Below are 57,671 nucleotides of genomic sequence, written 5' to 3'. Positions count from 1 at the left end.
CGGCGTTTGCCCTGTTGGAACCTCGGGCACAAGCCGGGCCGGTAACAAGCACCCGAGCACCCGGCGCTCCCGCGGTCGCCCCGGCTGCTACATCAGGCCAAGCGCCGTCGCAACGGGAACCAGAAGAATGGGGGCAAACGCCGCGGGGATGAGGTTGGCCACCCTGATGTCGGTCACGCCGAGAAGGTTTGTGCCAACGGCGAGCAGCAGCGTGGAGCCGGTGATGGCGACCTCGGTGACCACGGGGTCGGTGAGAAACGACCCCACCAGGTTTCCCAGACGTTTTGAACCAGCAAACGCCTGGTTGAGGCGCCGCTGGGCCCAGTCGCCCAACGAGCGGATCCGCGCGTCGATGTCGATCCCCAGGCCAATCACAGAGCCAAGCGCCAGCGACAGCGTGACAATGGCAACGTTGCCGCCGCGCATCATGCCCTGGACGGCCACCAGAACCACGGCGAGCCCCCGTCCCTTGAGGAGAAAGTCCCCAAGGCGCTCGGAGACTCGCCTCTTGAAGAGAAGGCCGAGAATACCTCCAACCGCTGCCTCGAGACCGTTAATGAGGGCTCCAGCTAGTACCACGTTCACTCCCTGCTTGCTTTGCCCTGCCGTTCAGCCGTGCACTCGTGCACCCGCGCGACGTGCGAGAAAGGCTCGCCTACGACTCGTTCACGCGCTTGCCGGTCATGTGGTCCACGACAAGCTCGAGCATCTGCAGGCGCTTCTCGGTGCGGACAAGCTCGTCGGCAACAAAGTCCGCGGGGTCGTACTTCTCACCTAGGCGGCAGGCAATCTCGAGGGCCTCCGAGGTCGTCTCCATAAGCGTGACGCGCCCAAAGACGATGACACTCCTCACGTCGGGACCCTGCTTGCCCTCGACCTGCACGCCCTGGTCGACAACAGTGAACGACACGCGATTGTCAGCCTTGATCGCGTCGAGCTTGTGACCTTCCTTGGCGCCGTGGAAGTAAATCCTCCCCTGCTCATACAGGTAATCCATGGGGACGCCATACGGGTAGCCGTCCTCGCCGTGAACCGCGATGACCCCGCGACGCTCGGCGAGCAGGATCTGCTCGCACTCCTCCTGGGAAAGCTGCTGCTTGAAGCGCCTCATCTGTCTGAACATGGTTCACCCCTCTGCAAGCCGTGTGATATAAGCCGTGCGACATTGCCCCCGGGCACCCAGCGGGAAGCGGCGCGCCCCGGGAAGCGGAGCCCCCAGAAGCGACGCGCCCGAGAAGCGCTGTAAAGATTGCGCGTTCGCCGCCCGGCCGACCTCATCGAATCCGTCTTTGTTACATAAAAGTCTAGGTTGCTGCATCGGGCTGGTCTGATTTCTCGCACAATCGGAAGAGGCCCATGCATCGCCTTGTGCTTGGGTGTCTCGTTGTGCAGGACGTTTTTGACATGTGAGAAAGGCGGCAGCATGGCATTGATGCTCGTAATATCGCCGGCGAAGCGGATGGACGTAGTCGAGGGCCCGCCCTTCGCGGAAGCGCGTCCGGAGTTTCTCGCCGACGCGCAGCTTCTTGCCAGGACGCTCCGCTCGCTTGGCTACGAGCAGGCGCGCGACCTCTGGCGCTGCAGCGACGCGCTCGCGCGGCCCAACTGGGACCGGGTTGCCACCATGCCAGAGGATATGGCGAGAGACCCGCGGCTGCTCTCCCCCGCCGTCCTCACGTATGTGGGCATACAGTACCAGCACCTTGCCCCGCAGGTCATGACCGAGAAGGAGCTGATGTGGCTCTCGTCGCACCTGCGCATCATTTCCGGGATGTACGGGGTTCTGCGCCCATTTGACGGCGTAGTCCCATATCGCCTGGAGATGCAGGCAAAGCTTGCCGTTGGGGAGTCCCGCGACCTCTACGAGTTCTGGGGAGGGCGGCTTCTAGACGCCATCCTCGGCGCCGGCGCGGACGTAATCGTGAACGTTGCCTCGCAGGAGTACGCAAAGGCCGTGGCCCCTTGGGCACAGCGCATGGGCGCACCTGTGGTGACCTGCGTTTTTGGGGAGGTTCGCGCCTCTGACGGTCGCGTTGTCCAGCGCGCAACCGAGGCGAAGGCCGCGCGCGGGGCGTTTGTACGGTGGTGCGCCGAACAGGGCGTCGAAAAGGTCGAGCAGCTCGAGGGGTTCTCGGAACGAGGGTACCGTTTGGACCGGAGCCGCTGTGACGCGGAGACGCTCACGTTCGCGCGCGGGTGACATGCCGCCGGAGAGGCCCTTTTGAATGACTTTGTCGCCAAACTGGGCCTTCCGGCGACTATTTGTCGCCGGAGCTTTAGTTTTGTCACAGATGTCGCCAAAAGAGACCTTCCGGCGACTGTAACAGCGCACAGCCACCAAACAGAAAACGGGCCGCCCAAGGGACGGCCCGTACATACATCTACCAGCGCAAACGCGAGAGGCGCTATTCCTCCATGTAGTCCTTGAGCCTGCCGGAGCGGCTGGGGTGGCGCAGCTTGGCCAGCGTCTTGGACTCGATCTGGCGGATGCGCTCGCGCGTCACGCCAAACTCGCGGCCAACTTCCTCGAGCGTGCGGGGGTGCCCGTCCTCAAGGCCAAAGCGGAACTTGATGACCTTGCGCTCGCGGTCGGCAAGGCCGTCCAGCACCTGGTCAAGCTGTTCGCGGAGCATGGAGTCGCTCGCAGCCTCGGGCGGCGCCACAGCCGTGGAGTCCTCGATGAAGTCGCCCAGCTGGGAGTCCTCCTCCTCGCCGATAGGCGTCTCCAGCGAGACGGGCTCCTGACTGATCTTCTGGATCTCGCGCACGCGGTCGGGCGACATGCCCATCTCGGCACCAATCTCCTCCGGGGTGGGGTCGCGGCCAAGGTCCTGCAGCAGCTGGCGCTGCACGCGGATGAGCTTGTTGATGGTCTCGACCATGTGCACCGGGATGCGGATGGTGCGTGCCTGGTCGGCAATGGCGCGGGTGATGGCCTGGCGAATCCACCACGTGGCGTACGTGGAGAACTTGAAGCCCTTGGTGTAGTCGAACTTCTCGACCGCGCGGATGAGGCCGAGGTTGCCCTCCTGGATAAGGTCGAGGAACAGCATGCCGCGACCCACGTAGCGCTTGGCGATGGAGACCACCAGACGCAGGTTCGCGGAGATGAGCTGCTGCTTGGCGTCGAGGCCCACCTGCTCGATGCGCATGAGGCGGCGCTGCTCGGCACGCGTGAGCTCAATCTCGCCGTTCTCGGCGGCCTCGAGCTTCTCGGAGGCCTCGGTGCCGGCCTCGATCTTCATGGCCAGATGGACCTCCTCGTCGGCGGTGAGCAGGTCGACCTTGCCAATCTCCTTGAGGTACATGCGCACCGGGTCACCCGTGAGCATGACGGTGGAGGTGTCCTGGCGGCGCGCCCGGGCGCGGCTCGAGCGCTTGGGCTTGGATACCTTGGCCTTGGGCACCGAGCGCAGGGCCTCCTTGATCTCCTTGGCCTCGTTGGCGGCCTCGGACTCCTCGTCGTCCTCGCCGTCAAGAGCGTCATCGTCGCCAGAGAAGTCATCGTCAGAGGTAAAGTCGTCATCGTCGTCGCCGGCATCGATGGAGCCAATGCCAAAGGCAGGGTTGGCGGCCTCACCCGACGTGGTGATCTCGACGCCCTTGGCGCGCAGCGTGTCGTAGAGGTCGGAGAGCTCGTCACCGTCCACGTCGACGTCACGGATGGCAACCTGGATGTTGTCCTCGGACACGCTTCCGCCAGACTTGGCAGATGCGCTCACCAGCCCATCGACAACGCGTCCCAGCTCGTCGGAGAGCTTGATGTCGTCCTTCGTCTTCTTTGCAGCAGCCAAGTTATTCCCTTCGACGCAGTAACCTTCAAGATGCTACCCGTTTTTACTGCTCGACAACAGCAGAAAGTTTCTTTGTCAGTGCATTAATACGCTTCTGGAGCGCGGTGGCCTGCTCGAAGAGCGCCTCCGCGTCCTCCCCGCCCGCGCTTCCGGAGTCCCCCGCCTGCCGTAGGCGCGCCTTGATCTCGCGCACGCGCCGCTTGCACGAGTAGAGCTCGACCGAGTCGACGAGAAACGCGACCTTCTCGCGAGCGTCCATGCCAGGGCTCGAGACCACGCGTCCGGACGAGAGGATCTGCGGCGCGTCAGGCTCCACTGCCGTGGCGGCTGCCACGACGTCTGCGGGTGCGGTTCCCTCCGGCGTGGCGAGCATTGCCCAGGCCATCCCCTCGTGGCGCCCGTCCGCCCACATCACGTCTGCCAGGCGGTCGGCGTAGGGACGCACCTCGTCCGGCATGGCGGCAAGCATCGAGAGGAGCTCGCGCTCGACGGCAACCTGCATGCGCTCGTCACCCGAGAGCATGCGCGAGACCGAGAAGGGCCCGCCGTTCGAGGGCGAAGCGGCAACAGGGGCGCCACCGCCCTCATAGGCGTCCGCGGGCACGTAGTCATCCGGCACGGGAGCGTAGTCGTCCTCGTCCCCTAAATACGGCGCGGCTGCCACGGGCGCCATGCTCGGCGCGGTTGTCCTGGCGGCACCCTCGCGCCGGCGCTCCCGCGCCTCGGGCTCGGACTCCTTAACGGGCTTCTCGCGAATCACGCGCTTTGTCTCGGCAACGTCCATGCCAAGCGCGTCCGCCAGCTGCGTGGCGTACTCGTCGAGCAGCACAGAGTTCTTGAGCGGCGCCAACAGCTGGGCCATCTCGTCCAAGGCCTTGACGCGCCGTCCGGGCGCGGAGAGGTCGTAGCCCGCCAGGCGCTTGGTGAACACAAAGTCCATGAGCGGCACTGCGGCGTCAAGCTGCGCCTGCATGGCGGGGGCGTCGTGTGACGAGAGGAACTCCATGGGGTCCTGGCCGTTGGGCAGCACCACACAGACCATCGAGGCCGAGGTCTTGTCGATGAACTGCACGGCGCGCTCGGCCGCACGCTGGCCGGCCTCGTCGCCGTCGAACATGCAGATGATGCGAGAGACGCGCTGGCGCTCCATGAGCCGGATGTGGTCGATGCGGAAGGCGGTGCCCAGCGCCGCCACGGCGTTGGTGAAGCCGGCCTCGTGCATGGCAATGACGTCGGTGTAGCCCTCGCAAACGATGGCCGTGCCCGTTGCCGCCATGGTCTCCTTGGCGCGGTCGTAGGCAAAGAGGTGCTTGCCCTTGTTGAAGACCGTGGTGTCGCGCGTGTTGAGGTACTTGGGCGCGTTGTTGGCGGGGCGCAGGATGCGACCGCCAAAGGCGATGGTACGCCCCTGCTCGTCGTGGATGGGAAACATTGCCCGGTCGTAGAACCAGTCGGCAAGGCGCCCCGAGCGCTCCACGGCCAGGTTGGCGGCGATGAGCTCCTTGGGGCTATAGCCCTTCCCGCGCAGGTACGAGACGAGCGAGCCGCGCCCGGGCGCGTAGCCCAGGTGCCAGCGGCGACACACGTCCGAGCCAAAGCCGCGCCCCGCCAGGTAGGCGCGCGCGGCGGCCGGGCCATCGCCTCGGCCACGCATGAGCATGGTGTGGTAGTAGTCGTCCGCCAGCGTGAGGGCCTCTATGAGGCGGTTCTTGCGCGGGCCGCGAGAGGCGCTCTTGTCCTCGGAAAGCTCGATGCCCGCACGGTCTGCCAGGTAGCGGATGGAGTCCGGAAACGAGAGATTCTCGCGCTTCATCACGTACTTGAAGACGTCGCCGCCCTCGCTGCACGCGCCAAAGCAGTGCCAGAGACCCGTTGCCGGGTCCACCTTGAACGAGGGGGTCTTCTCGTGGTGGAAGGGGCAACATCCCCAGAACTCACGGCCGCGCTGGCGCAGCTCGACCGTCTCGCCCACCAGCTGCACGATGTCGGTGGCTTGGCGAACCCGCTCCTTGTCCTCGTCGCTTAACACGCGACCACCCCCACGCACTCCTCCCCGACATTCTCACGTACCCATTGGATGTTCCCCAACACGGTGGATTCCAGCTCGGCAAGCGAGTCGAATCGACGAGAGGCACGAAGGTGGCGCAGGAACACCACGCGCGCGTCCTCGCCGTAGACGTCGCCCGAGAAGCCCACGAGGTTTGCCTCGAGCATGGGGAGGGCCGCCACGTCAAAGGAGGGCGGCGCACCAACGTTGACCGCCGCGGGCCAGGCGCGCCCGTCAATGATGGCGAGGCAGGCGTAGACGCCGTTGGCAGGAAGGCAGTCGCGCCCGTCCAGCTCGACGTTGGCCGTGGGAAAGCCAAACGAGGTGCCCTCGCCACGGCCATGGACGATGCGCCCGCCCAGGAAATGGTGGCGAAGCAGGAGCTGGGCGGCCTTCTCGACCTTGCCCTCGGCGAGAAGACCGCGCACGCGCGTGGCCGAGACGGGACTCCCCTCCGCGGTTGCGAGCGCGTGGCCAAAGACGTCGAAGTCGCGCTTCTCGCCCAGGGCAGACATGGCCGCGACCGTGCCCGCGCCGCCGACGCCAAAGCGGAAGTCCTCGCCCACGTGGATGGCCGCGGGCGAGAGAATGCCTCCCAGGACCTCGGTGACGTAGCGGTCGTACGGGAGCGCCGCAAGCTCAGGCGTGAAGCGGTGCACGAGGACGGCGTCCGCGCCGGCGAGAGCCAGCGAACGCACGCGGTCCGCATCAGAGAGCAGACGCTCGGGTGGGCGCGTGGAGAGGACCTCCGAGGGGTCGGGGTCAAAGGTCAGCAGGGCAAGCGGCAGGTTCCGCGCATGGGCGTCTGCGGCGGCCTGGGTGATGAGGGCGCGGTGTCCCGCATGCAGGCCATCAAAGGCGCCGATTACACAGACAAAGCGCTCGCTGGGGCCAAGCGCAACGCCAGGCGCAAGGTAGGCCGTGGCTCCGGGCAGGCGCACGGAGGCGCCAAGCGACACTCCCGAGAGCGTCGAGGCCGCAGCCAGTCGGCGTGCCTCCGCGTGCGAGAGCGGCCAGGTGGGCTCGTGCCAGGCGGGTGCGCAGGAGAAGGGCTCGCCCGTCATGCCCGCACTCCCGTGATTCCGGCAGGGAAGTTGACCTCGCAGGCAAGGTCACGCCTGCCACAGCTCCACACGCCAACAAGACGCTGGTCAAAGACCATGGCAACACGCTCGCCGGGCAGCGGGGCGCGCTCCGTGCCGTCTGCCAAGCGCACCGTCCCCGCCGCCACGACCTTTCCGCAGGCGGCGTCTGCCGCCTCGGATGCGCTCAGCTGACGGACCGGAGCACCAAGGGCCGCAACGGGGTCAAGCGCGTGGGCGAGCACCTCCGCAGGGTCCTGCGCCGCGTCGACGGCAGAGAGGGCCAGGCAGGCGTCAAGTCCCACCGAGCCGGATTGTGTGCGCCGCAGGCCAACAAGGTGCGCGGCGGACCCAGCGGCGCGCCCGATGTCGCGTGCCAGGCTCCGGATGTAGGTGCCCTTAGAGACGTCAAAGTCGACGACCCAGCTGAGCTGCCCCTCCACCGAGGCTATTTCGACAAGCTCTGCAGAGAAGACCGTGATGCGCCTGGCCGCCAGCTCGGGCGCCTTGCCCTCGCGCGCAAGCGCATAGGACCGCTGCCCACCAACAGAGATGGCGGAGTATGCAGGCGGCACCTGGTCCTGCTCGCCCACAAAGCTGGCGAGAATATCGCGTGCAACGTCCTCGCTGGACAGGCGCTCGGGGACCTCGGCGGCAACCGTGGGCGCACCGTCGGCGTCGTCCGTGTCGGTCTCGCAGCCAAAGATGATGCCTGCCGTGTAGCGCTTGCGCTCGGCGGTGAGAAGCCCCATGAGGCGCGTGCCCTGCCCCACGCCAACCACCATGACGCCCGAGGCGGCGGGGTCAAGCGTGCCGGCGTGTCCCACGCGGCGCTCCCCCAGGGCGCGCCGCACGTGGTTCACCACGTCGTGGCTCGTCATTCCGCAGGACTTGTCGATGCCGAGGAGGGCGTTATAGCCCGACCCGCCGCGCCTCACCGTGACGCACCTCGCACGTCTGCCTTCGGGGCGGAAGAGAACGCGGCGTCGCCATCGAAAAGCGCGCAGAGCTTGGGAAGCACGATTGCGCGAACCTCGTCCACAGTGCCTGTGGCGGTGAACCCCGCTGCGGCACGGTGACCGCCGCCGCCCATCTCGCGCGCGATGCCCGAGACGTCCAGATCACACTTGGAGCGAAGGTTGCCTCGGACCTTGCCGCCGTCGACCTCCTTCAGGAAGAACGCAAGCTTGGTGCCCTCGATGCAGCGCACCAGGTCAATGAGGCCGTCAAGCTCGTCGAGCGTGACGCCTGCCTGGGCAATGTCCTCCGCCGTAGCAAAACTGTAGGCAATGCGGCCCTCGGCAAAGGTCTGGATGCGCGCAAGGACGCGGGCAGCAAGGTGCACGTAGGCCAGGCGGTCGGACTGGTACACGTTGAGCGCGACCTCCGCGGGCGAGGCGCCGGCCTCAACCAGCATGCTTGCCGTCTCGAATGCCTCGCTGTCGGCGTTTTGGTACTGGAAGCGGCCCGTGTCGGTCACAATGGCGCAGAGGAGGTTCTGCGCAATGGTGGGCGTGAGGACGCGCGAGGAATGCAGGCAGAACTCGGAGATGATGACGCCCGTGGCAGCGGCGTCGGGGCGAACCACGCCCGCCTCCCAGAAGCGCTCGCCCGAGGGGTGGTGGTCGAGGACGGCCACGTGGTGCGCGCGGGCGCAGAACTTCTCGGCGTCAGCCAGGCGCGACATCTGCGAGAGGTCAACGCAGATGAAGAGGTCCGGCGTCACGTCGTAGTCCGCCGCGTGCACGAAGGTGTCGGACCCCGGCAGGAAGCGGTAGATCCTGGGGACGGGGTCCTTGTCGGCCAGGAGGTTGGTCACGCGCTTGCCCGGCCACGCGGTGCGAATGACCTCGGCCAGAGCAAGGCCGGAGCCAATGGCGTCGCCATCGGGCGAGGTGTGCGCGCAGATCGCGATGGTGTTGGCATCCTCGATCAGCGCGACCACGCCCTTGAAGAGCTCCGCCTGTTCCATGTATTCGGAAACCCTCATCAAGCTCTTCCCTACTCGCCCTCATCGCCCTCGGCGGCATTGGTAGCGCCGTCCTCGGCGTCCGCCGCGATGGGATAGCCGTTCTCGTCCTTCTCGACACCAAGCGTTGGCGGGACGTTCTCGAGCGCACGAGAGATGCGCTCGGCCTCGTCGGTGGTGGTGTCAATTTGGAACGCAAGCTCGGGCGTCACGCGCCAGCCAAGGGCGTGGCCGAGAAGCGAGCGGATGCGCCCCTTGGCGCGCTCGAGGGCAGCGGAGACCTCGTCATAGCGAGAGGCATCGCAGCTCACGTAGGCGCGCATGAAGGACTTGTCGACCGAGACCTCCACGCCCGTGACGGTCACGAGCTGGAGGTCTGGGTCGGAGACCTCGAAGAGCATGATGGTGGCAAGCTTCTCGCGCGCGATCTCGTTGGTGCGGCGCGAGTGCTGGTTCTGCTTCACGTGTGCCTCCCTACTCCGTTCGCGCGACCTCTTCGACGCGGTACGCCTCGATCTGGTCGCCGGGGTGGATGTCCTGGAAGTTCTCCAGGCCAATGCCGCACTCGAAGCCGGCCTTGACGCTCTTGACGTCATCCTTGTAGCGCCTGAGCGAGGCGATCTTGCCCTCGTAGACCACAATGCCGTCGCGCACGAGGCGCACCTGGTCGTCGCGGGAGACCTCGCCCTCGGAGATCATGCAGCCTGCGGCGATGCCAACCTTGGGCACCTTGAAGGTGTCACGGACCTCGGCGATGCCGGTCTGGAACTCCTCCTCGGTGGGCTTGAGCATGCCGATGCGGGCGGCGTCGATGTCCTCGATGGCCTTGTAGATGACGCTGTAGGTACGGATCTCGACGCCCTCGCGCTCGGCAGCGACGCGCGCCTTGGCGTCGGGACGCACGCCAAAGCCAATGATGATGGCGTTGGAGGCATCGGCGAGCGTGACGTCGGTCTCGGTGATGGCGCCAACGGCGGCGTGGATCGTGTTGATGCGGACCTCGGACTGGTCCATCTTGTCGAGCGAGTCCTGAAGCGCCTCGATGGAGCCCTGAACGTCGGCCTTGATGATGAGGTTGAGCTCCTTGACGTCCGCGTCGGCCATGGTGGCGAAGAGGTTCTCGAGCGTGACGTGCTTCACGCGGTTCTGCTCCTCGATGCGAGCCTTGAGGGCACGCTGGTCGGCAAGGTCACGGGCGTCACGGTCGTCCTGGAAGACGCGGAACTCGTCGCCCGCCATGGGGACGCTCTGGAGGCCCAGGATCTCGACCGGGTCGGAGGGACCGGCATCCTCGACGGGGTTGCCCTTGGGGTCGAGCATGGCGCGCACGCGACCGTAGGCCATGCCGGCAACCACGGCGTCGCCCACGTGGAGCGTACCGCGCGTCACGAGCACCGTAGCCACAGAGCCGCGGCCGCGGTCGAGCTTGGCCTCGAGGACGTTGCCGGAGGCAAAGGTGTCGGGGTTGGCCTTGAGCTCGAGGACGTCGGCCTCGAGAAGCACGGCCTCGAGCAGGTTGTCGATGCCGATGTGCTTCTTGGCCGAGATGTCAACGAACATGTTCTGTCCGCCCCACTCCTCGGGGATGATGCCGTACTCGGTGAGCTCCTGGCGCACGCGGGTGGGGTCAGCTCCGGGCTTGTCGATCTTATTAACGGCCACGATGATGGGCACGCCGGCGGCCTTTGCGTGGTTGATGGACTCGACCGTCTGGGGCATGACGCCATCGTCTGCGGCAACGATGAGGATGACGATGTCGGTCACCTTGGCACCACGGGCACGCATGGCCGTGAAGGTCTCGTGGCCAGGGGTGTCGATGAAGGTGATGGTGCGGCCGTTGATCTTGACCTGCGAGGCGCCAATGGCCTGCGTGATGCCGCCGGCCTCGCCCTCGGCAACGCCGGTGTGGCGGATGGCGTCAAGCAGCGACGTCTTGCCGTGGTCGACGTGGCCCATGACGGTGACCACGGGCGGACGGGGCTTCAGGTCCTTGGGGTCGTCGTAGAAGGTGAAGGAGTTCTCCTCCTCCTTAGTCATGACCTTGACGTCGCGACCAAGGTCATCGGCAACAAGCTCGATGAGGTCGTCGGACATGGACTCGGTGAGCGTGAGAGGGTTACCCAGCAGGAAGAGGCGCTTGATGATGTCGTTAGCCGGCACGCCAAGGAGCTCGGCAAGCTGCGCGACCGTGGCGCCCTGCGGGACCTTCACGGTGTCGAGCTGCGAGAGGTCCTGGTCGTTGGCTATGGCCACCTCTATGCGCTTCTCCTCCGCGGCCTCCTCGGCCTGCTTCTGGCGGCGCTCCTTGCGGCGGCGACGCCTACCGGTGGACTCGCGCGATGCCTCCTCGACGGCCTCGCGAGCCTCGTCGAGAACGCGGCTGCGGTTGTATGCCTCGGCCTCGCGAGCCATGCGGCTGTAGCGGTCCTCGCCCTCGTCGCCGCGACGGTTGCCCTTGCGGCCCTTGCGACCGGGACGGCCCTCGCCCTGCTCGGCGCCGCCGTCCTGCTCCATGCGGGACGGGGCGGAGTAGCTCTTGCGCTCGCTGTGCGCGTGCTCGGACTCGCCACGGCGCTCGCGGCGGCCCTTACCCTCGGCCTTCTTCTGCGCGGCCTCCTCCGCCTGCTGCTTGAGCACCTGCTCCTGCTGAGCAATCTGATCGAGCAGCGAGGTGAAGGTGGGCATCGACTTGGGAGCGTTGTCGTGGACGCGGTTGCGCTCGGCCTCCTCGGCGCGCTCCTTGGCGGCCTTCTCGGCGGCGCGCTTCTTCTCCTCCTCGGCGCGCTTCCTGGCGGCCTCGGCGGCGGCGCGCTTCTTCTCCTCCTCGGCGCGCTCGCGCTCGCGGCGCTTCTCGGCGGCGATGCGCTCCTTCTCTGCGGCCTCCTCCTCGGCCTTCTTGGCCTCGGCGGCGGCCTCCTCCTCGGCCTTCTTGGCTGCCTCGATCTGGGCGGCGCGGTCCTCAAGGATGGGCTTGAGCTTCTTGCGCACGATGGAGACGTAGGCGTCCTCGAGCGTCGAGGAGGCAGACTTGGCGGGAATCTTCATGTCGCGGAGATGGTCGAGCATCTCCTTGCTCGTCATCCCGTACTCCTTGGCAAGGTCGTGTACGCGAGTCTTGGCCATGTGACCAACCTTTCATTCACGGGCGGCCGTGCCGCCCGGGTAGTGCCTGCAATCAAAAGTCCGCTTGGGGACGCTAGATCAGAGAATCGGGGTCGTCCGAGACCTCGGCATCCATGAGCTTCTCGTGAATGCCGCAGTAACGCGAGCCCGGACGGGCCATGTTGCGGCACTGGATGCCGTTCTCGCCCACGTACTCGCAGCGGTGCTGCTCGCCGTCTTCCTCGGCCTTGCTCTCGGGTGCCTCGGCGGCATGGGGCAGGTCGCGCAGGACGCCGGCGGCAAGCGACTCGTTCTTGATGTCGATGTGCATGCCGGTAAGGTGGGCAGCCAGGCGGGCGTTCTGGCCCTCCTTGCCAATGGCCAGCGACAGCTGGTCGTCGGGCACGATCACCGTGGCGTAACCGTCCTCGGGGCCATCCTCGGGGCCAAGGACAACGCGAGACACGCGCGCCGGCGAGAGGGCGTTGGCAACGCAGCGCGCCGGGTCGTCGGACCAGGGCACCACGTCGACGCGCTCGCCGCGCAGCTCGGAGACAACGGTGCGCACGCGGCTGCCCTTGGGGCCAACGCAGGCGCCCACGGGGTCGAGGTGGTCGTCCTTGGACGAGACGGCAACCTTGGAGCGGATGCCGGGCTCGCGGGCAATGGAGCGAATCTCGACGACGCCGTCGTAGACCTCGGGGACCTCAAGCTCGAAGAGCCTGCGGATGAGGTCGGGGTGGGTGCGGGAGACCACGATGGGCGGACGCTGGCGCTCGCCGCGGACGGTGGGCTGGTCGTTGTTGGGGTCGCGCACGTCGATAATGATGGCCTTCAGGCGCTGGTTGTGCGCGTAGTGCTCGCCCACGGGACGCTCGTTGCGCTCATCGGGATAGCGGCGCTGGTCGAAGTGGGGAAGCTCGGCCTCGACGCCCTCGCGGATCTTGATGATCGTGAAGTCGGGCGTGGTCTGGAGCACCGTGCCGGTGATGATGTCACCAATGCGCTGCGAGAACTCCTCGTAGATCTGGAGACGGGCGGCGTTGCGCACGATGGCGCGGATCTCGGCCTTGGCGTGCTGCGCTGCGATGCGGGAGGTGTCGGGCGGGGTGACGTCCTTCTCGTCAAAGTCGAGGTACTCGCCGGTCTCCTCGTCGTAGGACTCCTCCTTGGGGATGAGCTCGTAGACGTAGACCTTGCCGGTAGCGTGGTCGATGGTGACGCGCGCGCCAAAGGGAAGGTGAAGGATGTCGGCGTAGCTCTTGGCGAGCGACTGCTCCAGGCGGTCGAGCAGGTACAGCTCGTCGATGTGCTTCTCCTGGCAGAGCGCCATCAGCGCTTCCATCATCTCTGATGCCATGCGAATTCCTTTCTAGCTCTTGGCCCCGTTGGACGGGGAATCGAAGTTTGGCTTAATCTTGCAGCTCTTGACCTGGTCGAGGGGGATGCTCACGCGCTCGCCGTCTACAGTGAGAACCACGTTCTGGCCGTCCAGGCCCTCGAGGCAGCCGGTGAAGTGGCGACGGCCCTCGGTTGCCGTGGTTCCAAGCGAGACGTCCTCGCCCGCGAAGCGCTCGAAGTCATGCGGGCGGCGGAGCGGACGCGAGAGGCCCGGCGACGAGACCTCGAGCGTAAACGACCCCTCGATGGGATCGAGCTCGTCAATCGCGGCAGAGACCCACTCGGTCTGCGTGGCCACCTCGTCAAGCGAGATGGGCCCGGCCTCCTCGTCTGCGTGGTCGATGCGCACGCGGACGCACGGGTTCTTCTTCGAGCCCACGACCTCGACGTCGACGATGTCGATGCCATGCTCGGGCGCTGCCGCCTCGAGTGCGTCAAGGATGCGCTGGCGCGTGTCGTGCTCTGGCACTGCGGGCATGTCCCCTCCCTCACACATCACAGGTACATACAGAAAGGAAGCGGGGCGAGAAACTCCACCCCACTTCCTACGAATCACTACTGCATTGCAGGCTAAGTATAGGGACTTCTCGGCAGGCGGTCAAGGAGCAGGTCGAACGGCATCACAAGGACGCCATGGGTGATGCGGAGGCCGCGGCGCATGCGTGGGCAGCGGAAGGAGCAGGACGCCGCGACTTACGGTGACGCAGAGGCCGCGGCGCATGCGTGGGCAGCGGGCTTCTCGGCCCACCTCCCGCACTCGGCCAGCCCGCTTGCACCAGTGGCCAGCCCCCTTCACCTTCGGAGAAGCAATGCCGTGAGATTTCGCCATTTAGGAATTTTCCGAACGTTTAGGGGGCGTTAACCGTTCGGAGGCCGCGGCATTGCCGCAATGCCGCGCAATCTCGTCGGTTAGGACCGGTTAACCGTTCGAAATGCGCGGCACCTCCTCAGCGCGGCACCTCCTCAGCGCGGCACCGTGCCACTCCAATCACCCCCGCAGCTCTCCCCTACCGCCAGATGCCGCGGCGGTGGCGGATCTCGTAGTAGAGGTCGTTCTCCATCGCGAGCACCTCCGGGATGGGCACCGGCTTGAACACGGGCATCCGCATCTTGTACTTGATCCAGAAGAACGAGTAGACGCCCAGAACCAGGAAGGTCACGCCAGCGAGAATCCAAATCGCAACTGCCTCCGCGGGGTCGCTCGAGATGTTCGCAATCATGAACACCGTGCCGGCAATGCCGATGACGGGGATCGCGGGACCGCCAGGCACCTTGAACGCACGCGGCGCCTTGGGGAAGCGGCGACGAAGCACCAGCACGTCGATGTCCGCAAAGATGTACGAGACAAGCCACAGCACCGTGACAACAAGGATAAGGAACGAGATGGCATCGGAGGAGTCACCGCTGAAGTACGCAATGAGGCAGATGGAGATCGTCACAAAGAGAATGGCCGCCGCAGGCGCGCCAAAGCGGTTCTTGCGCGAGAAGAACCGGGGCATCATGTTCACCTTGGTCATGCCGTCGCAGATCTGGGAGAGCCCGTTCACGGTGGAGTTCTGCGAGCCGATGAAGGCCAGCGCCGAGACCACGCTCATCCACACCTTGCCGACGTTGCCCAGGAGGCTCTCGCCGTAGAGCAGGTGCGGCGAGGCGGACTCCGCAAGCTCGCCCCAGGGCACGTAGTGCCAGAAGCCGATAACCACGAGCGTGTCCATCACGCAGATGAGCGCCAGGCTGATCATCATGCCCAGAGGGATGTTCCGGTTGGCGTTACGCACGTCCTTCGAGATGGGGATGGCGTACTCGGCACCCACAAAGAGCCATGAGGCCACGCCCACGGCGCTCACAACGGAGGCGGCGTTTGTGGTGACGGCTGCAGGCTGCGCCACCACGGCTCCGGTGCCAAGCTGGAATGCGCCAATGAGGCCAAGCGCAATCATCGAGAAGAGCAGCAGGTAGGACACGAAGTCCTGGAGCTTGGCAAAGATGTCGACGCCCTTGAGCGCAGCCACCGCGACGATGATCGAGACAATCGTGGGGTAGACGGCCGCGGGAATCGCCAGGGGGATGGTCTCGACCATCACCGAGCCAAAAATCGCCGCCTCAACGCCGCCGCAGAGGATGTTGCAGATGAGGTATCCGCCCACCATTGTGACGAGCGTGGGCAGGGGGCCAAGGCCCGCAAGCGTGTACTGCACCAGACCGCCCGTGGCATTGGGCATAAGGGCGTTGAGCTCTGCCATGCAGGCCGCGCTGCAGATGTTGAGCAGCAGCGCGATCACCATGGCGGGGATGAACATGAGGCCAGACTCACCCGCGCCCTGCCCCAAGGAAACGAGGCAGCTCATCGAGACGATGAGCCCCATCGAGACCGACACAACGTTGTGGAGCCCAAGGGGCTTCTCGGATGCGTCTGCCATGTCTGCCCCCCTAGAGCGCCTCTGTGCCCTCGTCGCCCGTGCGCACGCGCACGACCTGCGCGAGGTCGGTGACAAAGATCTTGCCGTCGCCAATGTGGCCGGTATAGAGCTGCTTCTTGATGAGCTCTACCAGCTCGGGCACGCGCGCGGTCTCCACTGCGATCGAGACCTGCGTCTTGGGGAGCAGCTCCATATCGTAGTTCTCGTCGACCTCGTACTCCTTGGTGCCCTTCTCGACGCCACAGCCCAAAACCTGCGTCACGGTCATGCCGCGCACGTGGGCCTTGCTCAGCGCGCGACGAAGCCCGTCGAACTTCTCCATGCCCATCACGATGTCGATCCTTGAAATCTCGGACATAGTAGCCTCCTTGCAACGGGCGCGCGCCCGCCTCATCCGGGACCTTGGGCCCCCATCCCCTTGATACGCTGATAGTGGTATGCGCAGGGCTGACAAGCAGCCCCATTGGCTAAGAGGTGCAGGTCAACTGGCGAGAATCCCTGAGCATCCGGCGGAGCTTCCCCGGCGCCACGCCCGCGAGCTCGTCGAACTCGTGGACCAGGTGCGACTGGTCGCTGTAGCCGCAGGAGAGTGCCAGCGCCTGGGCCTGCGCGGCGTCGTCTTCGCGGGCGATGAGCCCCATCGCTCGCTGGAAACGCACGAAGCGCGAGAACTGCTTGGGAGAGATCCCGTGGACCTCCACGAAAACCCGACGCAGGTAGCGCGTGGAGACGCCCGCCTCCTTGGCCAGGGCCGCGACGGACGCGGCGCCGCCCGCGGCAAGGATTTGCTCGCGAACATAGCGCTCGAGGGCCCGCACCGAGCGAGACCCGGCGTGTGTCGAGAAGCCCCGTGCCGCCTCGTGCGAGAGGAGCGCGTGCGTGAGCACATCCATGCGGGCAGAGGCGTCCGACGCCTGGTACAGGGCATCGACCAGGCGCCCGTCGCAATCGGCGGGGTCAAGCTCGATGTCCGCGTCAACCAGGTCCGCCGGGCAGATGCCCGCAGGCAGCACGGCCTCGCCCGGACGGAAGCGGCAGCCCACCCACTCGCGCTCGCCCGAGAAGTCCCAGCCCTTGGCCGTGAGGACCGTTCCGCCCATGGTCACGAGCACGTCCGTGGGCCCAATGCCAAATGCCAGGTCGACGCAGCCATCTGGAACGGCAAAGGGGCAGGCGCCTGCGCCGGCAGAGCGAAACGCATAGACGAGCTCAGCCGCGGGCGACGAGAGGCGACGCTCCACGTAGTTCTCCACCGTGAGCGGCAGGTACGGCTGCAGGACGCCGGCCGGAGCCTTCGTGCTTCTCGTCATTTCCACGCCCATGGCTACCCCCGAGTTTCGGACAAGAGGCCTCGCCTTCCCGGTTGCTTGGCTTCTTGGTATGAGAACAACGGTACTAGCCAAGCTTTGCGGGAGATTGCAATGCCGGTTACGAGGCTGTTGCAAGCACGTGGCCGCAAGGCGCCCCGTAACCGGCCGCACGCCCTACGCCATCTCCGGGGTATCCCAGAGGTTGAGCTTCACGCCGATGCCCTTCTCGACGGCGTTTCTGTAGACCGTTCCGCCCCAGGCGATGTCCTCGACGGGCATGCCGCCCACGGAGTAGATGATTGTCTGGTCGTCGGAGGTGCGGCCAGGGACCTCGCCGGTGATGATGTCGGCAATGTTCACGATGTCGGTACGCTCGATCTTGCCCTCGTGCACGAGGTCAGTGAAGGCGCAGCCGATGATGCCCATCTTGGGATAGGTGGGGTACGGGTACTCCTCCTCCCAGGCGTCGTAGAGGCCCATGTTGTCAACCACGAGCTTGCTCGAAAGCATGAACTCCTCGTCAAACAGGGCGGCGGAGGGCATGGAGATGAGCGCGCCGGGCTTGATCCAGGAACCCTCGACCTTGGGGAAGGTGGATATGTCGTCGGCCACGGTCGTGGTAAACGAGACGATGTCGGCGTCGCGGCAGACCTCCTTGATCGTGTCGCAGACCTCGACGCTCTTGATCTGTGGGAGCTCCGCCTTCACGAAGGACACGAAGGAGTCGAGCGAGCGCTTGCCGCGGCCCTTGATCTTGATGGTATCGAGCGTGGGGCACGCCGCCACGAAGGCGGCAGCGGAGGTCTTGCCCATAACGCCAGGCCCCACGATGGCCGCGACCTTGGCATCCTTGCGGGCAAGGTAGCGCGCGCCCACACCGGGGATGCCGCCCGTGCGGTAGGCAGAGACCAGGTTCGCGGACATGAGGGCGAGAGGGGCGCCGGTGTCCTTGTCGTTGAGCATCATCATGAGGATGGAGCGCGGAAGCCCCTTTGCCTTGTTGTCCATGTTGGAGCCATACCACTTCATGCCGGCCATTTGGTAGCGTCCGCCCAGGTAGGCAGGCATGGCCATGAAGCGCCGGTCCTCGCCGTTCTTGGGCATGCCAGGAAACTTGGGGTCGTCCGGGAACATGATCATGCAACCGTGCGAGTTGTGGTTCTCGCCGCCCATCACGTAATCGCCCTTGGCCAGGGTGACGAGAAGGTCCTCCATGCAGTCGACGCAGGCGGGCATGTCCTTCACGCCGGCGGCGATCATGTCGGGCTCGCTCAGGTACAGGAAGTCGATCTTGGTGTCCATTGCGGTTCCTTTCTCGGAGGAGGCTGGTTCGGGGCGCCTAGGCGCGGGCGGCAAAGCGGTCGTAGCGGAATGCGGAGATGTCGAGCGTCGTGGGTTCGCCGAGCGCGGACTCGGCAAGCAGCGTGCCCACGATGGGAGAGATGCCAAAGCCGTGGCCGGTGAAGGCGCAGGCAACCACCAGGCCGGGGACCTCGTCCACGGGGCCCAGCACTGGCACGCCGTCGATGCAGACGTCCTCGAAGCCGGCCCAGGTGCGCACGATCTTTGCGTTGGCGAGCTTGGGGATGTAGCGCAGGATGCCGCGGCAGATGGCGGGAGCCGTGACGGAGGTGGTGCGATCGTGGCCGTTGTCCTCGTTCACCGTCTCGAAGCCGGAGTCTCCGCCAAAGACGAAGGAGCCGTGGCTCGTCTGGTGGCCGTAGAAGTCGGCGTCGGCGGTGCCGAGCATCTGCTTGAACATGGGCGGCTCCATCTCGGTGACCAGCGCCTCGATGAGCACGTTGGACATGGGAACGTCGATGCCCACGGTGTTCAGGATCTTGCGGGAGTCATAGCCCGCGGCGACCACCACGGAGCCCGCCTCGAAGGTCCCCTCGGGCGTCACGACCTGGCGAAGCTCGCCCTTGACCTTGCGGAGCTCGAGCACGGGGCAGCCGGAGTAGAAGCGCGCGCCCAGGCGGCGTGCCGCGGTGTAGTAGGCGTAGGTCGCCTTAAGGGGGTTGGCGTGGCCGTCCGTGGGGCACCAGGACGCCCCGATGACCTCCTCGGAGAGGTACGGGTTGATGGCGCGGACCTCGTCGCCGTCGATCATGCGCATGTCAAGGCCAAGAGCCACGGCCTTGTCGCGAAGACCGCGCAGGATCTCCAGGTGGCGCTCGGTCTTGCCCAGGCGGAGGTTGCCGCCCTGGCAGTACTCGACGTCGGCGCCAAGTTCCTCGGAGAGCGTGGGCCAGAGGTTCTTCACGGCGTACATCGCAAGCGGGAGCTCGCGCGGGTCTCGGCCGGACTGGCGCACGCCGCCGCCGTTCCTGGTGGAGCCGCCGTTGCCAATGACCTCGTCCGCCTCGAGGATGGTGACCGAGACACCCTTCTTGGCAAGGTAGTAGGCCGTGGCGCAGCCGATGATGCCGGCGCCAACAACAATGACATCAGAGGTCTTATCGCTCATCTCGCTCAGCCTCCTTCGCGAACACGCTCATCTCGATGGGACGCATGGGCGCGCGGGAGCTTGCGGGCTCCAGCTCGTCGGGCGAGACGCCCAGCTCGCGGGCGACAATGCCCTTGACCAGGCGCGAGCAGGTCTGCCCCTGGCAGAGGCCCATGCCGCAACGCAGGTAGCGGCGGATCTCGGCGATGGTGAAAAGGCCATCGTGCACCGCGCGGCGGATCTCGCCCTGCGTGACCTCCTCGCAGCGGCACACAATCTGGTCATCGCCCGGCTTGGGCTCGAAGGGCCCGAGGTCGCGCGTGCGGTCGCAGATCTCCTTCATCGTGGCACCCCCTACTCTGCCGCCGCGGTGGCTGCGGCAGCGCTTGTCTCGTTCGCGGCGGCACCTGCGGATCCAGCTCGGAAGAACCTCGCGCGCATGGCCATGTCCGCAGGCACGCGCATGGTAAGAAGCGCGGTGTGGTCGAAGGCGCGCGTCTGGCGCACGGAGACAACCTCGGCCTCGCAGACGGGCGAGCCGTCGCGGCCCAGCGCCACGCCCCGCTCACCCTTGGCGGGCACGGGCAGGAACTCGTACGGGAGGGTGACGTCGGCAAAGCCCTCCTCGTCCTTCTCGTCCACCAGGAAGATAGCCTGGCCGGGGCAGGAGGCAACGCACATGCCGCAGCCAATGCAGGCGGAGTTGGCCTCGACAGCGGGGAGCTGCGTGATGTGGTCACCCACCTTGATGCAGTGCTTGGGGCACGCGTCCTGGCAGGGGTTGCAGGGGATGTTCTGCGTGCACTCGATCACGGGGTGGATTCCCACGCGGCGGGTGACGCCGGGGAAGCGGGCAATCTCGTCATCGGCCACGTAGCCGTGCTCGAGCAGGCTCTGGGAGACGGGGATGCCCTCCTCGGTGGTGGTCACAAGCTTGCCACGATTCTTGGGAGCGAACATGCCCTGGCGCAGGCCGTCCAGGGCGGCGTCGTTGGCCACCACGGCCTTGTCCATCTCGTCCTTGTCAATGAAGCCCAGGTACTCGGCCGCGGCAAGTCCCGCGATGCGGCCCTCGATCATGGCCGAGGACGCCTCCTCGATGCCCGAGACGTCGCCTGCGGCAAAGATGCCCGGGGTGCTCGTCTCGCCGAGGTCGTCCACCACGGGGACCTGGCCGCCCTTCTTGCGGTCGTCCACGACCTTGCAACCGTCCATCTTGAAGAGCTGGGACATGGGCGAGAGGCCAACGGCCACGCAGATGGTGTCGACGTCAAAGTGCTTCTCGGTGCCGGGGACAAACTGGAAGTGGCTGTCCACCTGGGCGATGGTGACGCCGGTCACGTGGTCGGTGCCTTCGGCGCGCTTGATGGTGTGCGAGAGGTAGAAGGGCACGCCGGTGCGGGCAACCTTCGCCGCGTGCACGCCGTAGCCGCCCACGCGGGGCGCCGCGTCGACGAGTGCCACCACGTCGCAGCCGGCCTGCTTGAGCTGGTAGCTCACGACCAGGCCAACGTTGCCCGTGCCGAGCATGAGCACGCGCTCGCCGGGACGCACGCCGTGGAGGTTCATCATGGTCTGGGCGGCGCCGGCGCCAATGACGCCGGGGAGGGTCCAGCCCTCGAAGGTCACCATGTTCTCGGCGGCGCCGGTGGCAATGACGATGGCGTCGGCCTTGTGGTGGGAGACCTCCTCGCCCTCGCGGACGACGACCTCCTTGTCCTGGTAGAGGCCGATGACCGTGGAGTCAAGGCGAACGTCGACGCCCAAGCGCGCGGCCTCCTCCATGAGCTCCTCGCCAATCACGAAGCCGCGGATCTTGGCGTGGTGCTCCTTAGAGCCGAAGAACTTGTGGATCTGCTTAAAGAGCTGGCCGCCGGGGCGGGAGTTCTCGTCGAAGACGGTCACGTGGGCGCCGCGCTTTGCGGCCTCGATTGCGGCGGACATGCCGGCCGGGCCTGCTCCAACGACGATAATGTCGGTGCGGTTCATCGCGTGCCTCCCTTCTCGTCTGCAGTGACTATGTCGTCGAAGGGCGTCGCAGTGGCGCCGTACTGCGTCTGGACGCGCATGCCCTCCACCAGGGGTGTCATGCAGGTGCGCACATTGGGCACGCCGTCGACCACCATCACGCAGTCGGTGCAGCGGCCGATGGCGCAGAAGATGCCGCGCGGCTCGTGGCGCTTGGCGGTGTAGCGGTGCACCTTGACGCCGGCTGCGCTCAGGGCAACGGCGACTGGCTCGCCCTCGTAGCCCTGGAGCGTCTTCCCGTCGTAGGTGAAGCTGACCAGGCGCCCCCTCTCGGTTGTCCCGAGGATCGGGTGCTCATCGAAGCGCGTTCCCATGCGATCACTTCCCCAAACTCTCTGCGGGTCTCCGCCCGCTCTCTCCGGGGCTCCCCTGCCCCACGCGTACCGTTTTACGTGGGAGGATTCGCTGGGTCTTGTAAGAATCGGAACCAAACGAGCATGGTAACGGGGGTTTCGCACGCCTGAAACATGACGGCACGCGGCCGTTAGCAATTGGAGGGCACCGACCGCGTTGGGCGCGCTGCCAGTGGGGCGCTTTGGGCGCGCCGCCGGTGGGACGAAGCTTTTTGGGCCATCGGGGGTCTCTCCTCGTGGCCTGTCTGCACAAAAATCGACATTGACGGCCCATTTTGGGCGAATCGCCGAGTACGAGAACTCTAACTTTTTGCGGAACCGCAGGTAGATAAATGGCACCCGTGGGGTGATACTAAGCGGAACCCCGAATTTGGGCCGTCAATGTCGATTTTCATGCACGGGATCCCGCGGGGAGGCCCGCATCCGCTCAAAACGCATGGTGCACCGCAACACATTCGCACCCGAATGTGTATCCCGCGCAGGTCGCAACACAATCGAGCGCCGAATGTGTGGCGAACCTGGCGAATACAGCGATGAAAAGGGCCCGTCGCGCGGCGACGGGCCACAAAGGGCAAACGCAGTTCGGACACTAAACCTAGTGCACGCGACAGGGAATGGGATGCGGCGGCGTCTTGGGCTTCTTGAGCCCAGCCGTCACAACGGCGCCCTTGGGGCACGCGTCCAGGCACTTGCCGCAACGCACGCAGGCGCGCTGGTCTATCACGTGGACAAACCCCGCCTTGCCCTCGATGGCGTCCTCCTCGCACGCATCCAGGCACTCCCCGCAGCCAGTGCAGCGCGAGACGAGGATATGGTAGGTGACCAGCGCGCGGCAGGTCCCCGCCGGGCACTGGTGACGCGATACGTGCGCCTCAAACTCGTCACCAAAGAGGTCGAGCGCCTGGGCAGCAACGTGGGCCATGCGCTGGCCAACCTCGCAGAGCGCCTGCTCGGCCATCGTGGGCGCAAGGTCGCGGATAAGGTCGAGGTCAGCATCTTGCCCCTTACCGGCGCAAGCGTCAGCGAGAATCGCGCAGAGCTGGTGGCCGCCCTCGTTGCCAAAGACACACCTGCCGCAGCACTCGCGGTGGAAGCCGTCGAGGATCTCGCGCACCGCGTCGACGGCACAGTCACCAGCGCCAATCACGCGAACCTCGTCGCAGGCAAGGGTGACGGCATCGCCAAAGTGCGCGGGCACCACGAAGGAGCACGTAGGATAGCCCAGGTAAACGGCCTTGACATCGTCAGTGCCAACGCCTGCGGCGCCGAGAAGCTCGGCGACCGTGGTCTGTGCGGCGCTCTCTACACGGGCGTCGCCCACGTAGACCACCTTGCGCTCGCTGCCGCAGAGCCACTCCTCACCGGACACGAGCGGGTCCACGCCTGCGGTGGTTCCGCTCACGGCAGAAGGCAGGGGCTTCTCGCCCACAAGAACACGCGCGGCAGCGGTGTCGTTGGCGTAGACAAAGCCAAAGGAGTCGTCCGCTGTGACAAAACTTCCCTCGGGAAGCGCGGTGACAACGTCCGTGGCAGAGGCGGGCACAAGCAGGCGCACGTCCTCTGCCGCCACGCGCTGCGCGGCCTCCCCCAGATTCAAACGGAGCAGCTCGAGCGCAACGGGGTGCGAGCGGTCGAGCGGCATGAAGTTGACGAGAGTCATCGTGTTGCGCTCCTTTGCGGGTACTCGTTCCACAGCTTCGGACGCTCGAGGGTCAGGCGCAGATCGCACTGGAGACAACGGCTTGCCTCGCGCTCCGCCTCGGACTCGGCGAAGGGGCACTCGTACTGCTTGAAGTTGTCGCGGCGCTCGGCTGCGGGGGCAATCTTGGGCTCCAGCGGCGCGTCGTAGAAGTGCTCGCCCGGACGGCCGATGTGCTGCTCGGGGACGTCGGCGTCGAGAAGGACCTCGGAGATGTCGCCGTCGCCGCCCAGATAGCGGTCGATGGACTGTGCCGCCTCGCGGCCACCCTCGATGGCGCCGATCACGGACTTGGTGCCCGTCACGGCGTCACCGGCGGCAAAGATGCCCTCCTCGCTCGTGCGGTGATCCGCGTCTGCCACCACGTACGGCCCGTGCGTGAGCTCGAGGCCCATGTCGCGCGTGTCCTCGGGCTTCTGGCCAACGGCAAAGATCACGTAGTCGGCGGGAAGCGTGAGCTCTCCGCCCTCGACGAGCTCGGTCACGGCGCGGTGGTTCTCGTCAAAGTAGAACTTGGCGATTTTGTTGATCGTGATGGAGCCAACCTTGCCCGAGCCCTCCTCGGACTCGTTGATGGACGTGAAGGCGTAGGCGTCGTGCAGGACCACGCCCTCCTCGGCAGCCTCCTCGCGCTCCTCGGGGGTGGAGGTCATGACGGCCTCGGCCTCGAGGCAGGCAACGTCCACGCTCGTGGCACCCAGGCGCACGGCGGTGCGGGCGCAGTCGTAGGCAACGTTTCCGCCGCCGAGAACCACCACATGGCCCTTGACCTCGATGGGGTTGCCCTTGCGGGCGGCCTTGAGGAAGTCGGTGTTGCGGATGACACCGGCAAGATCGTGCCCCTTCACGGGAAGCACCGTGCCGTCGAAGGTGCCCACGGTCACCAGCACCGCGTCATAGCTGGCGAGAAGCGACTTGACGTCCTTCAGACGCTCGCCGCAGCACAGCTCGATGCGGGGCTTCTCGTCGGTGCCCTGAGCGACCTCGAGGATGGTCGAAATCTCATGATCGAGAACCTCGTCGGGCAGGCGGTAGGCGGGGATGCCGTAGCGAAGCTGACCGCCGGGGCGTTCCTCAGCCTCGAAGACCGTGACCGCATGGCCCTTCTCTGCCAGGTAGTACGCCGCGGTGAGGCCAGCGGGGCCGGCGCCCACGATGGCCACGCGCTTGCCCGTAAGCGGCTCGTGGCGCACGCGGGACTTCCACTCGCCCGTGTCGCGCACGGCGGCAGCTCGCTTGAGCCTGCAGATGGAGAGCGGACCCTCCAGCTGGTTGCGCTTGCACTCGCCCTGGCAGTTGTGCGTGCAGATGGAACCCAGGGTCTCGGGGAACGACACCTTCTCACGCACGACGGCCGTAGCCTTCTCCCACTCCCCCGCCTTCACGTGGCGCAGGTAGCGCGGGATGTCGATGTGCGCGGGGCAGCCGGAGCGACACGGCACCACGTTGTCCTCGCGACTGCGCTCGGGTTTGTTGAGGCCCAGGACATCCACGATCGAACCGGTGGGGCACACCTCAACACAGGCCCCGCAGAAGCGGCAGCCCGCCTCCTCGAGCGAGACGCCCCCGTCGATGCCAATGCGCACGCCGTCCTCGGTGCGCTGATAGTCGAGAACCCCAACGCCGCGCAGCTCGCGGCAGGCACGCACACAGCGGCCGCAACGCACGCAGCGCGTGAACATGTGGGTGATGAGCGGGTTGGAGTCGTCCGTTGGAACGGTGCGGGCGCGGCAGCGCCAGCGCGCCGGTGAGACTCCCAGATACTGGTACATGGACTGCAGCTCGCAGACACCGTACTTGGGGCAGCCGGTGCAGTCCGAGGGGTGGGTGGCGAGAATGAGCTCCATAGCCATCCTGCGCACGTGGTCGGCGCTGGCGGCGTGGGAGTCAACAACCATGCCCTCCTCAACCTGGGTCTTGCAGGCGGGGACGGCGTGGCCGGAGCCGTTCACCTCGACCGCGCAGAGCCTGCAGCCACCCACGGCCTCAAGGTCTGGGTGCTTGCAGAGGTGCGGGATGAAGATACCCGCATCGAGCGCAGCGTCGAGCACCGACGTGCCCTCTGCGGCCTCGACCTCGCTTCCGTCAATGGTCAGCTTCATCATGTCCCTCTCCAATGGCAATGATGGTCTCTCAAGACGGCGCGCCCCGCCGCAGACGCAGCGGGGCGCAACCAGTCACGAGCTAGTAGGTGCTAGTCCCACTCGTCGTCCGACGCGGACTCCATCGAGAGGGCAGCAGCGTTCTCGCCGGCGATGCGGCCGGAGTTGAGGCAGAAGCCCATGGTGTTGCCGGGGATGGAGTAGTTGTAGGAGTCACCGTAGATGGTGCAGGCATCGGTGCCCACGCAGTACAGGCCGGGGATGGTCTTGTACTCGTCGGTCATGACCTCCATGCGCTGGTTGATGAGGACGCCACCCAGCGTGCCGTAGGCGCCAACGTACTGGCGGCAGGCGTAGAAGGGGCCGTTCTCGAGCGGCATCATGAACTCGCGCTCCTTCTCGAAGAGCGAGTCCCAGCCCTCGGCGCACATGGCGTTGTACTCCTCAACGTTCTTGACGAGGCCCTCGGGGTCGATGCCAATCTTCTCGGCAAGCTCCTCGAGCGTGTCTGCCTTGGCGATTACGTGGTTGCCATCGCCGTCGAGGTAGGTGTCCTCGTCGCGGGCGAACTGCTCCTCGAAGCCCTGGTAGAGGTCCTTGGGGTGGACGTGGGAGACGATATCGGGGCCGTCCTTCTTCCAGTGCTTGAGCATCTTGGAGTCAAAGATCGAGAAGCCAACCTTGCCGGGCAGGTGGTTGATCGCGTTGCCCACGAAGGTGGTGTTGAAGATGTCGTCCTCGGGCATGAAGCGCTCGCCGTTGCGGTCGCACCAGTAGCAGGGCTGGCGGAAGCCGCCCTCAACGTAGAAGTGGTTCATGTTGTCGGGGAGCTGGTACATCATCTCCATGGTCACGGGGGTGTGGCCGGCGCCCACCTTGTGGCACATGTTGAAGCCGTCGCCGTCCATGCCGGGCACGGCGAAGGAGTAGAGGTTCTTGCCCCAGTCAAGGCCAATGTAGTCCTTAATCATCTTGGCGTTGGCACCAAAGCCGCCCGTGGCCACGATGACCGCCTTGGAGGAGATCTCGACCTCCTCGCCGTTCTTGTCAACGGCCTTCACGCCCGTGACAGCGCCCTCATCGTTGGTGATGAGCTCCTTGCCAGGGGTCTCGAACATGAACTCGACGCCCAGCGCCTGCGCGCGCTCGGTCATTCGCTTGGTCATCGTGGTAGCAGCGCGAGGGCCGGGCTCGGAGCCATCCTCGGGCTGGACAACGTGCCAGGTGTACTCGCCGTCTGCGTAGGCGCGGGTGCGCTCGCGGGCGCGAAACGCCGGGCGCACGGAGTTGAACTTGACGCCCATGTCCATGAGCCACTGGATGGTGTCGCCGCTCTTGAAGTAGTACGCGCGCACAAGGCGGGGATCAACCTGGTAGTGGGTGTAGAACATGTGGCGGCGGAAGAGCTCGCCGGGTGTGACCTCGATCATCGAGGCCTTCTGCACGGGCGAGCCGGCCGCGCAGGGGCCCATGCCCATGTTGGCGGCACCGCCGGTGTTGGATGCCTTCTCCAGCGCGATGACGCTCGCGCCGTTCTCTGCCGCAGAGATTGCCGCTGCGAGTCCCGAGAGACCCGCCGCAACAACAACGACATCCGTTTCAAGCTGCTTGGCCATGTCATACCTCCAGAGTTGGGACAACAAGACGCTTTGTGTATCTCGTACTGTTAGTAATGTCGCAGCACCAGCCCATCCGGGCTATGTGCGCTCGTACAAAAGAACGGCACCTCGCACGGCACAAAACTGTGCGCGGTGCGCGGTGCCGCAAGAAAGGAGCCCGGCGAGAGGAACTAGTCCCTCGGGGGCATCGTGGGCTGGATGAACGCCTTGTACTTGGCGACGCGGTTCTTGTACTCGTCGCCCTTCTGGAGCTGGGCAAGCTCACCCTCCATACGGCCGATGTCCTCGCCGTGGATCTGCTTGCCCTCTGCGGTGTCGTGCGCGCGGAAGAGACCACGCTCGTCGTAGCACTCGTCGTGGCGGTACTCGACCTTGATCTTGTCGTCCACCACGCTCACGTGGCCCTCGAGGCCACAGACAGAGCAGATGGCCTTGTCCGTGCCGGGGACCAGGTAGAAGTCGTTTGCGTGGCAGTGCGGGCAGACACCCTCCGCACCCTGGTAGGTGGCGTGCTCGGGATCTTTGGCAGCACGGGCGAGGTTCACGCCAATCTGGTGCGCACGGGCAACGACCTTGTCGTCGAGAAGGGCGCGCTTGGACCAGGGCACCCACTCGTTGTCGATGACCTTCCAGGTGGGGGTCATCGACTGGATGGCGTGGTCGGGCTGGACGTGCGTGCCCCAGTCGGAGCCGCCAATGCCAATGTAGGATACCGGCTTGCCCGGGCAGATGATGCGCGGGTCGGGGGCCTTGGACTTGCCGCCCTCAGCCGCGATCTTCTCGGCAATCTGGGTGGCGATCACGTTGTTGCCGGTATCCATGCGCGGCCCAAAGCGGTCCATGATGGTGTGGAAGAGGCCCGAGGCGCCCGTCTCGAAGATGGGGTCGCACATGATGATGCCGTCTGCCTCGGCCATCTTGAAGAACAGCCAGTCAAAGTCGTCCTTGTGGATGCACATGTTGCCCTGGCCGCTCATGAGCATCTTCACGCAGGTGATGCAGCCCGTGCAGTGCTTGATGTTGAGGTCCATCGCGCGGATGAACTCGACCTCGCAGCCCTCTTCGACGGCACCCATCAGCGCTTCCTTGCAGATGCTGTCGTTGTTGCCGTTCTTGGTTCCAAACGAGACGCCCAAAACCTTTGTCATGGAGCACCAGCCTTCCGTCATGGCTTCGCCGCCACGCCCCCGCGCCGCGGCCCTTCCGATGGCAGAAGCCTATCGCCGGAGATGCTGTGCAATTGCATAGAAGATTGGCCGAGAAATGCCCTCAGCTTGTCTCGGGAAGGACACCGGCGTCCACCACGTTCTCGCCGAGCGCCTCCAGGACGCGTGCCGTGAACGAGAGCGCCAGGCGGTCGTCGCCGTCCTTGAGGTCGAGCTTGAAGAGCTCACCGATCTTGTTCACACGGTAGAAGTAGGTGTTCCTGTGCACGCTCAGGGCCTCCGCTGCCTCGGCGGGGCTTCCCGGGAAGCGCACCGACATCACAGCCGTCTCCAAATACGAGCTCCCGTGCTCGCGGTCGTAGCGGGCCATGGCAACCACGCGCTTGTCGAGGAGCATGTCGGAGTAGCCAAGCCCCTTGAACACAGAGGCAACCACCTGGAAGCGGTGCTCCCAGAAGAAGACCACGCGCTGGCGAGAAGACCTCTCCAGGACGTCCGCCTCGTCGAGCAGGATGCACTGCTTGAGCCTGGCGCGCACCTCCATAACGTCGGAGAAGGGCTCGCTCACAAAGGCGCGCATGTCGTTGTGCTCGAGCGCGCCCATGAACTTCCTGTCCCTCAAGATCCTGCGCTCGCAGGACTCGTAGTCCGCAAAGCCCGCCTCGGTTGCCTCCCCCAGCGAGACGAGCACGACGACCGCAGACCCAAAGTTGGTCCAGACGCTGCCGGCAAGGGCATCGCCCACAAGCTGGCCCACGCGCGCATAGTAGTCGTGACCTGCGCCTGGTTGCCCAACCACGCGCAGCAGCACGTAGTTGCAGTCGAGCGGGACGTCAGCGATGCGGAGGTGCTCACGAACGGCGTCCCTGTCCTCGAACTTGCCGGAAAGCACGTCGGCGAGGACGGAGGAACCCATGTCCACGCGCTTGCCGGCAACGCCCAGCCGGTCGATCATGAGGCCGGCGAGCGAGGTTGCGAAGTCGATGAGCTCCAGGTCGATGCCCGTGACCTCGTGCGTCACCTCGAACGCGTCAAAGCGGCCCATCTCCAGGCGGTGGTGGTAGATGATCGAGGTCACGCAGCGCAGGTCGTCGGCCACGTTTGTGGTGATGATCGAGTGCCGGGAGCTTCTCACAGAGCTCAGGATGCCCGACTCCGCCAGGTGATCCTCGACCGACTGCGAGACGTAGCCACTCTCGACCGTCGCTGCGATATCCGGCCGGTCACTGGGAATCTCGCCCGCCGTGGCAAGCACCTTGCGGTCGGTGTTCGTGATCACAACGGGGTTGCCAATGACCTCGGAAGCGCGCCTGGCAAACTGCCTGAGGTCATAGGAGTCCAGGTAGCAGCGGAAGAGATCCTCCCTTCTCACAGCAAGTTCACCGCTCTTGAGCACCAGGCGCATGAAGGCCTCCTGGAAGTCGCTCGGCGAGACCTCTCCGGTGACAAAGACCACGTTGCGCGGGGGCTTGTGGTACTCCTCGTCAAGCACGCCCTGCACGTAGACAAGAAGGATGCCGTCGGTGGTCTGCGGGGCATCGTTTTGCAGGTAGTCCGCCATGGAGCCTAGGCACACAACGCCCTTTGACCCCACGTTCCAGCTGGGAGAGACAATGAGGTCCCACTCGAGAAGGTCCTCATCGTGGATGTATGAGCCCGTTATGGGCAGCTCGTTAAGGACGGTCCGAAGCCTCATCTGTACCCTCCGCTGGCGCTGTGCTCGTGCACAAACATAGTAACTTCTCCGCGCGTCTATTTTGGTGCGCGTTCCATGGGAGACGGATGGGCGGGGCCGTACGCTTGCATATGGACTATCGCGAAGAGACCCCGTTACCGAGAAGACCGAAAGGCCTGCCCATGTGCGAATGGAACATCAGGACACTTGTCAACGACATCGTGCTTGCCCTTGTCATCAACACGAGCGCGACGCTGCTTGCGGGCGCGCCCATGGCGTGGGGAACGTGGTACCCCTACACCTGCGTGGCGTTCACGACAAACGTCGTGGCGCAGCTACTCATCCCCACGGTGAGCATCTCTCGGTCGCTCACCAAGGGCCTTGACGGAAAGGCGGCACGGCCGTACGCCGCCATCTTCATTGAGAACCTGATCTTCGTCACCATCATCTCGCTCACCGAGGCGGTGACGCAGGTTGGTCCCGCGCAGATGCTCGCCGCATGGAGCCAGACCTACCTGCAGCTCGTTCTTATCGGCTATGTGACCTCGGTCGTCCTCTTCAAAATCCCCTCCAAGCACTAGCGCGGCTAGCGCACAACCTCACGTACATCGCCAAGGGAAAGGTAGAAAGAGACCATGGCACTTATTGACGAGCTCATCGAGAAGGCGCGCAAGGCCCCCAAGGTGGTGGCGCTTCCCGAGTGCGAGAACGAGGACACGCTGCTTGCAGCAAGGCGCGTGGCGGACGACGGCATTGGGACGCCGGTCCTTGTGAGCCCCGCAGACGTCATCGCCCAGACCGCGGAGGCCGCGGGCGTCTCCACTGAGGGCATGCGCATCGTGGACACCACCGACGCGGAGGCGGCAGATACCCTGGCCGAGCGTTACATGAACGCCGGTCGCGAGCGGCTCTTCTCGGCCAAGGCTGCGCGCCGCAAGCTCAAGAACCCCCTCAACTACGCCATGATGCTCGAGGAGCTGGGCGACGTCGACTGCACTTTCTGCGGCCACACCAACACCACCGGCGACGTACTCATGGCGGCCCAGATGATCATTGGCCTGGCAGACGGCGTGGACGTGCCCTCCATCCTGGCGCTTGTCCAGACGCCCGGCTTTGTTGGCCCCGAGGGTGACGTGATTGCCCTCACCGACTGCGGCCTCAACCCCGAGCCCACAGCCGAGGAGCTGGCCTCCATCGCAATTGCCGCATGCGACAACGTCTCGGCCCTCATGGACTGGGAGCCCCGCTGCGCGTTTGTCAGCTACTCCACGGACGGCTCCGGCGAGAGCCCCAGCGTCGAACGCATCCGCAAGGCCATCTCGATCGCCCGCGACCGCAGGCCAGACCTCGCGCTCGACGGCGAGTTTCAGCTTGACGCTGCCATCATTCCGGCCGTGGCGGCAAAGAAGGTCAAGCGCGAGAGCGCCGTGGCGGGCCGTGCAAACGTGCTTGTCTTCCCCGACCTCAACTGCGCCAACAGCGTCGTGAAGCTCATCCAGATCTTTGCCCACGGCAAGGGCTACGGCCACAACCTCTCGGGTTTCAGGCGCCCTGTGGCCGACAGCTCGCGCGGCTCCTCCGTCGAGGAGATGGTGGGAGACATCGCCATGCTCGTCCTTTCCGCCCGCTAGCCCACACCGCGCACAAACGCAAAATCAAGGAGCACTTACATGACGTATCGCATTCTTACACTGTCCCCCGGCTCCACCTCCACCAAGGTGGCGGTCTTTGAGGGCGAGAAGGCCCTCATGAGGGAGAACGTCCGCCACGACCCCGCCGTGCTGGCTGGCTTTGATCGCGCGGCCGACCAACTGGAGTTCCGTACCGCAACCGTCCTCGACGCTCTTGCAGCCGCTGGCATTGCGCTCGAGAGCATCGACGCGTTCTCCGGCTACTGCGGGGGCATGGGCCCCACCAAGGGCGGCATCTTCCGCATTGATGAGAAGGTCTGCGAGCACGTGCTGAACTGCGGCATGAACCACCCTGCCATCCTGGGTGCGCCCATCCTCTTCGACCTGGCGAGCCGCTACGGGAAGCCCGCCTTTGCCGTGAACCAGCCTGACACCGACGAGCTTGCGGACGTGGCGCGCATCACAGGCTACCCCGGCGTCTACCGCAAGAGCCACGTGCACTGTCTCAACCAGAAGGAGTGCGCCATCCGCTGCGCGGCGTCTCTCGGCAAGCGCTACGACGAGGTCAACGTAATCGTAGCGCACGTGGGAGGCGGCCTTTCGGTGGCGGCGCACGAGCACGGCCGCATGGTCGACACAAACGACGTGCTGGAGGGCTCGGGACCGTTTGCCCCCAACCGCTCCGGCGACGTGCCCGCCAAGCCCATTGCCGCCCTTGCCTTCTCGGGCGCGCACGACAAGAAGGAGGTCATGGGTGTCATTGGCAAGACCGGCGGACTCAAGGGCCTTCTCGGCACCGATGACGCGCAGGAGATAGACGCGCGCATCGACGCTGGCGACGAGTGGGCCAAGCTCGTCTTCGAGGCCATGGCGTACCAGACCGCAAAGCAGATCGGTGCCTTCGCAGCGGCGCTCGAGGGCAGGGTCGACGGCATCGTGCTCACTGGCGGCGTGTCGCATGACCAGCGCTTTGTTGACTACGTGACGTCACACGTGAGCTGGATTGCCCCGGTCTTTGTGTATGCGGGCGACTTCGAGATGGAGGGCGCTGCCGCGGGTGCGGTGCGCGCGCTCGAAGGCACCGAGGAGGTCATGGCCTACACGGGCGTGCCCTCTTGGGACGGATTCAAGCTGGCCGGCGCCCCCGCCGACGTGGAGGCCTAGGGCATGGCGAGCAGCAACACAGCCACGCGCGGCGGCTTTCACTACGCGTACCTCATCGTCCTCTCGTGCATCGTGATGACGTGCCTCCCCTGCGCGCTGGTCCTCTCGTGCGCGGGCATCTTCTTCACGCCGGTGTCCGAGTTCTTTGGCGTGCCCAAGGCGTCATTCACGCTGTACTTCTCGGTGCTCAACCTGGCCATGATGGCCACGCTTCCCGTTGCCGGCAAGCTCCTTGCGGCGCGGGATGCGCGTGTGGTGCTCTCCGTTGCTACGGCGCTTTGCGGTCTGGGCATGTTTGGCATGGCGTCCTGCCAGGAGGTCTGGCAGTTCTACCTTGTTGGCATCGTGCTAGGTGTGGGCGTGGCGCCCCTCATCTACCTGGCAGTTCCTACCCTCATCAACGCGTGGTGCGTCAAGCGCGTGGGCTTCTTCGTGGGTCTGTGCATGGCCTTCACGGGCATTGGCGGCGTAATCTTCAACCCCATTGGCACCGCGATCATCCAGAGCTCGCCCGAGGGATGGCGCCAAGCCTATCTCGTCTTTGGCGCCATCATCCTTGTGGGGACGCTGCCGTTCACGCTATTCGTGGTGCGGGGCAAGCCGGCCGACAAGGGCCTTCTCCCCTATGGCGCGGGCGAGAAGGACGCGGCTGACGCAGACGGCGCCGCAACCGTGGGCACCCAGGGCGTCTCGGCAGCAGACGCCATGCGCACGCCAGCGTTCTGGGCGATTGTTGCCTTCTGCGGGCTGATCACGCTCAACCAGACCGTCTACCAGTTCCTCTCAAGCTACGCTCTATCGTTCTCCAATTCACTGCCGCAGATTGCAGCGGCGTCGGGCGTGGTTGCCTCTGCGGCCATGGGCGGGCAGGCCATTGGCAAGGTGTTTCTCGGCTCCGTGAGCGACCACTCCGTGCGCCTTGGTGCCATCTGCGGCATTGCAGGTGGCGCGGTGGGCGTCCTTCTCATGTGGGGCATCCCCTCGGTGCTTGCGCTACTGCTTGTTGGCGCATTCTGCTTTGGCGTTGTCTACGCCATGACCACGGTCGAGACACCGCTCCTGGTGAGAAGCGTCTTTGGCTCCGCCGACTACGCCAACATCTACTCGCGCGTCTCCATGGTGGGCTCGCTCATGAGCGCCGTGGCCGCGGTGTTCTGGAGCCTGGTAATCGATTCCGCAGGCGGGTATGGCCTCATGTTCGCCCTGTCGCTGGTGTGCATGGCGGCGTGCCTGGCGCTGGCGCTCTTCGCGCTTGCGCATGTGCCCCGGGCCGAGTAGGTGCTTCAAGTTCCTGCGCTGCTGCAGAAATGCACCTTCGGGCGAGATAATGACGCCCGAGCAGCGGCTATTGACACAATCCTGTACGAGATGAGCCCTCCGGCGCCACATCGGCGCCGGAGGGCCGCTTTGATACGTGATAGCTGCGACAACGTGCCCTCGGGCGTCAGGCCGCCCCGTCTGCACCGTGGCGCCGGCGGCGTTTGTGTTCGCGCGGCACGTACGGCCCAATAACGGCACGGAAATCCGGGGAATCGGCGTCATCCGTCGGCGTGTCAGGCGAGATATACAGCGACCCCTTAAGTCCCTCGATGTAGGTGTACATCCACGAGAGCCCGCGCGCACCGCTCAGCGCGTAGTCCGCCGCGGCGAGAAAGCCGTCGAGGTCGCTCTTGCGGAACTCGTGCGAGTAGTGGCCAATCCGGAACGTGTCGAAGGGCAGTCCTTGCATCTTCTCGAGCGTCTGGCGCCAGGTGGCAATAGGCAGGCTCTCGGGAAAGAAGAGGCACATGCAGGGCGTCACGGCATCCCCGGAGAGCAGCAGCCGCCGCTCGCGCACGAGGTAACCCATCGAGTGGTCGGTATGTCCGGGGAGAAAGACGCCCTCGATGGTGACGCCGCCCAAATCAAGCACGTCGCCTTCCTCGAAGTACGTAAAGCTTGGCCGCGTTCCATCGCGCATGGCCGAGAAGGCCCCCTCGGGCGCGCGCCCCTGCTCCACGTAGATGCGCACGGCATGCTCGTTCTGCTCCTCGCCCAGGGCAATGTCCACGTCCTCCTCGCGGGGAATGCGCACGTCGTCGAAGAGGTACGAACCCGCAATGTGGTCATGGTGGCGATGCGTGAGAAGCACGGTCACAGGAAGGCCGCGGCTAAGCTCGCGCACCACGGGACGCAGGTCGCCCACGCCCACGCACGAGTCGACAAGCGCCACGCGATCGCGCCCCTTTACCAGGTAGCAGCGGCAGCCAACGCAGTCCGCTATCTCCCACAGGCCCTCGCCCAGGTCTGTCACCGTGAAGATCTTGTCCATGCGAGACGTACCTCCCAAAATGCCCAAAGTGGCGCCCGAGCCTCTCGGCCCGGGCGCCATCAGTCTATGTGCATGCCCAAAGCAGGCTGCTATACCCTAGTGCATCTGCGGCATTGCCGGAGCAGGGTCGTTGCACACCTTGCGCGCAAAGTTCTCGATGGGACCCTGCAGAAGGAAGGTCACCACGTAGCAGGCAATCCACACCGGGATGATGTTCTGGAGGAAGCCAAAGAACGAGGCAACGAACGGCGCGCCGCCCAGGACGCAGGCGTCAAGCGTGCCCACCAGGTAGCAGAGAATGACAGAGTAGACGGTGTTGATGGGGACGTTCACAAGCGCACCGAACTTGGCTCCCTCGGAGGGGTTGGAGCGCTTCATGGCCCAATTGAAGCCCATGTCGACAACCCCAGGAATCATGCCGATGATGGTGGCGACGCACCACGCAAACACGAAGTTGATCCAGAACATAGGCCAAATCCAGCCCTCGCCCGGCGCCGGGGTGGCGGTATGGAACACGTAAAGAGCAAGCCACTCGCACAGCGTGCAGAGAACGAGCGCTGTGCAAACATCCAGAATTGCTGCCTTCACGAACCTCGTAGAAGTCTTCATCGGCATGAGTGATTCCTTCCCTAGACGCTGGGCGTGTGCCCAAAGGTACAAAATGCGGCGTACGGAGCAATCCCGCACGCCGCCCGATGACTTCATGCTAGGCGCAGACCTTCGACCATCCTATGGCCCATAGCACAAGGTTTTGCCAATATGTGTCGGCTTTATGTGCTATCGCACGAACATGGATACGCATTAGATAACGGCCATCGCTGCCTTATATCCATCGTGAACGGCATCACGTACAATCGTCGCCCTATTGGAATTGCCAATGTTAAAGACCTTGGCTCCCACCTCTTCGGCGGCTGCGGCGAGGGCACCGGCAAGCTCGGAATTGGGCTCCATGCCAAACGAGTACATGTACGTATCCGCCCGCACCACCAGGCGCTCACCGCCAGGCGTGCCCTTGTCGTCCGTGGCCTTCTCGCAGACAAGTCCATCGGCGGTAAACTCTATGGGCACCGTGGAGAGCATCTGCTTGATGCCCCGCTTGTCCATCTCGTCGAGAAGCGCGTTGCGATAGTAGCCAAACGTGCTCGGCGTGATGCGAGCCTTGCGCACGACCATCGTGACCTCATGGCCAAGGCTCGCCAGGTTAAGGGCGGTCTCGCAAGCGGTGAGTCCACCACCGGCAATCACGATGGAGTGCCCCAGCTCACTCAAGTGGTAGTAGCTGTCTGCTGCATCCATTGCCCGCTCGGACCCAGGCAGCTTGCAGCCACGGTTATGTGCGCCCACGGCAATGATGACGGCGTCAGGCGCCGACTTCCTAATGTACTCCGCATCTACCATGGTATTCAGCCGCACCTCGGCGCCACTCTCGCTAAGCTCGCGGCGAAGGACCTCGATGAAGTCATACCACTCGCGCTTGTCATGGTCATGCTCTGAGAAGAGCAGCACGCCTCCGAGGCGGTCGGACTTCTCGGCAAGCACCACATGGTGACCGCGACGTGCTGCAGTGATTGCCGCCTGCATGCCACCAACACCGCCGCCCACGACAAGTACGCGGCGCTTGCCCTCGGGCTTGGGCAGCTGGTCGGGATAGAAGCCAAGGCCAGACTCGGGATTGATGTAGCAGTCTCCCATAACGGCTGGGCTGTAGATCTTCATGAACTCCTCGGGAGGCAGCTGGTACCAGAGAGGGATGTCGGTCTTGTGCTCGCAGAATCCGGGATAGCAGTGGAAGCAGCGCACGCAGCGGTGCACCATGTCCTCCCGACCGTCGAGGGTCTTCTCGATGAACATGGGGTCGGCGAAGCACTGGCGTGCGTACTCGACGAAGTCAACCTTGCCGGAGGCGATGGCATCCTCTGCCTGCGCTACGCTGTTGAAGCCGCCAACAACCGAGACGAGGCTCTTGTGCAGGTGCCTCTTGATGGCTGCCGCACGCTCGAGGTTCACGCCGTGGACGTCGAAGATGTCACTGAACGTGTCGCTACCGTTGCCCAGCTTCTTGATGCCATTAGACACGTGGAAGATATCTACCAGGCCATCGATCTGCTCGGCAAATCCGCAGGTATCCTCAAGCGTCATTCCGCCCGGCTCGCCGTCCTCGGCGCTCATGCGAAGCTCGATAACCTTGTCCTCACCCACGCCGGCCCTCAGCGCCTGGAGAAGCATCTTCGGGAAACGCGAGCGGTTCTCGATGGAGCCCCCAAACTCATCGGTCCGGTGGTTGGTTGCCGGTGAGACGAACTGCTGAATCAAAAAGCCGTGTCCACCATGGAGCAGGACCCCGTCAAAGCCTGCAGCAACCGCAAAGCGTCCGAGGTCGAAGAAGTCGCGACAGACCTTCTCCATCATCTGGCGATCCATGCCAAAGACGTGCCTGCCGTCCTCGCGCACCATGTCTTCCGGCCCCCATGGCTGATCGGCATCGTCAGCCTCAAGGCCCTCATGGGAGAACTCGAAGTAGGCAAGGGCGCCCCCCGCATGGATGCGATCTGCATACTCCTTGGCCTTGTCGAAGTCGCTTCCGTAGTAGTGGTGAATGTCGATGGCACGATCCATGAAGGCACCGCGGCTCTCCTCGAAGTTCGCCGGAATCTCGCCGGTGGAAACGCAACCAAAGCCACCCTCTGCGCGAACCCCCACCATACGGTAGATGTTCTCCGCAATCTGCGGGATGAAATAGACCGCGTGGAAGAACATCGTAGGTGCAGCTATGAGCCTGTTCTTGTAGACGTTGCCGCGAATCTCGATAGGGTCAAAGACGTGAGGGTACCTCGAAGCACCTGGCCGTCCCTCATAGATTGCCTGTGCCTCATCAAGGCTCCTGACGACCTTGCTCTGGGGTGCCACCTGCCCCTGCTTACCTCTCTCTGGCATGGTTTCTCACCTATTCCTTTCCTTAGCTGGGAATGAAGCTGCGGTGGAGTTAGCTGTTCTTCTTATCCTTCTTGTCATCCTGCGGAAGTGGCATGAGCGCTGCCATCGTGCGTTCCTTGCCAAAGATTGCGCTGCACACCGCCATACCAGAGAGAACCAGGGCGGCCGCCAGCACGAGCCCGTAGCAATAGAAGCCAATGAGGTGCAGCGTCGTCAGTGGCACATTGAGCATGAAGACAAAGAACGACGTGGAAAGGCCCAGAAAGATGCTGGGGATGTTGCCAAAGATGGTTCCCTCGAGCAGGTTCTCGTGAGTCGTAAGGATGAGGAAGATCACGATGATTGTGGGCAGGATGTTCGAGAGGAACGCGTTGTCACCAAAGCCCGAGAAGAGTTGCATGACCAGGGCGTTCACGATTGACCACAGGCAGCCGCAGACATAGCCGATGATCATTGCTGGAATCTTCTTGAAGTCTGCTCCGAGGGCGAAGAACAAAAGAAGTGGCAGGAAGAGCATCCAGATGTAGCTGCCATACCCTAGGACTGGCATGACCTGCATGAGAAGGGTCAGCACGATAGCACCCGTGAGCGACTGGACGAGCTTTATCTTTCTTCTGTCAGACATTGCAGCTCCCTAATACGTCAGTTATGCCTACGTTTCTTATCGTAAGCAGCAATCATCTGGGTTGATGTATCGTAGATAGTGACGCTCAATAAGTAATTCTTATTGCAAAGAGGAGCATATGCTCATGCAGACAAGGCAGCTTGAGTACTTTGTAGCCGTTGCAGAGGATCTTTCATTTACGCGTGCAGCCAAACGCTTCTTTGTCTCGCAGGCTGCGCTTAGCCAGCAAATCAAGCTCCTAGAGAAGGAGGCGGGCACCCGTCTCTTCGAGCGAGACAGCCACCACGTTGAGCTCACGCCGGCTGGAAGGTCATTGCTGGGCGACGCCAAGACCATCCTCCGCTACGAGCAGGAATCGCTCATCCGTGCTAGACGGAGAAGCAAGGGCATAGATGGCACGCTAGCCATCGGCTACATAAAGGGCTATGAGCACACGAATCTTTCGGATATGGTCCTCTCCTTTCTCACGGACAACCCGTACGTGACGGTCTCGTTCATGCGCGAGAATGTTTCCGAGCTCTACGATGCCCTCAAGGCCGAGACAATCGACGTCGCCTTTAACCTTCTCTATGACCCGTCCCAGATGGAGGGCATCGAGTACCAGGTCCTGAAACACTGGCCGCTCCTTGCCGTAGTGCCGGCAGGCCATCCACTCTCCGGAAGGCAAACGATCGAGTTCTCTGAGCTCAAGGGCTATGAGCTTGTGGACATCGACCGGGGCAGCGAGAATTACGGCGAAAACTCCAGGATTAACACCACGCTCGAGGATGCGGGCCTTGCCCCCAAGGTTGCCTACGTCTCCCAGGACATCGCGACAACTGTGCTGGCCGTAGCTTCGGGGATGGGATATGCCCTCCTACCCGGCTACTTCACGTCGTTCATCCACGCAAACGGCAAGGTGAGCGCTATCCCAATCGAGGGCAGGGAACAGGAGATGTGCACCGTCGCGGCATGGCTACCGTCTCGCAGAAACGATGCGCTCGATGTTTTTCTCGACAAGTACCTGCAGGTGGGGTGAGGTCCCGCGCCAGGTGACGCGCGGGACCCACATACCCGTCCCCTACTCGAAGCAGGCAAAGCCGGAGAACACCGGCTTTCCCGAGTAGCGCTTGACCTCCTCCTCGCCGGAGAGGGCGCGTATCGCGCCTGCCGCCATGGCCTCAAGCTCAAACTCCCCCGGGTATGCCGTGACGGGGGCTATCCATCCGCACGAGTCGCGCACGTAGGCAACAAGGCCCTGGTTATGCACCATGCCGCCACCCAGGAGAATGCCGTCCACATCTCCGTGGAGCACCGTGGCCATAGACCCGATGTACTTCACAATCTGGTACTCCATAGCACTCCAGGCGCGTGCGGCCGCCTCGTCGCCCTCCTCAGCGCGACGGCACACCTCCAGCGCGTCGGAGGTGCCGAGAAGGTCGGCAAAGCCACCGCTGCGCTGGCAGAGCCTGCGCGTCTCGGCCGAGTCGTGATCCTTGAGGTAGTCGAGCACCGCAACCACGGGTACCGCACCTGCGCGCGTGGGGGTCATGGGACCCTCGCCACCCACGATGTCGTAGCCGTCAATCATGCGGCCGTGCTGGTGTGCCGAGATGGAGATCCCCCCGCCGATGTGGCACACGATGAAGTCGCAGTCCTCATAGCGGCGCCCCATCGTCTTGGCGTGGCGGATGGCAGTCTCCTTGAGGTTGAGCGCATGCAGGTGGACGTTGCGGTAGACGCCCCGGATGCCCGTCATGCGCGCGTCGTCGCAAAGCTCGTCGGTGTCCGGCGGGTTCACCACAAAGGCGGGCTTACCGCAGCTGGCCGCAAGCTCGTGGGCAAGCTGGCTTCCCAGCTGTGCCGGGTGCTGCACGCCGTTTGCCCCGCGGCGGGCGTCGTTGAGCAGCGTCTCGTCCACCGAGTACACGCCGCCTTCCAGCGAGAGGAGCCCGCCTCCGCGGCCCACAAAGGCGTCGATGGTCGAGAGGTCAACGCCGTTCTCGTCCAAGATCCCCATAATCATGTCGCGGCGATAGGGCAGCTGGGAGGAGACGTCGCCAATCTGGGCCAGGCGCTGGGCGTCATGGGAGACGTTCTTCGAGAAGACGCATGTCTCGCCCTCGAAGAGACCCACCTTGGTGGAGGTGGAGCCGGGGTTGATGACCAGGATGCGGTAGTTCTTCTCGGTCATGGCTACTCCCCCTTGAGGCACTGCGCGCGCACGCAGGACATCACGACGTTGCCCACGATCTCGGACACGGGGGCGCTTCTCGAGCAGTCGCAGACGATCTTCTTGAAGCCCTGGAGCATGGGACCGTACGCGTTGGCGTGGCCAAACATCTGCACGAGCTTCACACCCACGTTGCCCACGTTGAGGTCGGGCCAGATGATGACGTTGGCCTTGCCAGCAACGGCGCTCTCGCGGTGCACCTTGTGGGCCGCCACCTCCGGGCGCAGCGCGGCGTCAAGCTGGAACTCGCCGTCGATCTTGAGGTCCGGGCGACGCTCGTTGGCAATGTCGCGCGCGTCGCGCACCTTCTGGACCATCTCGCCCGCGCCGGAGCCGTCGGTCGAGAACGAGAGCAGCGCGCAGCGGGCCTCGCTGCCGGTAAGGGCGTTCCACGTGTCGCAGGCGGAGATGGCGATGGAGGCCTCCTGCTCGGGTGTTGGGTTCTGGCAGACGGCGGAGTCGCCAAAGCCCAGGAGCTGCCCCGCGGAGCCCTCGTAGCCGGGGATGTCGAAGATGCCCATTGACGAGATGGTGTCGATGCCGTCTGCCAGGCCGATGATCTCCTGGCCGCCCAGGATAACGTCACCCGTGGGGCAGTCGATGCCGCCAAAGGTGATGTCGACGTCGCCAAGCGCCTGCATCATGAGGGCGCGCTCCATGGGGCGCACCACGCGCCGGCGCACGCCCTTGGCCTTCCAGCGGCAGCTGGGAAGGACCTCGAAGCGCTGGGCCAGGGCCTCGTTTGCCTCCTCGTCGGCAAGGTCGACAAGCTCCACACCCTCAAGGCTCACGCCCTGCTCAGCGGCGTTCCTCTCGATTGCCTCGACGTTGCCGACAACCACGCACGATGCCAGCCCCTGGGCGGTGAGCTCGGCCACGGCCTTGATCATGGTGGGGTTCTCGCCCTCGAAGAAGGCGACGCGCTGGACGTCTGCCTTAGCACGTTCGCGCATGTCATCCATCAGGTTCATGTGTCTCTCCAAAGGTAAAAGAAAGGGCGGCCCCAGAAGGAGCCGCCCCGGGGTTTGCTTGGTCGTGCACGTGAGTGGGCGAGATGGCCTACTCCTCGACCTCCTCGGCAACGCGGTCAACGAGCTCGCCGAAGGTCTTCATGTTCATGATCTCGGTGACAGTGACCTCGGCGTCGAGCTCGTTCTCGATCATCGAGGTGAGGGCGATCATCTTCATGGAACCCTTGCCCAGCTCGTCGAAGGTGGTATCGGGGGTGATGTCAACGTCGGTCTTGTAGGCCTCCTTGGCAAGGCCTGCGAGGGTCGAGAAAAGCTCGTTCTTGTCCATGGTTGGTTCCTTTCGTCTTGATTCAATATTTGATGTTCAACAGTCCATGGCCGCAGCGCTACTCCGCGACCTCGTCGAGCTCGAAGCAGGGCTCCCACCACTCGACCATCACGTCAGAGCCCTCCTTCTCGGGCACCACACGCTTGATGGGCTTGAAGTGGACGCCAATGGTCTCGTGGTTCTTGTAGAGGCGCTCTTGCAGGCCCTTCACGACCTTCTTCTTGCCGCAGAAGATCACGAACGAGTACTCCGTGCCCTCGTCGAGACGCACCTTACCGTAGCCGTAGGGCGCGACCTCCTTGAGGTAGGGCTTGTCGTTCTGGATGCCGGGCACCACAAAGGACTCGAGCGTGCCATGGCCAGAGAGCTCCACCCACTCGGTCTGGTGGTAGCCGCAGGCGTTGCAGCCCAGGTGCGGCGGAAACTCGATGGCGCCGCACTCCGTGCACTTGCGGCCAAGGAGCTTGCCCTCGGCAACGCCGTCGTAGAACTTCTTAACGATTGGCTCCATGTCTTCAAGAAGCATCGTGTACCTCCTCTTGGTTGCTTGGATGCGCGCCGGGCGCTAGTCGTGGGTGCGCAGGATCTGGCAGCGGATGTTCTGGCCGCCACCAAAGCCGCGCAGGAACGTGGTCTGTGGAGCCTTGGGCATCTGCGTGGCACCGGCCTCGCCGCGCATCTGCTTGACGGCCTCGACCACGTCCGCCACGCCCGAGGCGCCGTGCGCATGACCAAAGTTGCAGCGGCCGCCGTGCGTGTTGATGGGCTTGTCACCGTCAAAGCCCATACGACCGTCGATGGCGTACTGCCAGGCCTCGCCACGCGGGATGTAGCCAACCTCCTCGGCGGCAACGATGTCGCCAGCCAGGAAGAAGTCGTTCACAAAGAGCAGGTCAAGCTCGTCGGGGCTCACGCCGGTGAGCTCGTAGACCTGCTGGGTGCCAACCTTGGTGCCGTTGTACTCGTTGTCCGGGGTCGCGCCCTCGAAGGCGGCGGCGCCCGTGCCCAGGACGTCGATCACCTTGTGGTCGAGGCCGCGAGCAACGGCCATATCGGTGGGCATGACCACCAGGGCGGCAGCGCCGTCGCACTTGATCTCGAAGCCGGTCACGCGCAGGTACTGCGTGACCTTGGGGTTGCCAAAGCCCTTGAGGTACGCGTCGGCGTCCGGGAGGTCGTTCTCCTTGGCAAGCTCCTCGAAGGTCTTCGTCGAGAAGGCCAGGGGGTTGAGCACGGCGTCGCGTCGCAGGGACTTGGACACGCCGTTCAGGGCATCATCGATCTGCTCGGCCGTGAGGTCGTACTCCCAGCGGTACTTGTTGATCCAGTTATCAAACGAGATGCCAAACGCGGAGTCAAACGGGCGACCGTAGGCGCGGTCGTAGACCTTGGGGATGGAGGGCAGCATCTCGGAGAGCGGGAAGTCGCGACGGAAGCAGCCGGGGGCGTCAACCACGGGAAGCGAGGCCGCCAGGTCAACGGCGCCAGAAAGCACCACGTCATAGGTGCCAGAGGCAACCGCCTGCACGGCCTCCTGCAGGGCCACATAGCCCGTGCAGCAGGCCTCGGAGTGGTGCACCGAGCCAATGCCGCGCACGCCAAACCAGTCCGCCACCTGCATGTTGGGCGTGAGGGAGTCGCCAATCATGAAGGGGTTAGCGGCACCGTGGTAGAAGTACTGGATGTCGCGCGGCTCGAGGCCGGCATCCTGGATGGCCTCAAGCGCGGCATAGCCAAAGGCATCGCCCTCGCTCATGCCCTTGGTCTGGGGGTGGTCCTCGAAGTTCTTGAAGGGAGTGCAGCCGACGCCCACGATGGACACGCTGCGTGCCTGCTTGCCAAGCTTGACCAAGACGATCACTCCTTTGCTCGTGTGCTGCAGAACTCTCGCTGCGTACGAGCACAGGATATGGGGTGCCTCACGTACAGAGCGGGACATATATACACAATGTGTCCCGCAATATGGGACACTCAATGGGCATGTGTTTCTTCTCGCAGGTAGACGCCGGTTGTTTGTGACGTCCAAAGAACGCGGCGCCACGGGGAGGGTCTTTGGGCGCGCGCATGAATCCGCTGGTAGACCAGGGTGTCTATCCCGCAAGCGAAAGCTGGCGCCCTGGCGCGACCGGGCCCCGGCAAGTGGTCCCTACAGGCGGGCGAACGGGTCTTCGGGAAGCTCGAGCGCGGTCTTCTCGTCTATGAACAGCGGCGAGTAGTACATGCGGTTGAGCATGGCGGCGACCTCGGTGGGCGGAATCTCCGGGCGCTTCTCGAGCCAGTACTGGATGAGGTTGTTGTGGCCGGCGATCACGAACGAGAGGTACAGGTCGCGATGGAGCTCCGAGCCGCCCACGCCCTGCAGGCGGATGCGAAAGTACTCGTGCATGAGCATGGTCGCACGGTGCTGGAAGACGGGGTCGCCGTGGTCGCTGTTGAGGGCCACGATCTTGTCGCGGTTCTTGCGGAGCACCTCCATGCGAGCGACCATCGAATGCGTGGGTCTGAGCTCTGCCTTGTCGAACCGCACGCCCAGCGCGGTGTTGTTGATCGTCCGCATGGTGTCGAGAAGCCCCGCCTCGAACTGCTTCACCACGTCCTCGACGCTGTCGTAGTGCCGGTAGAAGGTCGAGCGGGACACGCCAGCGAAGCAGACGACGTCGCTCACCTTGATGTCGGGGATGTCGGTCGTCTCCATGAGGCCGAAGACCGCCTCCTCGACCCTCTCCTCGACGCCTCGCTTTGCCGCGCTTCCAGGGCCCCGCTTCATGCGAGCACCTCCCGCACGTCCGCCTCCAGTGACAACACGCTGAACTATAGCCCATGGGGCACACGCAGCCCGTGCGCGCGAGACCAACGGCCGGTGCGACATTCACGTATTATTTTGTGTGTTTGCACATACGACGAGAGGGACCAACCCATGGAACTCAAAGAGCTGCTCAAGCGCCTGCCCGAAGGGTCCGTTGCCCTGAGGAAGCTCCGCGACCCAGAGGTCAACATCGACAACATCTGCTTCCTCACGGCCACGACGAGGTGCATACACTCGAACGTCCTCTACTTCTCGGATGACGTCCACCTCCCCGAGGCGCCGGTCGAGGAGATCTTCAACCTTGTCCTCTTTGGGTGCCAGGAGGTTCCCAAGGGCCTCCTCGAGAGCGCCTCGTGCAACGTGATCCTCCTTCGCCTGGAGTTCAACCCCTTCTCCTGCTACAACGACCTCCAGGGGTTCTTTCTCGAGGACATCCAGGTGACGGACATCGTTCGCCGAATGCTCACCGCTCACTTTACCAACAACGGCCTCCAGTACCTCATCGAGGAGGCGTCGCGCGCGCTGGGCAACCCCATCGTAGTCGTGGACAGCGCCTACCACTACGTAGCCCGCCACGTGGAGGGCAGGCTCAACCCACAAAACCCCATTGACAGGGTGCTTGAGCAGGAGTTTCACTACGAGTCGATCCTCGAGGACGGCGTCGCCTTCATCGAGCACGAGCGAATCAGCGAGCGATGCGCCCAGTCCTCGACCCCCATCGTGGTGTACAACGAGGTCCTCGGGGCAAACACCATGGTCACGCCCTCGGTGGTGCACGGGGTGACCATCGCGCACACCATGATGATCGAGCGCGACCATCCCTTCGGCGAGGTGGACGTGGAGTGCATGGCACGCCTGGGGCGCTTCGTTGCCCAGGAGATGCAAAAGACCAACCTCTACGTAGCAAGCCGCGGGCAGATGGACTCCTACTTCCTGACGAGCCTCCTCAACGACGAGCAGCCCAGCCACGCCGTGACCGCGCGTCGCTTGAGCGTGCTCGACTTCAGGCCCCTGCCCGAGCTCTACCTGGCAGTCTTCGACCCCAACCACGCAGACGTCGCCCCGCACGACCTGGACTCCATTGCCATGCAGCTCACGGGCTGCCTCACGAACAGCATCTACGCCACGTACGAGCGGGCCCTCGTGGTGCTCTTCTCCCGCGAGAAGGGCACCGGCCTCGGGGACTACACCGAGGAGCTCCTCCGCAAGGTCGCCGACGTGAACGACCTCTCGGTGGGCGTGAGCAACGCCTTCGAGGACCTCACGCACATCCAGAGCCACTACGAGCAGGCTCGCGCCGCCATCTCGGCCGGGCGCCTCGTCTCGGTCTTCCTCGAGGACGGGCAGGTCTACCACTACTGCGACTATGCCTACGTCCAGATGCTCGACCTCACCAACAAGCAGTACAACCTGCTGAACTTTGTGCACCCCTCGCTCATGCGCCTGGCCCGCTACGACCGCGAGCACGGCACCGAGCTCATGGACACCCTCTTCATCTACCTGCAGAACGCCTGCAACACCCAGCGCTCGGCAAGGATGCTGAGCCTGCACAAGAACACGCTGCTCTACCGGCTGGGTCGCATCCGCGAGATCCTGGGATGCGACCTCTCGTCCGGCGAGGACCAGTTCATGCTGCAGCTCTCGTACCGCGTCCTGTTCTACCTCGACCTCTTCAAGTCTCGTCTGAACATCTCGAGGAAGGACTTCAGGGCCGAGGAGGACTAGGGAGCGTGGCCGCTCGGCAGAGCGCCCACATCCAGGTCGTCCGTCTTGCGGGCAAAAAAACAATACCGCCCGACCGTGGGAATTACTCGCGGTCGGGCGGAATGGCTGAACGCTGATGGAGGGGCTACCTCTTGATCTCCAGGGTCGGGAACTTCATGTCACGGTACTTCTTCATCTGGTCCTTGATCTGGTCCTGCTGAGCAAAGAACTGATCGCGGGTCTTGTTGATCTCGTTCAGGTGCTCGGCGCGGGCCTTGTCGTTGTTGCGGTCGCGGATGAGGCCGTTCTCGGGATCGATCACGAGCATGGGACGACCGGTCTCGGGGTTGGTGCCCAGCGTTCCACCGGCACCGCACACGGCGCACTCCCAAGGGAACTCGATGCCGTCCCAGTGCTTGTCGCCAGGATAGACGAGGCTGGAGTGGCAGTTGGGGCACACGCCGTCGTTGGGGTCGCCGAGCCAGCCGCGCTCCTCGACGGGGGTGTTGATGGCCTTCACGATGTTCTCGCCCATCTTGCGAGCGCGGGGCAGCTGGTCAGCGTAGACGAAGGTGTTGCCGGGGCGGCCGTCGCGTGTGGCCATGTAGCGGTCAACCACCTGGAGCGACTGGGTGAACATGGTCGCCTGCAGGCTCTCGAGCGCCAGCGACTGCCAGTCGTGCATGGAGCCGCCCACCGAGATGAGCCCCGCCACAGTGTGCGGGTTCTCCTTGACGGCACCGATGGCGAGCAGGAACGAGAGCTCGTAGGCAAGGAAGCGCTGGGCCAGGCGGGTGTAGAGCGAGCTCGGCGTGAGGTCGTAGGTGGGGACCACGAAGATGATGCCCTGGCACGTGTGCATCTCGGTGATGATCGCGTCAGTATCGTCCTTGTCCTTGAGGACGCAGCCGTGGTACTCATCCTGAAGACCGGCGGCCATCTTGCCCATCTGCATGGTGCAGCCCTCGCAGCCGGTGCACGGCAGGATGTTGTAGTCGAAGAGGTTGAGCAGCTCGACCTCGCCACCCGCCTCCTCGACGGCGCACAGCGCCTCCTTTGCGAGAGCCTCGCCGTTGCCACCCTTCCTGCCTGCGCAAACGGCCATAACCTTGAACTTTGCCATGAAGGACCCCTCTCCTGGGATGTGGGATGCTTGACGTGCGGCACCAGGCCATCCGGTCCCGCGCACGCCTCCCTGATGGTAGGTTGCGCGACTCTCGCGGTATTCGTCTGGCGAGACGAAACTGAATCCGGGGTTTGGATGATGGTTGTGCAAACGCACGGTTCTTTGGCGTGCGTCCACGGCACTGCAGCATTGCAACAGAAAAGGGCCCTCCGGCGTTATGCCAGAGGGCCCCTCGAGAGGCAACGCTATGCGTGGAAACTAGCGGTGGATGTACTCGCCCGCCTGGTACCTCGGCGGCACCACGGGGACCTCGATCCAGGACTCCCACTCGCCACCGGTGTGGATATTGTGGGTGCCCTGGTTGTCGGTGTCCCAGGAGAGCGGCTCGAACCACCCGTCGCGGATGTAGCGGCCGGAGACCTGCACGCGGAAGCGCTCGCCCTTGTGGTAGACGCGGGCGGTGGGCACGATCGCAATGTCGACGGCGCGGACCTCGCCCTCCGCGAGCTTGTTGGTGTCGGTCATCGTGTAGACCGGGGTGTGCGCCTTGGTGAGGGCGGTATCGACCGTCGCGCGAGACACGCGGCACTTGCCCCACGCACCCGGGTGCGGCTCGTCGAGCGTGAGCCAGGGCACCCAGTTGCCCTCGGCGTCGGCCTTCTGGATGTTCACGAAGAGGTCCATGTCATCAAAGCCGTCGCACGAGACAAAGAGGTGCAGGTTCATGTAGCCCGTGATCTCGACGTCCTCGGGAAGCGTGAGGTCAAAGTCGACCTCCTCGTCCGCCGGGTTGTAGCTGGCCTTTGTCTGCGTGGACACCGGCTCGGTCGAGAGCGAGAAGCACGCGGACTTGTGGTCGAGCGGCGCGCAGTCCTTGGGCGCGGACGCGTCGAGGTAGAGCTTCTTGTACTGGGTGCGCTTGATAGGCCAGGCCTTCTCGGGGCGCTGCTCCTGGTAGTCCACGTCGTAGCCGTCCATGATGTCCAGGCGGACGCGCGGCGTCATCTCCCAGCCGTTGTGGATGCCCTTGAGGTAGCGGTCGTAGTAGCGCAGCAGGTCCTCGAGGTTCTCGGGGTTGTAGGTGTCAGGCCACTCGAAGTCCCTGTGCGCGCGCATCCACTTGAGGTGGCTGCGGCAGCGCCTCCAGGCGTTGAACGAGCCCGGCAGGTGGAAGTGCGACCAGCCGGCGGTCTGATAGACGGGGATCTTGACCTTGCGCACGTCTGCGCGCTTGTCGTTCCAGTAGGCGTTCATGTCGGGGTACATCTTGGCCATGGCAACCTGGTCGTCAACACCGTTGGGGCCCGTTACCTGCGCGGCAATGAACTTGTTGAACGAGAGGGCCGGTACGCCGCCCTCGAAGAAGCTCTCGCGGTAGAGGTCGGTCGTGCACTCCCAGGGCGCAATGCAGGCCAGATGGGGCGGGCAGGTGGCCGCGATGCCCCACTGGTGCATGGCCACGCCGGAGTTGCCCGACATGCCGACCTTACCGTTGGACCAGGGCTGGGCGGCAACCCACTCCACGAAGTCATAGCCGTCCTCGCGGTCCTGGTGCGTGAACATGTGAACCGAGCCCTCGGAGTGGCCGGCACCGCGCACGTCCACGTTGGCCACGGCATAGCCCTTGTAGCACCAGTAGAGCGGGTCAGGGGACTCGAACTTGGCGCACTTGGAGACCGTCGCGGGGGGCACGCCCATGATCTGCCACTCGCTCATGCCGTCGCCCGGGCGCTTGCCAAACCAGGACCAGGAGACGATCGTGGGATAGCGGCCGTCGCCCTCGGGCCTGTAGATGTCGCAGTAGATCTTGGTGCCGTCGCGCATGACCGCTTCCTGGTCCTGCATGCACACGACGCCGTCCGCGGCCTGGTAGGTGTGGGGGTTGAAGGGCGGGCAGAAGCCCTGGCCCATGCGGGCCATGGGGTCGTCGCTCGCGGAGAGGTCGACCTCGGCCTGGTTGTCGTTGGGCTGGCGCGCCACGCGGTACGCGGCCATGACCTCGTCCTCGCCAAAGGCCTCGCGGTGGAGGAAGATGTAGCCCTCGGTGTCGGGGTCCCAGTAGATGGGGCACTCGTCCTCGTCGAAACTCGCGCACTCGCCCGTCATCTGGATGAGGTCATGGAGCTTCTTGTCGGTGACGGGGACCCAGTCCTCGGGAATCCTAGGCTCAAGAAACATTGCGCGCCCCCTACTGGTCGAGAAGGTCGCAGACGAAGTCCGTGGCCCCGCCAAAGGTCTCGCAGCGACGGAACTTCATGTACGGGACCTCGATGTCCAGCTCGTCCTCGAGGTAAGTCGTGATCTGGGAGACCTGCACGGACTTGATCCCGAGGTCGGCGAACTTGGTGTCCTCCGTGAACTCGGAGGGGTCCTTCCCAAAGAGCTGGCTTGCACGGGTGGTGAGCGCGTCCCAAACTTCCTGACGATCCTGGTCCATGTCTGCCCCTTTCGCGGCGATAGAACTACTTCTGACATGGTCCAGTTTGCGGTCGCACGGGCCCCGGGACAATGTAAGGGGATTCAAATTGGGGGCATGGCTTCAGGGCCGCATTGTGCAGGAGTGCAAAGGAACGCTGAGAGGTGCTGGGCCTGCCGCTATCGCTCGTCCTTCTCGGCGCCGAGAAGGGCCATGGCCTCGCGCATGCCGAGGCGGTGGACGCAGATGGCGGGCTCCTCTCGCGCAGCGCAGGTGACCACGTGGCCGTCTACCAGGACGTGCGCCGTCTCCCAGCCCTCGGGGAGCCTGCCTCCGCGCACGTCGAAGGCAAAGCCGCGACCGTCTGCCTTGAGCGTTGCCTCGACGCGCGTCCACGCAAGCGCGAAGGCGAGAGGGACGTCCGGCGACGCCTCCACGCGACAGATCTGCTCGTCCGAGAGCACCCCCCTGAGGGCGTCGCGCTCGAGCCTGCCGTACTGGGCGGGGACCTCTTCGACGTCTACGCCAATCGTGCCGGGGGCGACGGCAAGCACTGCCATACCGTCGTCGTGCGAAAGCCCAATGTGGGAGGAGCCGGCTGCCAGCTCCGGCTTGCCCTCAGGCCCAATGGCGATCTGCTCGTCTCGGCGCACGCCAAGCACGCTTGCCAAGAGGAGCCCCGCCGTAAACTCCCCCAGCCGCGTTGCCTCGGGCGCCTTCGTCGACGCCTTCTCCTGGTAGCGCGGGCAAACGATGCCCAGGTGAGAGCCCCAGTCTGCGGGAGTCCCCACTAGCGGCATGATGTGCAGGTCTACGCGCATACGCATGCTCCGATGCTCTGAGTACGAGAAAGGCGGGCCCGACGCCTGGCGCCGGACCCGCCGTGACACGTGCCAGCCTACGCCAGCACAGCGCTTCTCGTCTAGATGGCGACGATGTTCACCAGGCGCCCGGGCACCACGACGACCTTCTTGACGGTCTTGCCGGCGATCTGCTCGGCAACCGCCTCGCGTGCCGCGGCCTCGAGCTCCTCCTTGGAGGCGTCGGCAGCCACCTGGATGCGGGCACGGACCTTGCCCTTGATCTGGACGGCAATCTCGATCATATCGCTCTTGGCCTGCTCGGCGTCAAACTTGGGCCACGGCTCGTTGTAGACGGAGCCGGTAAGGCCAAGCGCCTCGTGGAAGAGCTCCTCGGCCCAGTGCGGGCAGATGGGGGCAAGCATGGTCACGATGTCGTGGGCAACGCGCCAGGCGAGGGCGGCGTCGCGCTTGTCCTCGGGGACGCCGTTCACGTACTTGGAGGCTGCGTTCACGAGCTCCATCGAGGCGGAGATGGCCGTGTTGAACTGGCCGCGGTCGAAGTCGTTCGTGCACTTGATGCCCAGCTCGTGCAGGGCGCGGTTGAGCTCTGCGTCCGCGCCGGAGAGCGTTGCGGGGTCGACCTCTCCCCTCTTGGCGCCGTGTGCCAGCAGCCAAACCACGCGCCAGGCGCGCTTGATGAAGCGGTTGGCGCCGGCCACGGCCTCGGGGTCCCAGTCGAAGTCCTTCTCGGGCGGCGCCACGAAGAGGATGGCAAGGCGCATGGTGTCCGCGCCGTAGGGGTCAATGACGCTCGAGGGCGGAACCACGTTGCCCTTGGACTTGGACATGGTGTCACCATGCTCGTCCTTGACCATGCCCTGGCAGAGCAGGTTGGTGAAGGGCTCGTCCACGTCAACCATGCCCATGTCGCGCAGGACCTTGGTCCAGAAGCGCGAGTAGAGCAGGTGCAGGATGGCGTGCTCGATGCCGCCGATGTAGTTGTCGACGGGCATCCAGCGGTCCACCGCCTCCTTGGAGAAGGGGGCCTTGTCGTTGTGGGGGTCGGTGTAGCGCAGGTAGTACCAGCTGGAGCACGTGAAGGTGTCCATGGTGTCGGTGATGCGCTTGGCCGGCTTGCCGCACTTGGGGCAGGTGGTCTCGTAGAACTCGGGGCACTCGGCGAGCGTCTCGCCAGCGCCGAGGTCGAGGTTGTCGGGCAGGCGCACCGGGAGCTGGTCCTCGGGAACGGGCACGTCACCACAGCAGTCGCAGTGGACCATGGGAATGGGGTTGCCCCAGTAGCGCTGGCGGCTGATGAGCCAGTCGCGCAGGCGGAACTGGACCTTGGTGCGGCCGCAGCCGTACTCCTCGAGCCAGGCGACGATGGCGTCGACGGCCTCGGAGTGCTTGCCGCCCTTCATGCCTGTGAACTGGCCGGACTGGACGAGGTAGCCCTCGGCCGCCATGGCCTGGTCCCAGTCGACGTTGGTCACGCGCAGCTCGCGCTCATCCTTGAGCTCGTCGTAGAGGGGGTCTTCCTTCTGGCAGATGATAGGCGGGATGGGCAGGCCGTACTTGCGCGCGAAGTCGAAGTCGCGCTGGTCGCCGCAGGGGACACCCATCACGGCGCCGGTGCCGTAGTCGAGAAGGACATAGTCGGCAACCCACAGCGGGGCGGGCTTGCCCGTCACGGGGTTGATCACGTAGCGGCCGGTGAAGACGCCGTGCTTCTCGCGCGCGGAACCCTGGCGGTCGACCGAGGAGACCTTCTCGGTAGCCTCCTTGAGGCGCAGGTAGTCGGCCTCGTACTGGGTGCCGGCGACCAGCTCGGCGGCAAGGTCGCTCTCGGGCGGGAGCACCATGAACGAGACGCCAAAGATGGTGTCGGCGCGCGTGGTGAAGACCGAGATGGTGCGGTCGGTGGGCGTCACGCCGTCCTCGGCGGCCAGCTTGAAGTCGATCTCGGCGCCCTCGGAGCGGCCGATCCAGTTGCGCTGCTGGGCCTTGACGTTCTCGGGCCAGCCGGTGAGCTTGTCGAGGTCGTCGAGGAGCTCCTGGGCGTAGTCGGTGATCTTGAGGTACCACTGGGAGAGCTCGCGCTTCTCGGGGATGGAGCCGCAGCGCCAGCAGCGGCCCTCGACGACCTGCTCGTTCGCGAGGACAGTCTTGCAGGTGGGGCACCAGTTCACGGGGCTGGTGGCGCGGTACGCCAGGCCGCGTTTCCACATCTCGATGAACATCCACTGGCCCCACTTGTAGTACTCGGGGTCGCAGGTGTTGAACATGCGGTCATAATCGTACGAGAAGCCCATGCGCTTCATGGTCTTAACGGCCTGTGCGATGTTCTGGTAGGTCCACTTGGCGGCCTGCGTGTGGTGCTTGATGGCCGCGTTCTCGGCGGGGAGGCCAAAGGCGTCGAAGCCCATGGGGTGCAGCACGTCATAGCCGCGCATACGGGCCTGGCGCGCCATGGCGTCGCCGATGGTGTAGTTGCGCGCGTGGCCCATGTGGAGGTCGCCCGAGGGATACGGGAACATCTCGAGGACGTACTTCTTGGGCTTGGAGGGGTCCTCGTCGGTCTTGTAGAGCTCCTCGTCTTCCCAGGTCTTCTGCCACTTGGTCTCTATGGCCTGCGCGTCGTAGGCAGGCACCTCGAAGTCATTCTGCTGAGTGCTGTCGCACATGTGAAGCCCCTTCTCGCTCCTTTGCATAGCCTGTCGATTCTAGCAGGTATCCCCGTGCGCGGCAGGGATGCGGAACCTGCTGGACACACAGCGGAGACGGTCCCGTGGCGGGAACGGACCCGTGGCGGGGCCGAACCCGCTGTCGGTCGCTAAGCCAGGCGCCGTGCCGGTCGCGGTCCTGATCGCTAAGCCAGAAGTCAGTCTTCTCTCGCACTCGTTATTGCACGTTATTTCTCGCCAGAAGGCCATTTTCACTGTTGGCTGCAATTTTCTCAGGAATATCGCGCAATAAATGTCGCCGAGAAGCCCCAACACCCCAAGAAGACGCCCCCCTGAAGCGCCGGAGCTACCGCCAGCCTCCCTCCCCTTGTTCTATAGCGGTTTCTGATAGTTGCAACTTCCACGACCTGCGGATATGCCGCGTCCGTTTATCGGAAACCGCTAAAGAAAGCGGGAGTACGGCAATACCACGCACCACTCGCGATGGGCGCCGTACCCGTTCGCAAGAAAATCACTTCCCCTTTTGAGGACGCTACAGCAACCAATGGCCGCATCAAGACAGGTCTCGATTGCTGTTCAACTGTTGAACAGGTTTGGTTAATCAAGAGGAGGTGAGCACATGGGGGCTACAAAACGCCGTGGCTGGAAGATTGCCGAGGTCGAGCGGCTCGTGGGGCTATCGCTTCGCGACATACAGCGTGCCTGCTACCAAGGCCGCGGCGGCATGGGAGTCCTCAAGCCAAGCGATGGCAGCTGGGGTCGCCGCACCTACGACGAGCGCGACCTGGCAGTGCTCTTCCTTCTCGCACAGAAGCGCCGGGAAGGCCTCACGCTCTCGCAGGCAGCCGAGCAGCTTCGGGATGACACGGCTGGCCACACGTTGTCGCAACTCCTTGATGTCGAGGCGGAGAGGCTCTCCGAGCAGCTGGAAGTCATTGAAGACCGCCTCGTTCGCGCGGAGGCGCTTGCCGCCGCAATTGGCGCAGAGCCGACAAGGACGCAGCAACTCTCGCTGATACACGACCACGCGCAAGAGCTAGGCCGGGCCTCGTTGGGTCCCGGACATGCTTCTCCGTCGGAAGACGACGCACCAGGCGAGGAGTTGCTTCAAGAGCTTATGGGAGCACCCAGTGATATCCACGTGGACAACAACGAAGGAGGCACAGATGGAGAAGCCGGAAAAACGCATCAAGGCAATCCTGCGTGAGTTGAAGGTATGGCTTGTCGTTTTCATTGTGGGAGTCGTTCTTGGCGCGTTCCTCTATGCGCGCATCTATCCCCTGGTGGCCCCCCAGCCCGAGCAGACCCAGCCCTCCGTCCAGACCCTCTCCCCCAGCGTGGTCTTCTCGCGCGTGCAAGAGGAGGGTGAGCTGGTAAGCGCGTCGCAGGACTATGCCATAGTCGACAAGGTGACAGACTCCAACCGCGACTTCCTTGACCTCTTTGACGTTCCGTTCACCCAGAAGAGCTTCTGATATCGCTATACGGGCACCATCAAGGCAGGCGTAGACCTCTCCACTGCGGAGTTCGAGCAGGACGAGGCGGACCAATCGCTGCTCCACGTGACGCTTGACCAGCCCTTCATCATCTCGAACACGCCCGACATGGACAAGAGCGGCGTGCTCGAGGAGAACAACAACATCTTCAACCCCATCACGGTGGAGGACTCCGACGCCTTTCGCAGACAGTGCGTCGAGAGAAGCGAGGAGGAGGCCGTTGCCGGCGGGCTTCTCGACGAGGCCAAGACGAACGCCGAGGGCCAGTTGACGCAGATCTTCAACGCCGCCTTCGAGAAGGACACCTACACGCTGGACTTTACGTATCGAGACGCCGATGGCGAGTAGCACGAGGGCACGGGAGGCGCCTACGCGCGACCCGCACCCTCCCGGCAACGTCGAACTACGCACGGTCGTGGTTAAGCTTTGTGGAGTGCAGGGCTTTTGCTCATCTCGGCCCCAACCGTGCGTAGTTTTGACACCTCTCGGGCAGCGCCCTAGCCGCCCCCCTGCGTCTAGGGCGCTGTCGGGCTAAAAATTGACGTTTTCCAGCTTGCCCGATGGGAATTCCGTCCGAAAACTGCCCCGTAGCAACGGCACCACGAAATCGGGTGTACGCCGTCGGGGGCCAGCAAAGACGCCGAAGCGAGAGTTTCGTGCGTGACCCACTACCGCTCCCCCGCACATGGGACCACTCCGCACTTCTCGCCTAGCATCTTGCCCCACAGGGTAGAATTGCCGCAATGCAGTATGCGCGCGCGAGCCCAGACCTTTGGAGGAACCATGGCAGACACCACACAGGACTTCGATATGGACATCCCCGAGCCCGAGCTGGAGTTTGGCGACCCCAAGCCCTCGACGCCAGAGCCCTCCCCCGCCGCAACGCCCGCGCCTGCAGACGACGCCGCGCAGTCCCTCTCGCCAGCCGATCGCAAGAAGGTCGAGGCCTTTGTCGAGAAGATCGACATCACGGACACCGCAGGCGTCCTTTCCTACGGCGTGGGCTCCCAGCGCAAGGTTTCCGAGTTCTCCGAGCGCGCCCTAACCGGCGTGCGCAACAACGACCTCGGCGAGATTGGCAACGACATTAGCTCTCTCATCGTGACGCTCAAAGACTTTGACCCCGACAAGCAGGAGAAGTCCGGGCCTCTCGCCATCTTCCACAAGGCGAAGAACAACCTTGAGGCGCTGCGCACGCGCTACACCGCAGTCGAGAAGAACGTGCGCGAAATCTCTGATACCCTCGAGGGCCACCAGCGCACGCTCCTCAAGGACATCGCCACGCTCGACCAGCTCTACGCGCTCAACGAGGCGTATTTCAAGGAGCTCACGATGTACGTGGTGGCCGGCAAGGAGAAGCTCGAGCAGGTGCGCGGCGGCGAGCTCGCCCAGCTTCAGGCCAAGGCGGCACAGACGGGCCTTTCCGAGGACGCCCAGGCGGCCCGCGACCTGGCGCAGAAGTGCGACCGCTTCGAGAAGCGCATCTACGACCTTGAGCTCACGCGCCAGGTGGCACTCCAGACGGCGCCGCAGATCCGCATGGTCCAGAACTCCGACGCGGTGATGGCCGAGAAGATCCAGTCTACGGTGGTCAACACCATTCCACTCTGGAAGAACCAGATGGTCATCGCCCTGGGCATCGAGCACGCCACACAGGCCGCCCACGCCCAGCGCGAGGTTGCCGACATGACAAACGAGCTTCTCAAGAAGAATGCCGACAAGCTCAAGGTGGCAACGGTCGACGCGGCACGCGAGGCAGAGCGCGGCGTTGTGGACATCGAGACGCTCAAGCACACCAACGAGCAGCTCATCTCGACGCTTGACGAGGTCAAGCGCGTGCAGGCAGAGGGCCGAGAGAAGCGTCGGCAGGCCGAGGGCGAGCTCGCGCAGATCGAGGGGGAACTCAAGGCCAAGCTCCTCGAGGCCTCGCGGGATTAGTTTGCCTGGCAACGGGATTCCGTTGCCAGGTAATGGAATCCCGTTGCCTGGTAACTCAATCCCGCCGCAGGATACGAGAGATTGTCGAAGTGCCGAGTCCCCAGGTTCGGGCGATTGTCTTGCCGCTCACCCCGCGGCTGCTCATGAGGCGGATGATGTCGTCTCGTCTGGACCGAGTAACCTCTCGAAGCTCGCCTGAGGTTTTCACGCCAGCCAGACTCTTCGCCAAGGCAAGGGCATCTTCGTCTTGGAGTCGCTCATCATAATCCAACCGCGTGACATCCCAAACAACGTCCCTCGGCGAGC

Annotated in this window: 50 protein-coding genes and 1 pseudogene (1 of these 51 running past the window's edge); 11 read left to right on the top strand and 40 right to left on the bottom strand. The window is 64.4% G+C overall.

Annotation, left to right across the window (positions count from 1 at the left end):
* Positions 1-87: 87 nt before the first annotated feature.
* Together NVS32_RS11000 and NVS32_RS04625 are read right to left on the bottom strand one after the other, a co-directional pair.
* Entirely contained in the window at positions 88-579 is a 492-nt protein-coding gene (locus tag NVS32_RS11000) for a DUF554 family protein (protein ID WP_258498889.1), read from the bottom strand.
* Positions 580-655: 76 nt separating this feature from the next.
* A complete protein-coding gene (locus NVS32_RS04625) occupies positions 656-1,123 on the bottom strand; it encodes a pyridoxamine 5'-phosphate oxidase family protein (protein ID WP_258498888.1) in 468 nt (155 codons plus the stop codon).
* A gap of 300 nt (positions 1,124-1,423) precedes the next feature.
* Here NVS32_RS04625 and yaaA point away from each other — a divergent pair, with 300 nt between their 5' ends.
* On the top strand, positions 1,424-2,200 hold the full coding sequence (gene yaaA, locus NVS32_RS04620) for a peroxide stress protein YaaA (RefSeq protein WP_258498887.1): 777 nt from the start codon (positions 1,424-1,426) through the stop codon (positions 2,198-2,200).
* A gap of 205 nt (positions 2,201-2,405) precedes the next feature.
* On the opposite strand, the gene rpoD is transcribed toward yaaA, so the two are convergent.
* From rpoD to NVS32_RS04510, 22 genes are all read right to left on the bottom strand, one after another.
* Positions 2,406-3,794 (bottom strand): RNA polymerase sigma factor RpoD, encoded by a 1,389-nt coding sequence (rpoD, locus tag NVS32_RS04615; RefSeq protein WP_258498886.1) that lies wholly within the window; start codon positions 3,792-3,794, stop codon positions 2,406-2,408.
* Positions 3,795-3,837: 43 nt separating this feature from the next.
* Positions 3,838-5,823 carry a DNA primase gene (dnaG, locus tag NVS32_RS04610; RefSeq protein ID WP_258498885.1) on the bottom strand — a complete coding sequence of 662 codons (1,986 nt, stop codon included), beginning with the start codon at positions 5,821-5,823 and terminating at the stop codon, positions 3,838-3,840.
* Positions 5,817-6,905 carry a riboflavin biosynthesis protein RibF gene (gene ribF / locus NVS32_RS04605; RefSeq protein ID WP_258498884.1) on the bottom strand — a complete coding sequence of 363 codons (1,089 nt, stop codon included), beginning with the start codon at positions 6,903-6,905 and terminating at the stop codon, positions 5,817-5,819. Before ribF ends, dnaG begins: the two co-directional genes overlap by 7 nt.
* Positions 6,902-7,861 (bottom strand): tRNA pseudouridine(55) synthase TruB, encoded by a 960-nt coding sequence (gene truB, locus NVS32_RS04600; RefSeq protein WP_258498883.1) that lies wholly within the window; start codon positions 7,859-7,861, stop codon positions 6,902-6,904. The genes ribF and truB overlap by 4 nt, the downstream gene beginning before the upstream one ends.
* The gene (locus NVS32_RS04595) at positions 7,858-8,913 is read right to left on the bottom strand and encodes a DHH family phosphoesterase (protein ID WP_258498882.1); all 1,056 of its coding nucleotides are present in this window, start codon (positions 8,911-8,913) and stop codon (positions 7,858-7,860) included. Before NVS32_RS04595 ends, truB begins: the two co-directional genes overlap by 4 nt.
* An 11-nt stretch (positions 8,914-8,924) precedes the next feature.
* The gene (gene rbfA / locus NVS32_RS04590) at positions 8,925-9,356 is read right to left on the bottom strand and encodes a 30S ribosome-binding factor RbfA (protein ID WP_118077924.1); all 432 of its coding nucleotides are present in this window, start codon (positions 9,354-9,356) and stop codon (positions 8,925-8,927) included.
* 10 nt (positions 9,357-9,366) lie between these two features.
* Positions 9,367-12,015, bottom strand: a complete 2,649-nt coding sequence (gene infB / locus NVS32_RS04585) for a translation initiation factor IF-2 (protein WP_258498881.1) — start codon at positions 12,013-12,015, stop codon at positions 9,367-9,369.
* 73 nt (positions 12,016-12,088) lie between these two features.
* Complete coding sequence (gene nusA / locus NVS32_RS04580; protein WP_118077928.1) at positions 12,089-13,354, bottom strand: transcription termination factor NusA; 1,266 nt, start codon at positions 13,352-13,354, stop codon at positions 12,089-12,091.
* Positions 13,355-13,366: 12 nt separating this feature from the next.
* Entirely contained in the window at positions 13,367-13,864 is a 498-nt protein-coding gene (gene rimP, locus NVS32_RS04575; RefSeq protein ID WP_438273323.1) for a ribosome maturation factor RimP, read from the bottom strand.
* 538 nt (positions 13,865-14,402) lie between these two features.
* Positions 14,403-15,815: an APC family permease gene (locus tag NVS32_RS04570; RefSeq protein ID WP_118077931.1), complete on the bottom strand. Its 1,413-nt coding sequence runs from the start codon at positions 15,813-15,815 to the stop codon at positions 14,403-14,405.
* A gap of 10 nt (positions 15,816-15,825) precedes the next feature.
* Complete coding sequence (locus tag NVS32_RS04565) at positions 15,826-16,173, bottom strand: P-II family nitrogen regulator (protein WP_158565625.1); 348 nt, start codon at positions 16,171-16,173, stop codon at positions 15,826-15,828.
* A gap of 109 nt (positions 16,174-16,282) precedes the next feature.
* Complete coding sequence (locus tag NVS32_RS04560; RefSeq protein WP_258498880.1) at positions 16,283-17,125, bottom strand: helix-turn-helix domain-containing protein; 843 nt, start codon at positions 17,123-17,125, stop codon at positions 16,283-16,285.
* A gap of 174 nt (positions 17,126-17,299) precedes the next feature.
* Positions 17,300-18,427 carry an ornithine cyclodeaminase family protein gene (locus NVS32_RS04555; RefSeq protein WP_258498879.1) on the bottom strand — a complete coding sequence of 376 codons (1,128 nt, stop codon included), beginning with the start codon at positions 18,425-18,427 and terminating at the stop codon, positions 17,300-17,302.
* 37 nt (positions 18,428-18,464) lie between these two features.
* Complete coding sequence (locus NVS32_RS04550) at positions 18,465-19,595, bottom strand: NAD(P)/FAD-dependent oxidoreductase (RefSeq protein WP_258498878.1); 1,131 nt, start codon at positions 19,593-19,595, stop codon at positions 18,465-18,467.
* Positions 19,585-19,917 (bottom strand): (2Fe-2S)-binding protein, encoded by a 333-nt coding sequence (locus NVS32_RS04545; RefSeq protein ID WP_118077940.1) that lies wholly within the window; start codon positions 19,915-19,917, stop codon positions 19,585-19,587. Before NVS32_RS04545 ends, NVS32_RS04550 begins: the two co-directional genes overlap by 11 nt.
* A gap of 11 nt (positions 19,918-19,928) precedes the next feature.
* Positions 19,929-21,563 carry an FAD-dependent oxidoreductase gene (locus tag NVS32_RS04540; RefSeq protein ID WP_258498877.1) on the bottom strand — a complete coding sequence of 545 codons (1,635 nt, stop codon included), beginning with the start codon at positions 21,561-21,563 and terminating at the stop codon, positions 19,929-19,931.
* Positions 21,560-21,916: a (2Fe-2S)-binding protein gene (locus NVS32_RS04535; RefSeq protein ID WP_118077944.1), complete on the bottom strand. Its 357-nt coding sequence runs from the start codon at positions 21,914-21,916 to the stop codon at positions 21,560-21,562. The genes NVS32_RS04540 and NVS32_RS04535 overlap by 4 nt, the downstream gene beginning before the upstream one ends.
* A gap of 634 nt (positions 21,917-22,550) precedes the next feature.
* On the bottom strand, positions 22,551-23,615 hold the full coding sequence (locus NVS32_RS04530) for an NADH-ubiquinone oxidoreductase-F iron-sulfur binding region domain-containing protein (protein WP_258498876.1): 1,065 nt from the start codon (positions 23,613-23,615) through the stop codon (positions 22,551-22,553).
* The gene (locus tag NVS32_RS04525; RefSeq protein WP_258498875.1) at positions 23,612-25,759 is read right to left on the bottom strand and encodes an FAD-dependent oxidoreductase; all 2,148 of its coding nucleotides are present in this window, start codon (positions 25,757-25,759) and stop codon (positions 23,612-23,614) included. The genes NVS32_RS04530 and NVS32_RS04525 overlap by 4 nt, the downstream gene beginning before the upstream one ends.
* Before the next feature lie 89 nt (positions 25,760-25,848).
* The gene (locus NVS32_RS04520) at positions 25,849-27,372 is read right to left on the bottom strand and encodes an FAD-dependent oxidoreductase (RefSeq protein ID WP_258498874.1); all 1,524 of its coding nucleotides are present in this window, start codon (positions 27,370-27,372) and stop codon (positions 25,849-25,851) included.
* Between the two features lie 173 nt (positions 27,373-27,545).
* Complete coding sequence (locus tag NVS32_RS04515; RefSeq protein WP_258498873.1) at positions 27,546-28,523, bottom strand: flavodoxin family protein; 978 nt, start codon at positions 28,521-28,523, stop codon at positions 27,546-27,548.
* Between the two features lie 121 nt (positions 28,524-28,644).
* A complete protein-coding gene (locus tag NVS32_RS04510; RefSeq protein ID WP_258498872.1) occupies positions 28,645-30,237 on the bottom strand; it encodes a PucR family transcriptional regulator in 1,593 nt (530 codons plus the stop codon).
* Positions 30,238-30,398: 161 nt separating this feature from the next.
* On the opposite strand from NVS32_RS04510, the gene NVS32_RS04505 reads away from it, so the two are divergent.
* From NVS32_RS04505 to NVS32_RS04490, 4 genes are read left to right on the top strand one after another with little or no spacing between them, the layout of a single operon-like run.
* Entirely contained in the window at positions 30,399-30,797 is a 399-nt protein-coding gene (locus NVS32_RS04505) for an ABC transporter ATPase (protein WP_258498871.1), read from the top strand.
* Between the two features lie 54 nt (positions 30,798-30,851).
* The gene (locus NVS32_RS04500; RefSeq protein ID WP_258498870.1) at positions 30,852-31,847 is read left to right on the top strand and encodes a phosphate acyltransferase; all 996 of its coding nucleotides are present in this window, start codon (positions 30,852-30,854) and stop codon (positions 31,845-31,847) included.
* Between the two features lie 39 nt (positions 31,848-31,886).
* The gene (gene buk / locus NVS32_RS04495; RefSeq protein ID WP_258498869.1) at positions 31,887-33,011 is read left to right on the top strand and encodes a butyrate kinase; all 1,125 of its coding nucleotides are present in this window, start codon (positions 31,887-31,889) and stop codon (positions 33,009-33,011) included.
* A 3-nt stretch (positions 33,012-33,014) separates the two neighbouring features.
* Entirely contained in the window at positions 33,015-34,289 is a 1,275-nt protein-coding gene (locus NVS32_RS04490; protein ID WP_258498868.1) for an MFS transporter, read from the top strand.
* A gap of 166 nt (positions 34,290-34,455) precedes the next feature.
* Here the strand turns inward: NVS32_RS04490 and NVS32_RS04485 are convergent, their stop codons facing one another.
* From NVS32_RS04485 to NVS32_RS04470, 4 genes are all read right to left on the bottom strand, one after another.
* The gene (locus NVS32_RS04485) at positions 34,456-35,322 is read right to left on the bottom strand and encodes an MBL fold metallo-hydrolase (RefSeq protein WP_032111666.1); all 867 of its coding nucleotides are present in this window, start codon (positions 35,320-35,322) and stop codon (positions 34,456-34,458) included.
* A 96-nt stretch (positions 35,323-35,418) separates the two neighbouring features.
* Entirely contained in the window at positions 35,419-35,937 is a 519-nt protein-coding gene (locus NVS32_RS04480) for a hypothetical protein (RefSeq protein WP_032111665.1), read from the bottom strand.
* A 186-nt stretch (positions 35,938-36,123) separates the two neighbouring features.
* On the bottom strand, positions 36,124-38,256 hold the full coding sequence (locus NVS32_RS04475; protein ID WP_258498867.1) for an oxidoreductase: 2,133 nt from the start codon (positions 38,254-38,256) through the stop codon (positions 36,124-36,126).
* A 49-nt stretch (positions 38,257-38,305) separates the two neighbouring features.
* Positions 38,306-38,881 (bottom strand): DUF1097 family protein, encoded by a 576-nt coding sequence (locus NVS32_RS04470; RefSeq protein WP_258498866.1) that lies wholly within the window; start codon positions 38,879-38,881, stop codon positions 38,306-38,308.
* A gap of 124 nt (positions 38,882-39,005) precedes the next feature.
* Between NVS32_RS04470 and NVS32_RS04465 the strand changes: the two genes are divergently transcribed.
* A complete protein-coding gene (locus NVS32_RS04465; protein ID WP_258498865.1) occupies positions 39,006-39,899 on the top strand; it encodes a LysR family transcriptional regulator in 894 nt (297 codons plus the stop codon).
* A gap of 42 nt (positions 39,900-39,941) precedes the next feature.
* Here NVS32_RS04465 and buk (NVS32_RS04460) read toward each other — a convergent pair whose 3' ends face one another.
* From buk (NVS32_RS04460) to NVS32_RS04435, 6 genes are all read right to left on the bottom strand, one after another.
* On the bottom strand, positions 39,942-41,054 hold the full coding sequence (gene buk, locus NVS32_RS04460) for a butyrate kinase (protein WP_258498864.1): 1,113 nt from the start codon (positions 41,052-41,054) through the stop codon (positions 39,942-39,944).
* Positions 41,055-41,056: 2 nt separating this feature from the next.
* Entirely contained in the window at positions 41,057-42,064 is a 1,008-nt protein-coding gene (locus tag NVS32_RS04455; protein WP_072355621.1) for a phosphate acyltransferase, read from the bottom strand.
* 88 nt (positions 42,065-42,152) lie between these two features.
* Positions 42,153-42,392 carry an acyl carrier protein gene (locus NVS32_RS04450; RefSeq protein ID WP_032111661.1) on the bottom strand — a complete coding sequence of 80 codons (240 nt, stop codon included), beginning with the start codon at positions 42,390-42,392 and terminating at the stop codon, positions 42,153-42,155.
* 58 nt (positions 42,393-42,450) lie between these two features.
* Positions 42,451-42,918, bottom strand: a complete 468-nt coding sequence (locus tag NVS32_RS04445) for a Zn-ribbon domain-containing OB-fold protein (protein ID WP_052009950.1) — start codon at positions 42,916-42,918, stop codon at positions 42,451-42,453.
* Positions 42,919-42,957: 39 nt separating this feature from the next.
* Complete coding sequence (locus NVS32_RS04440; RefSeq protein WP_233519081.1) at positions 42,958-44,253, bottom strand: thiolase family protein; 1,296 nt, start codon at positions 44,251-44,253, stop codon at positions 42,958-42,960.
* 285 nt (positions 44,254-44,538) lie between these two features.
* Entirely contained in the window at positions 44,539-45,159 is a 621-nt protein-coding gene (locus NVS32_RS04435) for a TetR/AcrR family transcriptional regulator (RefSeq protein ID WP_258498863.1), read from the bottom strand.
* A gap of 150 nt (positions 45,160-45,309) precedes the next feature.
* On the opposite strand from NVS32_RS04435, the gene NVS32_RS04430 reads away from it, so the two are divergent.
* Complete coding sequence (locus NVS32_RS04430) at positions 45,310-46,923, top strand: PucR family transcriptional regulator (RefSeq protein WP_258498862.1); 1,614 nt, start codon at positions 45,310-45,312, stop codon at positions 46,921-46,923.
* Between the two features lie 124 nt (positions 46,924-47,047).
* On the opposite strand, the gene NVS32_RS04425 is transcribed toward NVS32_RS04430, so the two are convergent.
* From NVS32_RS04425 to leuS, 5 genes are all read right to left on the bottom strand, one after another.
* Positions 47,048-48,025, bottom strand: a complete 978-nt coding sequence (locus NVS32_RS04425; protein WP_258498861.1) for a flavodoxin family protein — start codon at positions 48,023-48,025, stop codon at positions 47,048-47,050.
* A 261-nt stretch (positions 48,026-48,286) separates the two neighbouring features.
* The gene (locus NVS32_RS04420) at positions 48,287-50,206 is read right to left on the bottom strand and encodes a CocE/NonD family hydrolase (RefSeq protein ID WP_258498860.1); all 1,920 of its coding nucleotides are present in this window, start codon (positions 50,204-50,206) and stop codon (positions 48,287-48,289) included.
* A 10-nt stretch (positions 50,207-50,216) separates the two neighbouring features.
* Positions 50,217-50,465, bottom strand: a complete 249-nt coding sequence (locus tag NVS32_RS04415; protein ID WP_117652174.1) for an acyl carrier protein — start codon at positions 50,463-50,465, stop codon at positions 50,217-50,219.
* A 158-nt stretch (positions 50,466-50,623) separates the two neighbouring features.
* Positions 50,624-51,271, bottom strand: coding sequence for a 4'-phosphopantetheinyl transferase family protein (locus NVS32_RS04410; protein ID WP_258498859.1), 648 nt, complete (start codon positions 51,269-51,271; stop codon positions 50,624-50,626).
* 95 nt (positions 51,272-51,366) lie between these two features.
* Complete coding sequence (leuS, locus tag NVS32_RS04405; RefSeq protein ID WP_258498858.1) at positions 51,367-53,931, bottom strand: leucine--tRNA ligase; 2,565 nt, start codon at positions 53,929-53,931, stop codon at positions 51,367-51,369.
* 619 nt (positions 53,932-54,550) lie between these two features.
* Between leuS and NVS32_RS04400 the strand changes: the two genes are divergently transcribed.
* From NVS32_RS04400 to NVS32_RS04385, 4 genes and pseudogenes are all read left to right on the top strand, one after another.
* Positions 54,551-55,138, top strand: coding sequence for a MerR family transcriptional regulator (locus NVS32_RS04400; protein WP_258498857.1), 588 nt, complete (start codon positions 54,551-54,553; stop codon positions 55,136-55,138).
* Entirely contained in the window at positions 55,098-55,406 is a 309-nt protein-coding gene (locus tag NVS32_RS04395) for a hypothetical protein (protein ID WP_258498856.1), read from the top strand. The genes NVS32_RS04400 and NVS32_RS04395 overlap by 41 nt, the downstream gene beginning before the upstream one ends.
* A 12-nt stretch (positions 55,407-55,418) precedes the next feature.
* Positions 55,419-55,775: pseudogene (locus tag NVS32_RS04390) on the top strand (DUF4230 domain-containing protein); the annotation flags it as partial.
* Positions 55,776-56,210: 435 nt separating this feature from the next.
* Complete coding sequence (locus NVS32_RS04385) at positions 56,211-57,365, top strand: toxic anion resistance protein (protein ID WP_258498855.1); 1,155 nt, start codon at positions 56,211-56,213, stop codon at positions 57,363-57,365.
* Between the two features lie 55 nt (positions 57,366-57,420).
* Here NVS32_RS04385 and NVS32_RS04380 read toward each other — a convergent pair whose 3' ends face one another.
* Positions 57,421-57,671, bottom strand: partial view of a transposase gene (locus NVS32_RS04380; RefSeq protein WP_258498854.1) — the 3' end only. It continues 508 nt past the right edge of the window; 251 of the gene's 759 nt are visible here — the last part of the coding sequence; the start codon falls outside the window, past its right edge — the gene reads right to left on this strand; it ends in the stop codon at positions 57,421-57,423.

The organism is Tractidigestivibacter montrealensis, from assembly GCF_024741235.1.
Classification (GTDB): Bacteria; Actinomycetota; Coriobacteriia; order Coriobacteriales; family Atopobiaceae; genus Tractidigestivibacter; species Tractidigestivibacter montrealensis.
Note: the sequence above shows the minus strand (reverse complement) of the source record. Positions and strands in the feature narration are given on the sequence as shown.

Bases quoted from the DNA above. Each gene is read 5' to 3' on its own strand.
- NVS32_RS04485 (WP_032111666.1), bottom strand. From the start codon at position 35,322: ATGGACAAGATCTTCACGGTGACAGACCTGGGCGAGGGCCTGTGGGAG.
- NVS32_RS04515 (WP_258498873.1), bottom strand. From the start codon at position 28,523: ATGACAAAGGTTTTGGGCGTCTCGTTTGGAACCAAGAACGGCAACAAC.
- NVS32_RS04490 (WP_258498868.1), top strand. From the start codon at position 33,015: ATGGCGAGCAGCAACACAGCCACGCGCGGCGGCTTTCACTACGCGTAC.
- NVS32_RS04540 (WP_258498877.1), bottom strand. From the start codon at position 21,563: ATGAACCGCACCGACATTATCGTCGTTGGAGCAGGCCCGGCCGGCATG.
- NVS32_RS04465 (WP_258498865.1), top strand. From the start codon at position 39,006: ATGCAGACAAGGCAGCTTGAGTACTTTGTAGCCGTTGCAGAGGATCTT.
- buk (WP_258498869.1), top strand. From the start codon at position 31,887: ATGACGTATCGCATTCTTACACTGTCCCCCGGCTCCACCTCCACCAAG.
- NVS32_RS04565 (WP_158565625.1), bottom strand. From the start codon at position 16,173: ATGTCCGAGATTTCAAGGATCGACATCGTGATGGGCATGGAGAAGTTC.
- NVS32_RS04535 (WP_118077944.1), bottom strand. From the start codon at position 21,916: ATGGGAACGCGCTTCGATGAGCACCCGATCCTCGGGACAACCGAGAGG.
- NVS32_RS04625 (WP_258498888.1), bottom strand. From the start codon at position 1,123: ATGTTCAGACAGATGAGGCGCTTCAAGCAGCAGCTTTCCCAGGAGGAG.
- NVS32_RS04555 (WP_258498879.1), bottom strand. From the start codon at position 18,427: ATGGACACCAAGATCGACTTCCTGTACCTGAGCGAGCCCGACATGATC.
- NVS32_RS04415 (WP_117652174.1), bottom strand. From the start codon at position 50,465: ATGGACCAGGATCGTCAGGAAGTTTGGGACGCGCTCACCACCCGTGCA.
- NVS32_RS04520 (WP_258498874.1), bottom strand. From the start codon at position 27,372: ATGGCCAAGCAGCTTGAAACGGATGTCGTTGTTGTTGCGGCGGGTCTC.
- NVS32_RS04450 (WP_032111661.1), bottom strand. From the start codon at position 42,392: ATGGACAAGAACGAGCTTTTCTCGACCCTCGCAGGCCTTGCCAAGGAG.
- leuS (WP_258498858.1), bottom strand. From the start codon at position 53,931: ATGTGCGACAGCACTCAGCAGAATGACTTCGAGGTGCCTGCCTACGAC.
- nusA (WP_118077928.1), bottom strand. From the start codon at position 13,354: ATGGCATCAGAGATGATGGAAGCGCTGATGGCGCTCTGCCAGGAGAAG.
- NVS32_RS04560 (WP_258498880.1), bottom strand. From the start codon at position 17,125: ATGACGAGAAGCACGAAGGCTCCGGCCGGCGTCCTGCAGCCGTACCTG.
- NVS32_RS04445 (WP_052009950.1), bottom strand. From the start codon at position 42,918: ATGCTTCTTGAAGACATGGAGCCAATCGTTAAGAAGTTCTACGACGGC.
- buk (WP_258498864.1), bottom strand. From the start codon at position 41,054: ATGACCGAGAAGAACTACCGCATCCTGGTCATCAACCCCGGCTCCACC.
- NVS32_RS04505 (WP_258498871.1), top strand. From the start codon at position 30,399: ATGTGCGAATGGAACATCAGGACACTTGTCAACGACATCGTGCTTGCC.
- NVS32_RS04530 (WP_258498876.1), bottom strand. From the start codon at position 23,615: ATGACTCTCGTCAACTTCATGCCGCTCGACCGCTCGCACCCCGTTGCG.
- NVS32_RS04570 (WP_118077931.1), bottom strand. From the start codon at position 15,815: ATGGCAGACGCATCCGAGAAGCCCCTTGGGCTCCACAACGTTGTGTCG.
- NVS32_RS04595 (WP_258498882.1), bottom strand. From the start codon at position 8,913: ATGAGGGTTTCCGAATACATGGAACAGGCGGAGCTCTTCAAGGGCGTG.
- NVS32_RS04470 (WP_258498866.1), bottom strand. From the start codon at position 38,881: ATGTCTGACAGAAGAAAGATAAAGCTCGTCCAGTCGCTCACGGGTGCT.
- NVS32_RS04430 (WP_258498862.1), top strand. From the start codon at position 45,310: ATGGAACTCAAAGAGCTGCTCAAGCGCCTGCCCGAAGGGTCCGTTGCC.
- NVS32_RS04500 (WP_258498870.1), top strand. From the start codon at position 30,852: ATGGCACTTATTGACGAGCTCATCGAGAAGGCGCGCAAGGCCCCCAAG.
- NVS32_RS04510 (WP_258498872.1), bottom strand. From the start codon at position 30,237: ATGAGGCTTCGGACCGTCCTTAACGAGCTGCCCATAACGGGCTCATAC.
- ribF (WP_258498884.1), bottom strand. From the start codon at position 6,905: ATGACGGGCGAGCCCTTCTCCTGCGCACCCGCCTGGCACGAGCCCACC.
- NVS32_RS04480 (WP_032111665.1), bottom strand. From the start codon at position 35,937: ATGCCGATGAAGACTTCTACGAGGTTCGTGAAGGCAGCAATTCTGGAT.
- yaaA (WP_258498887.1), top strand. From the start codon at position 1,424: ATGGCATTGATGCTCGTAATATCGCCGGCGAAGCGGATGGACGTAGTC.
- NVS32_RS04410 (WP_258498859.1), bottom strand. From the start codon at position 51,271: ATGCGTATGCGCGTAGACCTGCACATCATGCCGCTAGTGGGGACTCCC.
- NVS32_RS04435 (WP_258498863.1), bottom strand. From the start codon at position 45,159: ATGAAGCGGGGCCCTGGAAGCGCGGCAAAGCGAGGCGTCGAGGAGAGG.
- NVS32_RS04385 (WP_258498855.1), top strand. From the start codon at position 56,211: ATGGCAGACACCACACAGGACTTCGATATGGACATCCCCGAGCCCGAG.
- NVS32_RS04425 (WP_258498861.1), bottom strand. From the start codon at position 48,025: ATGGCAAAGTTCAAGGTTATGGCCGTTTGCGCAGGCAGGAAGGGTGGC.
- NVS32_RS04550 (WP_258498878.1), bottom strand. From the start codon at position 19,595: ATGAGCGATAAGACCTCTGATGTCATTGTTGTTGGCGCCGGCATCATC.
- NVS32_RS04475 (WP_258498867.1), bottom strand. From the start codon at position 38,256: ATGCCAGAGAGAGGTAAGCAGGGGCAGGTGGCACCCCAGAGCAAGGTC.
- NVS32_RS04455 (WP_072355621.1), bottom strand. From the start codon at position 42,064: ATGAACCTGATGGATGACATGCGCGAACGTGCTAAGGCAGACGTCCAG.
- NVS32_RS04420 (WP_258498860.1), bottom strand. From the start codon at position 50,206: ATGTTTCTTGAGCCTAGGATTCCCGAGGACTGGGTCCCCGTCACCGAC.
- NVS32_RS04400 (WP_258498857.1), top strand. From the start codon at position 54,551: ATGGGGGCTACAAAACGCCGTGGCTGGAAGATTGCCGAGGTCGAGCGG.
- NVS32_RS04545 (WP_118077940.1), bottom strand. From the start codon at position 19,917: ATGAAGGAGATCTGCGACCGCACGCGCGACCTCGGGCCCTTCGAGCCC.
- infB (WP_258498881.1), bottom strand. From the start codon at position 12,015: ATGGCCAAGACTCGCGTACACGACCTTGCCAAGGAGTACGGGATGACG.
- NVS32_RS04525 (WP_258498875.1), bottom strand. From the start codon at position 25,759: ATGATGAAGCTGACCATTGACGGAAGCGAGGTCGAGGCCGCAGAGGGC.
- NVS32_RS04395 (WP_258498856.1), top strand. From the start codon at position 55,098: ATGGAGAAGCCGGAAAAACGCATCAAGGCAATCCTGCGTGAGTTGAAG.